This is a genomic window from Pseudomonas sp. 18058 (assembly GCF_902706155.1).
Taxonomy (GTDB): domain Bacteria; phylum Pseudomonadota; class Gammaproteobacteria; order Pseudomonadales; family Pseudomonadaceae; genus Aquipseudomonas; species Aquipseudomonas rustica.
The window spans coordinates 57260-105068 of record NZ_CACSJY010000020.1; the positions used below are offsets into that span (position 1 = coordinate 57260).

Here is a 47809-nt window from a genome sequence, read left to right on the forward strand (position 1 = left end):
TAAATCTTCGCCAGCCTCGCCAGCCTTCGTTGAAGTCGGCCAGACCGTGAAGAAAGGCGACACTCTGTGCATCGTCGAAGCCATGAAGATGATGAACCACATCGAAGCTGAAACCAGCGGTGTGATCGAGTCCATCCTCGTCGAAGACGGCCAGCCGGTTGAGTACGACCAACCGCTGTTCACCATCGTTTGAACTGCGGAGAGCCTTTGATGACTGCGAAGTTGGAAAAAGTTCTGATCGCGAACCGCGGTGAGATCGCCCTGCGGATTCTGCGTGCCTGCAAAGAGATGGGCATCAAGACCGTCGCCGTTTACTCCAAGGCCGACAAAGAGCTGATGCACCTGGGTCTGGCAGACGAATCCGTCTGCATCGGCCCGGCGTCTGCCGCTCAGTCCTACCTGCACATCCCGGCCATCATCGCTGCCGCTGAAGTGACTGGCGCTACCGCCATTCACCCAGGCTACGGTTTCCTCGCGGAAAACGCCGATTTTGCCGAGCAAGTCGAGAACTCCGGCTTCGCTTTCATTGGCCCGAAAGCCGACACCATTCGCCTGATGGGCGACAAGGTATCGGCCAAGCACGCGATGATCGAAGCGGGCGTTCCTACCGTTCCAGGTTCCGACGGCCCTCTGCCGGAAGACGAAGAAACGGCGCTGCGCATTGGTCGTGAAGTCGGCTACCCGGTGATCATCAAAGCCGCTGGCGGCGGTGGTGGTCGCGGCATGCGCGTGGTGCATAAAGAAGAAGACCTGATCTCCTTCGCCAAGCTGACCCGCACCGAAGCTGGCGCGGCGTTCGGCAACCCGATGGTCTATCTGGAAAAATTCCTGACCAACCCACGTCACGTGGAAGTCCAGGTTCTTTCCGATGGCCAGGGCCACGCCATCCATCTGGGCGACCGCGATTGCTCGCTGCAACGTCGTCACCAGAAGGTTCTCGAAGAAGCGCCGGCACCGGGCATCGACGAGCAGGCGCGTCAGGAAGTACTGGCTCGCTGCGTCAAAGCGTGCATCGACATCGGTTACCGCGGCGCGGGTACTTTCGAGTTCCTGTACGAGAACGGTCGTTTCTACTTCATCGAAATGAACACCCGTGTTCAGGTGGAGCACCCGGTTTCGGAAATGGTCACCGGCATCGACATCGTCAAGGAGATGCTCAGCATCGCCGCTGGCAACAAGCTGTCGTTCACTCAGGATGATGTGGTAATCCGCGGTCACTCGCTGGAATGCCGGATCAACGCTGAAGACCCGAAAACCTTCATGCCGAGCCCGGGTACGGTCAAGCATTTCCACGCTCCAGGCGGCAACGGCGTTCGCGTCGATTCGCACCTGTACAGTGGCTATGCCGTTCCACCGAACTACGACTCGCTGATCGGCAAGCTGATCACTTACGGCGCAACCCGCGACGAAGCCATGGCCCGCATGCGCAATGCCCTGGACGAAATCGTGGTTGACGGGATCAAGACCAACATCCCGCTGCACCGTGATCTGGTTCGTGACGAAGGCTTCTGCAAGGGTGGTGTGAACATTCACTACCTCGAGCACAAGCTGGCTGGCGAGAAGCACTAAGCTTCAGCCCGCACCAGACAAAGCCGCCTTCGGGCGGCTTTGTTGTTTCTGCAGGTTTCAAAAGCCCGCTATGGAAGTCACCGTGCAAGTCACCATGGAAGTCGCTGCACTCCCCCTGTAGGAGCTGCCGAAGGCTGCGATCTTTTGATCTTCAACCATGTTCGTGTTCTGCCGCGCGCTCGCGTAAACTTGCGCGCTTCTCGCCGGCCGCTAGGCTGCAATCAATATTTTTCAAAGGTGCCCGCCATGCCTTGGCTGCAAGTACGTCTCGCCATCAGCCCGGAACAAGCCGAAACCTACGAAGACGCTTTCCTTGAAGTGGGCGCCGTGTCGGTGACCTTCATGGACGCCGAAGATCAGCCGATCTTCGAACCGGAACTCAATACCACCCCGCTGTGGGCTCACACGCACCTGCTGGCCCTGTTCGAGGGCGGCACCGAACCGGCACCGGTTCTGGCCCATCTCGAACTGCTGACCGGCAGCCCGCTGCCCGAGCATCACAGCGAAGTCATCGAAGATCAGGATTGGGAACGCAGCTGGATGGACGGTTTTGAGCCGATGCGTTTCGGTCAGCGTCTGTGGATTGTGCCGAGCTGGCACGCCGCGCCGGAGCCTGACGCGGTCAACCTGCTGCTCGATCCGGGCCTGGCTTTCGGCACCGGCACCCACCCGACCACCGCGCTGTGCCTGGAATGGCTCGACGGTCAGGATCTGAAAGACTGCAACGTGCTCGATTTCGGTTGCGGTTCGGGGATTCTGGCCATTGCCGCCCTGTTGCTCGGCGCGAAAGAAGCGGTCGGCACCGACATTGATGTGCAGGCGCTGGAAGCATCGCGCGACAACGCCGGGCGCAACAACATCGCTGATGAACTGTTCCCGCTGTACCTGCCGGAAGATCTGCCGCAGGTGCAAGCCGATGTGCTGGTCGCCAATATTCTCGCCGGCCCGCTGGTTTCGCTGGCGCCGCAACTGTCCAGCCTGGTGAAATCCGGTGGCCGTCTGGCGTTGTCGGGCATTCTTGCCGAGCAAGGTGATGAAGTCGCCGCCGCTTACGCGCAGGATTTCGACCTCGACCCGATCGCCAATCGCGATGGCTGGGTGCGCATCACCGGCCGTCGGCGCTAATATGACCGCCTGCACAATCCGGATCGCCGCATGACCGACAGCTTCGTCACCCAGTGCCCGCATTGCCAAACCAGTTTCCGTGTCAGCCATGCTCAATTGAGCGTGGCCCGCGGGGTGGTTCGCTGCGGCTCTTGTCTGCAAGTGTTCAACGCAGCCAAACAGCTGCTGGAACAACACGCCGGCAAGGACGCGGTGACACCGGTCGCGCCATCGATTGTCGAGCCTGCGCCGATTGTCGAGGCCGCGCCCGTTATCGAGCCGCCGCCCATCATCGAGCCGCCCGCACCGCGCGCCATCAGCCAAAAACAGTGGAGCGCGTCCGAGCTTGATCTCGACAGCCTCGATCTGGACGAAGAACTTGCCCGCCTCGAACAACGGGAAATCCAGCCGACCACCGAATTCGGTCGTCAACGCGAAGATTCCCTGAGTGCTCGCCGCGACAGCGCTGAGCCGGATGAAACGGTCTGGCGCGATACTCTTTTCAGCGAACGCGCCGATGAGCACGCCGCCGAACACGAAGAGCACGAAGAACACGAGCCAGAAGTTGTCGACATCGAGCCGGTGAAATCCGCGCGCACCGAGCCTTCGTTGTCGCTGGAACCGGTGGATCTCGACGACGAGCCGGCCATCCCGCAATTGCGCCTGCACGACCCGATCGATCCGAACGCCCGTCGCGAACGTTTTTCCGCTAGCGACGACAGCGAAGACGACGACCTGCCAACGATCACCCCATTGCGCAAAAAGCGTGACCGCGCAGACCCCGGCGTGCGCGCCGAAGTCCTGCAGGATCTGACCGACGACCCACTGCAACTCGACTGGCAGAAACGCCGCTCGCCGTGGGGCCGGCGCATGCTTTGGCTGTTGTTGGTGCTGCTGGCGGCGGGCGGTCTCGGCGCGCAGTACGTTGCTTACCATTTCGACGAACTGGCGCGGCAGGATCAATACCGTCCGTGGTTCCAGGAAATCTGCCCGCAGATCGGCTGCACCGTGCCGTCGAAAGTCGACATTGCCCGCATTAAAAGCAGCAATCTGGTGGTGCGCAGCCATCCGGAGTTCAGCGGTGCCTTGGTGGTCGACGCGATCATCTATAACCGCGCGACGTTCTCGCAGCCGTTTCCGCTGCTGGAACTGCGTTTCGCCGACCTCAACGGTCACTTGATTGCCAGTCGTCGGTTCAAGCCCGGCGAATACCTGAGCGGCGATCTCGAAGGATTGGCGGAAATGCCACCACAGACGCCGATCCACATTGCGCTGGATATTCTCGATCCAGGCCCGAAAGCGGTGAATTACAGCCTGAGTTTTCACTCGCCCGAGTGAATCGCTTCACCGTTTCTCGATTGACGGCAGTTTTCTGACTGAGCGGCGGGCAACCAAACCGCTGGCAATAACAGAATAACTGTTCAGATTTTGTTCAATTCAGCCTTTATCCAGTCATCGAGAGCGGGTATCATGCCAACCCTTTTTCGAACTCTCATGATCCGGCCCCACTTCAGGGAAGTCCTATGTCGGCGGTACGCATCGGCCCATACATATTGCAGAACGGCTTGATTCTCGCCCCGATGGCGGGCGTCACCGATCAGCCCTTTCGTCAGCTGTGCAAGCGTTTGGGCGCAGGGCTTGTAGTCTCGGAAATGGTCACCAGCGACATGAGCTTGTGGAACACCCGCAAGTCGCGCATGCGCATGATCCACGAAGGCGATCCCGAGCCACGCTCGGTACAGATTGCCGGTGGCGACGCGCAGATGCTGGCGGATGCAGCCCGGGCCAACGTTGAGCTGGGCGCACAGATTATTGATATCAACATGGGTTGCCCGGCAAAGAAGGTCTGCAACAAGGCCGCCGGTTCCGCGCTGTTGAAAGATGAAGCACTGGTGACCGAGATCCTGCAGGCCGTTGTGGCTGCGGTTGATGTGCCGGTCACCCTGAAGATCCGCACCGGTTGGGATCGCGACAACAAGAACGGCCTGACCGTGGCGAAGATCGCCGAGCAGGCCGGGATCACCGCGCTGGCAGTGCATGGCCGCACTCGCGCCGATCTGTACAAAGGTGAAGCCGAATACGACACGATTGCCGCGATCAAGCAGGCCGTGTCGATTCCGGTGTTTGCCAATGGCGACATCGATTCGCCGGAGAAGGCCCGTTTCGTGCTCGACGCGACCGGAGCCGATGGCCTGTTGGTAGGCCGCGCCGCCCAAGGGCGGCCATGGATTTTTCGCGAGATCGATCATTACCTGCGCACGGGCGAGAAATTGCCGGCGCCGCAGTTGATCGAAGTGGAACACATACTGCTAGAGCATCTGGCCGCACTTCACGCTTTCTATGGGGATGTGATGGGCGTGCGCATTGCGCGCAAGCATGTGGGCTGGTATCTCGCAACCTTGCCGGGCGCCAAGGAGTTTCGCGCCCACTTCAATCGTTTGGATGGTACGGAAACACAATGCGCCAATGTTCGGGAGTTCTTCGCCGAGCATTACAAGAGCCTGACAGGGGACGAAGAAGGGGTGGCCGCATGACGATGATGACCGAGACTTTAGTGAGTGGAACAGCACCCGTGAGCGACAACGTGAATTTGAAACAGCACCTCAATACCCCGAGCGAAGAAGGTCAGACCCTTCGCGGGAGTGTCGAGAAGGCGCTGCACAATTATTTCGCCCACCTTGAGGGCGCGTCCGTCACGGATGTGTACAACCTGGTGCTCTCCGAAGTCGAGGCGCCCCTGCTCGAAAGCGTGATGAACTACGTCAAGGGCAACCAGACCAAGGCCAGCGAGCTGCTCGGTCTCAACCGAGGCACGCTGCGCAAGAAACTCAAGCAGTACGATCTGCTGTAAGCATTCAATCAAACCAGAAAGGCGCCCGCGTAAAAAACGGTCGCCTTTTTTGCTGACTTCCTTTGCTTTTGATGGAAATTGAGATGACCGACCAGACTACCCGCCTGCCGATCCGCCGCGCCTTGATCAGCGTTTCCGACAAGACCGGGATCCTCGAATTCGCCAAGGAGCTTGAAGCTCTGGGCGTCGAGATCCTCTCGACCGGCGGAACGTTCAAGCTGCTGCGCGACAACGGTGTTGCCGCAGTGGAAGTCGCGGATTACACCGGTTTCGCCGAGATGATGGACGGTCGGGTGAAAACCCTGCACCCGAAAATCCACGGTGGCATCCTCGGTCGTCGCGGTATCGATGACGCGATCATGAACGAGCACGGCATCAAGCCGATCGATCTGGTTGCCGTTAACCTCTACCCGTTCGAAGCCACCATCAACAAGCCAGGCTGCGACCTGCCGACCGCGATCGAAAACATCGATATTGGCGGCCCGACCATGGTGCGTTCGGCAGCGAAAAACCACAAAGACGTCGCGATCGTGGTGAATGCCAGCGATTACGCCAGCGTGCTGGAAGGTCTGAAAGCCGGCGGCCTGACCTACGCTCAGCGCTTCGATCTGATGCTCAAAGCCTTCGAACACACCGCTGCCTACGACGGCATGATCGCCAACTACATGGGCACCGTGAATCAGGCCGCTGAAACCCTGAGCACTGAAGGTCGCAGCGAATTCCCGCGCACCTTCAACAGCCAGTTCATCAAGGCCCAGGAAATGCGCTACGGCGAGAACCCGCACCAGAGCGCGGCGTTCTACGTTGAAGCCAAACCGGCTGAAGTCGGCATCGCCACCGCGACCCAACTGCAAGGCAAAGAACTCTCGTACAACAACGTGGCCGACACCGACGCCGCGCTGGAATGCGTGAAGAGCTTCGTCAAGCCAGCCTGCGTCATCGTCAAACACGCCAACCCGTGCGGCGTGGCCGTCAGCCCGGACGCTGAAGGCGGCATCCGTCAGGCCTACGAACTGGCTTACGCCACCGACACCGAGTCGGCGTTCGGCGGCATCATCGCTTTCAACCGTGAACTGGATGCCGAGACCGCCAAGGCGATCGTCGAGCGTCAGTTCGTTGAAGTGATCATCGCCCCAAGCGTCAGCGAAGAAGCCCGCGCCATTGTTGCGGCGAAAGCCAACGTGCGCCTGCTGGCCTGCGGCGAGTGGTCGACTGACCGCGCTGCAGCGTGGGACTACAAGCGCGTCAACGGCGGCCTGCTGGTACAGAGCCGTGACATCGGCATGATCAGCGCCGATGACCTGAAAGTCGTGACCAAACGTGCGCCGACCGAGCAGGAAATCCACGACCTGATCTTCGCCTGGAAAGTTGCCAAGTACGTTAAGTCCAACGCCATCGTCTATGCCAAGAACCGTCAGACCATCGGTGTCGGCGCTGGCCAGATGAGCCGCGTAAACTCGGCGCGTATCGCTGCGATCAAGGCTGAGCACGCCGGCCTGCAAGTCGCCGGTTCGGTGATGGCCTCGGACGCGTTCTTCCCGTTCCGCGACGGTCTGGATAACGCGGCCAAGGTCGGTATCACTGCGGTGATCCAGCCGGGTGGTTCGATGCGTGATGCTGAAGTGATTGCCGCCGCTGACGAAGCCGGCATCGCCATGGTGTTCACCGGCATGCGCCACTTCCGTCACTGATTCAACTCGATCCAAATGTGGGAGCGGGCTTGCTCGCGAATGCAATCTGTCAGTCACAGCTGTTTTGCCTGACACACCGCTTTCGCGAGCAAGCCCGCTCCCACATAAAGCGCTCCAGCAGCGACTGACAGAATTCTGAGGTTTTTGAAATGAATGTTTTGATCATTGGCAGCGGTGGCCGTGAACACGCTCTGGCCTGGAAAGTGGCTCAGGATCCGCGCGTGCAGAAGGTTTTTGTTGCACCGGGCAACGCTGGCACCGCCATTGAAGCCAAGTGCGAAAACGTCGCCATCGACGTGCTGGCCCTTGAGCAACTGGCCGACTTCGCCGAGAAAAACGTTTCGCTGACTATCGTCGGCCCGGAAGTGCCGCTGGTGGCTGGCGTCGTTGACCTGTTCCGCGCCCGTGGTCTGGATTGCTTCGGCCCGACTGCCGGCGCTGCACAGCTGGAAGGCTCGAAAGCCTTCACCAAGGATTTCCTCGCCCGTCACAAGATCCCGACCGCCGATTACCAGAACTTCACCGAGATCGAGCCGGCCCTGGCTTATCTGCGTGAAAAAGGCGCACCGATCGTGATCAAGGCCGATGGCCTGGCCGCCGGTAAAGGCGTGATCGTCGCGATGACCCTGGCCGAAGCCGAAGACGCCGTGCGCGACATGCTCGCTGGCAACGCTTTCGGTGACGCCGGTTCGCGCGTGGTGATCGAAGAGTTCCTCGACGGCGAAGAAGCGTCGTTCATCGTCATGGTCGACGGCAAAAACGTGCTGCCGATGGCCACCAGCCAGGATCACAAACGTGTGGGCGACGGCGACAGCGGCCCGAACACGGGCGGCATGGGTGCTTACTCCCCTGCCCCGGTGGTCACTGCCGACGTGCACAAGCGCGTGATGGATCTGGTGATCTGGCCGACCGTGCGCGGCATGGCTGAGGAAGGCAACGTCTACACCGGTTTCCTCTATGCCGGTCTGATGATCGACAAGGCCGGTAACCCGAAAGTCATCGAGTTCAACTGCCGCTTCGGCGACCCGGAAACCCAACCGGTGATGCTGCGTCTGCAATCGAGCCTGGTGCTGTTGGTCGAAGCCGCTCTGGCGCAAGCGCTGGACAAGGTTGAAGCACAGTGGGATCCACGCCCGAGCGTCGGCATCGTGCTGGCCGCTGGCGGTTACCCGGGCGACTACGCCAAGGGCGCGGCGATCAACGGTCTCGACGCAGCGGCGAAGCTGGAAGGCAAAGTCTTCCACGCCGGTACTGCGCTGAAGGATGGCCAGGTTGTCACCGCCGGTGGTCGCGTACTCTGCGCCACCGCAATGGGCGCAAGCGTCGGTGAAGCGCAGCAGCAAGCGTACAAGCTGGCAGCAGCCATCGACTGGGAAGGCAGCTTCTACCGCAAGGACATTGGCTACCGCGCCATTGCCCGTGAACGTGGCGAAACCCAGGAATAAGCTGTTCATCAAGTCCGGCGAGGGATACCGTTCCTCGCCGGGCTGTTCCGCCGCGGCGCATCGTTATATTCTGGCATCAACCTACGAAGGGATTTCGCCGTGCGCTGGCTCAGGATTGCCATAAGCTTCACCGTCACGATGCTGACCTTGCTCTGCATGCTTCCGGCCCAGGCCGCACAAGGCAGTGGCTGGTCGGTATTGCTCGACGATCAGGGCAATCTGCAACTGAGCGACATCCGCTCCGCTCGCTACACCAATCAATTCAGCCCCATCGACCTTGATCGCCTCACCGCGTCCGAGCCCGATGGTGCACTGTGGCTGCGCTTCAGACTGGCGCCGGGCAAACACGAACAAGTGCTGCGCATCTTTGCCCCCGACCTCTCGCAGCTCAATCTGTACGTGCTCGACGGCGACCAGTTGATCGAGCAACGCAACACCGGCACCGAGCAACCGCAGGCCGAGCGACCTTTGCCCAGCAGCGACTTCATGCTCGCCCTGCCGCAAAGCGACAAACCACTCGACGTTTATTTGCGGATGGTCTCCGACCATCAATTGCGTCCGCACATCACCCTGCAATCGGCCGTGATGAGCGCGGCCAATCAAAACCATTCGCTGATTTTCGGTTTGCTGTTCGGCTGCCTCGCCATGCTCCTGCTGCATAACGTGGTGCGTTACAGCTATTCGCGTTCACGCAGCAGCTTGTGGCTGGCGGTTTGCGAAGGTCTGCTGGGCCTGAGCCTGTTGCTGCTGCTCAATCTGCTCGGGCCCTGGCTGCCGAACTGGCACGCGATCCAGACACCGGGCGCTTATCTGGCGCTGCTGCTGACCGCACCCGCCGGTTTGATGTTTGCTTATCGCTTCTTCGGCCCCCTCGGCCCGCACCCGCTGAACAAGCTGTTGATGGCCGACATCCTGTTCATTGTCATCTGCAGCCTGCTGCTGTTGTTCGTCAATACACTGCCGCTGAACATCATCACCTACGCATTGGTGGCACTCGCCGGTCTGAGCATGTTGTTCGTCGGCGTTTATCACTGGCAAAAAGGTTATCGCCCGGCGCGCCTGTTCGTGGCGGCCATGGTGGTGTTCAACATCGGCACGCTGATTATTTTGCCGGCGCTGCTGGGGCTGACACTGGTGTCGCCGCAAGGCTTGATCATGACGCTGATGGCGTTCATCTGCGTCAGCGGTCTGTTGATGAGCATCGCCCTCGGCGAGCGTCAGCGCAGCATCACCGAAAGCCGTTTCAGCGTCAGCCGCGACCTCGCCGCGAGCAACGCCGAGATCAACGCCAAAGCCGAATTCCTCGCCAAGATCAGCCACGAAATCCGCACGCCAATGAACGGTGTGCTGGGCATGACTGAACTGCTGCTCGGCACGCCGCTGTCGGTCAAGCAACGTGACTACGTGCAGACCATCCACAGCGCCGGCAACGAACTGCTGACGTTGATCAACGAGATTCTCGACATCTCCAAACTCGAGTCCGGACAGATCGAACTCGACGATGTGCAGTTCGACCTCAATGCGTTGATCGACGATTGCCTGAGCATCTACCGCGCAAAAGCCGAACAGCAGAACGTCGAACTGATCAGTTTCATCCAGCCGCAAGTCCCGCGCGTCATCAGTGGCGATCCGACCCGCCTGCGCCAGACCTTGCTCAGCCTGCTGGAAAACGCCCTGAAGAAAACCGAAGAAGGCGAAGTGCTGATCGTCGTCGCCCTCGACGAGCGCAGCTCCAAACCGCGTCTGCGCATCGCCGTGCAGGACAGCGGCGCGCCGATGGAGCAGGAAGAACGCGATGCGCTGATGCACGCCGAACTGCACAGCAAACACTTCCTCTCGGCGAATCGTCTGGGCGGCAATCTCGGGCTGGTCATCGCGCGGCAACTGATTCGTTTGATGCAGGGTGAGTTCGGCATCAAGAGCGGCGCCACGCAGGGCAGCACGTTGTGGCTGACTTTGCCGCTGGATCCGGATCGTCTCGAACACCCGACCTCCGATCTCGACAGTCCGCTGCAAGGCGCGCGCGTATTGGTGGTCGACGACAACGACACCTGCCGCAAAGTGCTGGTGCAGCAATGCAGCGCATGGGGCCTGAATGTCAGCGCCGTGCCGTCGGGCAAGGAAGCGCTGGCCCTGCTGCGCACTAAAGCGCACCTGCGCGATTATTTCGATGTGGTGTTGCTCGATCAGAACATGCCCGGCATGACCGGCATGCAGCTCGCGGCGAAGATCAAGGAAGACCCGAGCCTCAATCACGACATTCTGCTGATCATGCTCACCGGCATCAGCAACGCGCCGAGCAAGATCATCGCGCGCAACTCGGGGATCAAACGCATTCTGGCCAAACCGGTGGCCGGCTACACCCTCAAGACCACGCTGGCGGACGAACTCAACCAGCGCAACAAAGGTCAGGTGGTGTTCCAGCCGCAAGTGGTCACCGCGGCCACGGCGGCGAAAGTGCCGAGCGATTTCCGCATCCTCGTCGCCGAAGACAACACGATTTCGACCAAAGTGATTCGCGGCATGCTCGGCAAACTCAACCTGCAACCGGACACTGCCAGCAACGGCGAAGAAGCCCTGCAAGCGATGAAGGCGCAGCGTTACGATCTGGTGTTGATGGACTGCGAAATGCCGATACTCGATGGCTTCTCGGCGACGCAACAATTGCGCGCCTGGGAAGTCAGCAATCAGCGCATCCGCACGCCAATCGTCGCGCTGACCGCGCACATTCTTGCCGAACACAAAGAGCGCGCGCGTCAGGCCGGCATGGACGGGCACATGTCGAAACCGGTGGAATTGTCGCAGTTGCGCGAGTTGATCGAGCACTGGGTAGCTGAGCGTGATCAGCAGAATCGCGCGACAACCCAACCGTCGTAACGCCTGTTAGACTCCCCCACGACTACCCTCGCCAGTGAGCCAGCACCATGCTCCACGTGTTGTTCAGCGTTTACCTGAAGATGCTGGTGCTTTACAGCCCGTTCTTCGTGTTGTCGTGCTTCATTACCCTGACCCGTGGCTACTCGCGCAAGGAACAACGGCGCCTGGCCTGGAAAGTCGCCGCCGCCACGCTGATTTCCAGCGTCTTGCTGTACCTGTTCGGGCGAGTGATTTTCGATGTCTTCGGCATTACCGTGGATGCGTTCCGCATCGGCGCCGGCAGCGTGCTGTTTATCTCGGCACTGGGCATGGCGCAGGGTAAATCGGCGGTGCAGGCCGATAATGTCCAGCAAGACGTGACAATCGTGCCGCTGACCATTCCGATCACCGTCGGCCCCGGCACCATCGGTGCCTTGCTGGTCATGGGCGTGAGCCAGCCGCACTGGGACGACAAGCTCACAGCAATTCTGAGTATTGTGCTGGCCAGTTTCACCGTCGGCGTGGTGCTGTACCTGTCGAACCGGATCGAGAGAATTCTCGGCGATCAGGGTCTGCAGATCGTCAGCCGTTTGATGGGCCTGTTTGTCTGTGCGCTGGCCGCGCAAATCATCTTCACCGGGGTCAAAGGCTACCTGGTGCCATAAGCCCCGAACGTCGAGGTGTGTCGTCACGCGACAGGTCAGTGCTTTTCGCTGAACAACGGGCCGATCTCGATCGAGGGTGGATGTAACTCAGCCGCCAGCCACTCCCGCGTGTCGGCTCTGAATTCGTCGTATAAAGCCTGATTGAAACGGGCCGAATAACCACGGCGAATGACGTTGCCGACGGGCGTGTGCCGCGCAGCCCCACTCTCCCAATAACACGGGTCAATTTTGCTTTGCGTGTCGAATGACACGGAAACCATGCCGAGAAAACCACCCGCCTCGACCACCCCGGCCATTGCCCTGAACCGCACGCTCCCGGCCTCTGCGGACAAGCAATGACGCTTGAGGCTTTGCATCAGCGCCGCATCGCTGGAGGCTGACGCCAGCCTGCGCAAAGCAGCCGAGATCAACAGCCCCTGCCCGGAAGGCAAATGGGTTTCAGCCAACTCGAGCATTTCCTCCTGGCCCGAAATAGTCGACTCCGGCCCCAAAAGGGCTAGATCAGTCCGCTGCTCGGCGAAAAAACTCCAGCCACAGGCCGACAGGATCCCCGAGTAGATGTCGAACCACCGTGAATCCTGCACGCCCTGCGGCACATCTTCGTCAGCCGCCAGCCGGGCAAATGCCAACGTGTCCAGCACATCCTGTTTGATTGTCGACGGCAAGGCGCTGGATACCACCAGAAGCACGCCCGCATTGACATAAACCGAGTAGTTCATCTATTTGCTCCGATAACTGCCGGCGATAGTGCCGGCAGCCTGTCTCTACGGATTACTTGGTTTTACGGCGCTGGAAGCGTTTGCTCAGTGCGGCCTTGAAGTGCTCGCCCAGGTACTCTTCAAGATCGCCTTTCAAGTCTGCATAACGCAACGGATTGAAAGTGATGTAAGCACTGCCGCGAAAGATGCTGCGATTGGTTGTTTTCCAGTTGAAAAACAACGGCGAAGTTTCATTCCCGCCGCCCACACTGTCGATCGACGACAGCGACGTCAGGATAATTCCATTCTTTAGTTGATCGCACGGCATTACCGCAAGCCGAACACCTTTATCCTTGGTCACTTCACGGTTCAGCAGATTGATAGCTTCCGGCTCTTTCTTCAAGGCATCCAGGGTCGAGTCGGTAATTGCCGAGAGCACTGTTGCCCCCGGAATGGCCGCTTTGGCTGCCGCGATGCCGGCCTTGACAATATCAACCACAATATTATCCATGGTCAGTTGCTGGGTGCTTTTCTTGTATACCGAATAACCGGAGTCGGCCACGAAGCAGCCGGCATCTTCCATACATTGTACAAAGGCGCGGTACCACGCTTCAGGCTCGTTCCCAGGAACTTCAAAGTTGGCTTCAAGCTTGGAGAACTTGATGATGTTTTCGATGATCGCCATGTTCTCCAGAGAGATATTGTCACCGTAACCCACCAGGGTATTGGCCAATACGATAGCGTCCAGATCCTTGGTCGGGCTGTTTGAATCCACGGCGCCGAACGCCTGCACACGGGCGCTACGGAAAACTTCCACAGACAGCGACTGGCGTTTGCCAATACGTGCCTTGACCAGTGCGTTGCTTTCTTTACACGAAATCTTGCATTCCATAAAAACTCAAACTCCTTTTGATTAATAACGCATCGAAGTGACAGCGTAAAACGAAACTAACCCATCAAACAAAAACCAACAACATCACGTTAATTCACAATGTTATTAACCACCCTAGAACGCCAACACAACCAACAAATAATTTCTCACAACAACTTCAAGCCAGAGCCAGTAATACTTGCCAATATCAACCACGACAAACAGCCACCACACCGAACAGAATCTAATCCTTAAGAGAAAACAATGAACAACGAAACACCAACGGGCATCCTCGAAAACCACAACTTGATCTCGCTCATCGGAAGCCTGCCGATAGAAGATTATGACTATCTGACGGATTGCACTCGCATCGTAACAATGCTCTCCGAAAGAAGTACCAGTCGTTTTGGCGATTCTCTGGAGTGGGCTCAAGAGTACTATTCCAACCTGCAATATTTTGGATGGAAAGCCTTGGACGGGGGGCGATATACAGAGACCCAAAAACACAATATCTCCGGGACCATCGCCGATCATTTGGTGCAAAATATTGAATTATTCAATGGCCGCCCTCAGGGAAACGCGATGATTGATACCTTGGACGCATTGAGTTCGGACGAGACGGCCCTGGTTTCATTCGATAAAGAGAGTTCCATGGGGCGGCGCTTTCAAGTGGCCCCCACTCATTATGATTCCAAAGGAAATCTTCATCTGGCGGTCTTCCAACTCGAACTGATCAGCAAAGTGAAGCAAAGCAAGTTTCTATTCTGGAAGTGGGAGGAGACCTCGACGACCCTCCTTCAACGCAAGGCTTTTTTTGTTCTTGATCGAAATATCCTTGATGAACAAAAAATGCGTCTATTTGAAGTTTTACGCAAAAAACTGACTGCACAGCGCTTTGCCTTGCGCAAGAAACGCTCATAAACCGGCCAGGAAAACCCGGTTTGGCGGCGCTGGCCAAACCGGGGCACGCACAATGGCGTCATTTTCAATCGATCAAGGCATCCAGGTCGGCAGGCGCCACCTCGACCGAATTGGTCGCACGCCCCACCAGTTCTTCCAGCGACACGCCTGTTGCGGCGGCCCCCAAATCAGCGATCGCCGCGACCAGCGCAGACACAAGCAGCGAGCGATAGCCGGCAAACGCCAGGACAACCTCGCCACGCAAGCTGACATCAGCTGCGCAGGCTTCCCGGATGATCACCGCGTGGCCACTGTCCGGTTCGATCAGCACCAGATGTTCGCCAACGATGCTCAGCAGCAACTTGCCGGGATCATCCAGCTCCCAGATCAACTTGCCGGGAATCGCTGGCTTACCGGCCAAGGCCGGTCGGCAATCGAGCACCAGCGAATCCAGCCTCAGCCAGGCTCCCCGCGACAGTCGATACGTCACGGCGCCCTGCCCCAGGCGCAATACCAGGGTTTTGACATCGTCGGGAAGCAAAGGCAAAACATCGCCGATCAACTGCTCACCCTCCAGCGTCATCACGTCAGTGTCACGTCGAGCATAAGGCAGTGGCCCGATTCGGGTTTCGCCCGGAAAGGCTTGAACCACACCCCGCGCCGGGTCATGGAGCATCAGTGCATGGCCTTGCTGCCGCGTCCCAAGCAAAGCACTGGAAGGCTGCACCAACGCACGATCAACCCCGAGCAATTGCCCGCTGGCGGCGACGTACCATTGGACTTTCTGCGGCGTGTCGACGGATAGGAAATCCACGTGTCGATGGGAGTTCGCCAGTGCCGCAAGGTCAGCCAGCAACCTGTCTTCATGCGTCGAAACCCATTGGCTTTCGACGCCGGTCAGCAACGCGGGCTGGTCCTGCTGCAAGGTCATAATCAGACCTTGCGCGGTAACGCCTCTCAGCTCTGCACCCTTGGCCGTCACATCGACAAAAGGCCAATCCGCCCACCGCCGTTGGGGTGCCGGCAGCCTGTCAGCCTGTAGCAGCCGAGTCCCCTTACCGAACGCTGCTGACAGTCGATCAGCCGCGATGAAACCCTGGCGATAGATGACACCGCTATCAACCTCGAACAACCAGGCGGCCTGCCGGTCCGGCGTAACCCCGAGCAGACGAACATGAGCACCCGGCCCCAGGTCGGCGAGCAACAAACGATCGTCGACGTACCAGGCACACAACTTTGCATCACCGGCGGCGTTGCTCAATCCCAGCAGCGCAAAACGGGTAACGGGGTGTTTCGCCGCGACCTCTGCCAAGTGCGCCCACCACTCAGGGCGCTGTTTGAACCACGATTCGGCCAGGCCACTGAGCGCCAGCTGACCATCATTCGTCACGTCGAAGCACAGCCCGTTCTCACTCAGCGCCACGTAACCGTGGTCTGTGGCCAGAATGTTTTGCAATCCGTCGACCCAGATATTTTCCTGCGACCAGTGTGCCCCCGCTTGCGCGCTCTGATTGCGCTGCAAGCGCAACAGGCGTTTGTGCAGTTTGTCGTAGACGACGAACAAATCCTGCTGCCCGCCTGACGGCACCAGCAACGACAGGTCCTGCATATTCTTGATCGAGTCGGCCCAACCGCGAGCATGGTGCCGACGCGCCGGCGGACGAATGATCAGACGATCCTCATGACGCACCCACGCCATATCGCGCTGGGTCGAATCGATCGCCCAGCAGACCGAGACGATCGGCGCCGGCTGCCAATTGACGACGACAGCGGTTGCGGTGTGTTCGCGCTCGCGCAATGTGTAGAACTCACCGAACACCAGCGACCAGTCGGACAACGTCGGTGTCGCACTGAAAAGCGCCTGCAATGCACTGTCCGGCCCGCGTACCAATGAAGTCAGATACACCTCGCCATCGCGGATCAGGTAGCTCAGCACATCTGCAGCCTGACCGGCGCGAGGTATCTCCTGCGTCACCTGTACGGCGCCACCGGCAACAGGCTCGCAGCGAGTGATGCGGCTGCCCGTGACGCTCGCCAGCAGGCGGTAGTGATGGCTGATCAGACCGGTGACGACATCGACCTGCCAGACCAGGAAACTGTCGGGTTGATAAAAGAACGCATCCTGGCCCATGACCATACCCAACTGGGCCTCATCGGCTGACGGCAGGTCTTCATCGCGAATGTAGATGAAGCGATCCTCTCGGGCGTCGTAGAACGCCGTCGTGTCGCGCGGTTGGCCAGGGTCTTCGAAGGGCACCCGATAGTTATGCACCGGCGTATAGGGCAACGCCAGGCGATGCTCATGGGCGAGTTTCTTGAAGTGCGCATGCAGCGTGCGCGGATCCATCATGCCCGGCTGCAGATCTGCTGAAACCAGCAGCAGCGTCTGCTGCGTGAAGTCGATACGCAGGACCTGATCGGCCAGTTTGAGGCTGACCTCATGCAGATTGACGTCGTCGAAGCACAGGCTCATCTCACCGATATCCAGCCGGTCGCCGAACAAGCTGAGATCAGCTTGCGTCGCCCAGCTCGCCAGCAATGTCCAGCGTGTGGTGGCCAGATGAGTGCCGGTGAATTCCAGGCTGACCCCGGGATTGAGCAGCAAGGTGCACGGCGCTCCGCAACCGGCAATGTCGTAACTGATCAAGCCGTGCCAGTTTTTCGGCAACACCGGCACCACCAGCGTTCGTTCGACAGTGTCCAGCCGCACTTCAATCGATGAGGGTTTGTAGACCGGCGCCATGTCTGCGACCAGGTACTCACTGGGAAACGAGTAGAACGAAAACAGAAACCTGCGCTTGCCATCGGCCCCGGGTTTCTCCAGGCGACGCGCCAGCTCGAAGCCTTCGGTGTGTAATTCATTGGCGAACGGAAAGGCTTTGTAGCCGTAGCCATACCAGGTTTTCGGCGTACAGGGCAGGACGATCAAGTCGCCTGCCTGCGGCGAAAAAGCCAACGTCTGCGGCAACTCCAGGCCTTGGCGAATATCCACACTACGGGTGAAATCAACCTCGTAGTCCGGAACCCCGAAATGATCACGCAGCGGAAACAGTTGAGGGCTGCCCAGACGTAGCTGACCGGTCAGCAGGTCAACGGACTCGACCACCAGCGAGGCGTGGGCCGACCACGCCTTGCTCTGCGGATCCAGACGATAACCGCCCTGCCGAACGGCTTTATCGAACTCGTAAAAGAACAACCCGACTTGCCTGGCCCGTTCAAAAATACCGGCGAATCCTTCAACCAATGCGCCGACACCGATGGCCAGTCCGCCCAGAATCACCCCGGCGCCGCCGAGCACCGCCGCCGCCGTGCCTGCGCCGGCGGCTGCCGCGATCAGTCCGGAACCGGTGACCAGCAAACTGGCGGAGTCAAACGCCAGTTGGGTGCCGAAGCGCGCCTTCTCGGCATCACTGCCCGCCTCGCTCAACTGATAGATATCAAACCCGACGTTGGCCAGCCCCAATACTGCGCCAACGCCTTCGCCGGCGACGTGCCCAAGGGCTTCGCCGATCACCGATGTACTGGTCTGGGCGATGAGTTTTTCCTGCGCCAGCGCCTGACGCACCAATTGGATGACACCGGCGATATCCACCAGGTTGCCGTGCAGCAACTGCGCGTAGTTGATGTAGGCGTGCAAACGCACCGCCATGGTCAGCTCCCGCGTATCACCCTCGCGCGAACGCAGTGCATGCATCAGTGCCTGAATGGTAAACCCGGCGTTGAGGGTGTGGACGCTGCCGGCTTCGGTCGGATCCGGCGGACTGCCAGCGGACACAGGCTGTCGGGCAAGACTGGCAAAACGCTCGCTCAAGAACTGTTTGATGCGCAAGAACCCATGATCGCGGGTGGTGACTTTCACCCACTGCTGCGGATCCTCGAGGTTGACCAGGCTGAGGTGATAGTCACCCGTCGGCGTCACTTCCAGCGAATCAAACACCGGCGCAAAGCTTGCTGTCAGTTGGTTGTCGATTTGCAGTCGGCGGGTGGCCTGCTCGATCTGTTGTGCCCACCAGTGACCGTCCAGATCACGCAGGCTGTTGCCCAGATTGATGTTGTTCACCAGCGACTGCCCGCGCGCACTGGTCAGGCGCTGGCGCCCGGGCAACAGCGGCCTTTCGCGCAGTGCTCCCGGCGCCAGCAGTTCGTTCACCTGCAACCCCGACGGCACGACGAGCGCCCCGACGCGTTCAGCATTCAGCTCGATCAGATCAAATGTCGGTGCGGACAATTCGCCGAACGTGGCGTAGTGAAGAGCCATTTCATGCTCAATGAAAAAGCGTTCCAGCGCCTCGCGAAACGGCTGCGCCTGGGCAAATTCGAAGACGCCAAAGTTGGGATCGTAAAAGTGATAGGCGCTGCCCTCGCCAGTCCGCGTTTTAGCGACCAGCATGGCGTGATTGTCAGAGTTGAGCATGATCGTGCGAGTAGCATCCGCGTCCTCCAGCAGGCCCACCACCTGCTCCAGCGTTGAACGCTCAAGGGCGCTGCCAGAATCAGCCAGGCTTTCATCGCGCAATTCTTCAAGTACTTGCAAAAACGCCATCGAGTCGCGATCAGAAGGCTCGATCACGCCCAGGTAGAAACGCTCGCGCAGGGTGTTCATGGCGTCAGCGCCCTGATGCAGGGCAGCCGCCATCACCAGTGCCAGCGGGTAGCAGCGGCCACCGATGGTGTCGCCCGCTCCTTCCAGCAACAGATCCTGAGGCACCAGTTTGGTGTCGGCACCGTGGAAGCTGTCGAGCACATCACTCAGGCGCTCGACGATACGGTCGCGAAACTCGAGCTTCGCCACCTGCTGGATGCGCGCGACATGTTCCCCCCACTGACTCAGTGTCAGTGGTTGCTCCAGCGCATACTTCTTCAACGTCAATGCCGTTTCATCGTGGGCCGGAGGCGAGGCCGGCGGGCGTTTCAGCCCGGCGAGAAACGCCGGTGCCTGACGCTTGAACAGCTCACGTTCGATGACCGCATAACGATTTGAGATGCCCAGCTCCGAAACACCGTTGGCGAGGTTATCGAGTTCCACGACAAGCGCTTCAAAGCTGTGTTTGTCCAGGCTCGGCGCACCCAGCAACGAGCCGAGCAACAGGCGCTGGCAAGGACTGAGTTGCTCTAGCCCGAACGTGCCCTTGGCGTATCGCTGCAGGAATTCATCCAGTGGCAGATCGCGGGTCTCTGCGGTAGCGCCTGAAGCAGGGGCGAAAACGTTGGTCTTCTGCGCGACAATGGCCTGACGCTGATCAAAACCCAGCGGCACCAGACGGGCAAAGCCCACGGTGCCGGTGAAGCCTTCACGCATCGCCCGCAAGAAAGGTTCGCCAAGCCCTTCGGCGAGGTTCTGAAGGATATCGGTTGCCAGCACATAACGACCTTCGATGACGGGCCAGCCTTCATCGAATTCGATGCTCTGGCGTTTGAGCAGCTCAGCGACATCGCCGACATAGCGGGCCTTGAATACGCCTTCCTGCGATTTTTTCTGTTCACTCAAACGCCACTGTTCGAAGTCAGAAAACTTCTCGTGCCAGCTGTGATCCTGCTCTTCTTCAGTGAAGTAGTTGAACCCGTCCTGCAACTTCGCCTGCTTGCTGAACACCGCTGCAGCGCGGGGCGTGAAATGGGCTGCTTCGTAGACTGACATCCCCGTGCGCATTACGCCCGGCCCGGTCAAATGAATGGTGCCTTTGGCATTGGGTGTCACCCCTTCGCCAAAGTAACCGAGGAGATCTTGTATTCGAGCCTGAAGGTAGTGCTGAATTTCACGAGGTAGCTCATTAAACCCCGGTGCGCCAACGATCACATCAGTAGCAATCCGAATTTGGGTGTCAACGTCGAGCGCAGGTACTCGCTGCTCAATCAATGCATCTCTGTACTGATCCATCAACTCGTACATGAATCGCACACGCGATGTAACAGCCTCCAAACTCGCCGCGCCTGCGTGAGCGATCAAAAAAGCATTGGTCAAAGCGGAATTATCAACGTAAGCAGCCCGCAATGCGTCGGGAATGGCTACACGAGGTTCGGGGGCGGCAAACACGTCCTTCAACAAAGGGCCGCTGGCAGCAAACGCCTCAATTTCAGGTAATAACTCCGCCGGAATATCCTCTGCATAACTGTTGTAGCGGTCGCGCAAAGCCTGACGACCGGGCATAAAATGCGGGTTACGATCAAGGATCAATTGCAGTACCGCCAGCGCGGGCTTAGCTCCCCGGATCATATCGACGTGAACTTCGCCCAGCATCTTCTTGAACGGCGGCAAGTAATCTACATCGCTGTAAGTTCCGCCTTCATTGAATAACACCTGGTAGCGTAGAACATCGCCCGCCGCCGCCAGATTGCCACGCATGTTCAATTCACGCTCATAGATATCCACAAGCGGGAATGAATAGTCCTTCTCACGCACATCAACTAACCGCAACAAATCCTGGTTCATGGCCTGCAGTGTCACCAGGTTCTTCTGCCGCAGCTCACGTAGCCTTGTTTCGTCCTGACCGTAAGCACGTACCAGCAAGTCTATTCGCGCTTCATCGGCGCCAGATTTTCCCGCCTGCACATGCCCGAACAGTTGTAGTTTCAAAACTTCCAGACGCGCTTCGTAGAGATCGGCCAAATCAAATCCCGAGGAAACGCTTGCGCCTCCGGCCGCCATGGCATCAGCCTTTGCCGCTTCCACCACAATCCGATTGGTTTCATGAACCAGCAGTGCATCACTGTCGTACCAAAGCTTGAAGGCATAGCCTTCGGGGCCCAGCACCTGCGTCCAGACATTGATGTAATCACGCTGGATATCGCCGATGCCGCCGCCAAGCCAGACAAAGTGCTGCAACTTCACCACTTCCCTGGCCGAGGCATTCAGTTGCTCGACGCTGTTGGCCAGGCGAGTGGCGTATTCATCGATTCTGTTGCTGATAACCGTCAGCTCCGCATCAGCCTTGGTTTCTTCCGCTACAGGAGCAGCGGGCTCTGTTGAACGTCGACGGCGACCACCAGGAGAATCAGTCAACGAGGCAAGCGCCTGCTGTAACAATCTCAACGGCTCAAGTAATTCAGAGGCCGTATCTGCCGCAACGCAGCCGGCGTAATAACGCAAGATCGCGTCATGCTGCTTACTGCTTTTATAGGCCGACAATGCATCTTCCAGCGTTTGCAGTTTAAAAAGTTCTACAAATTCAACATAGCCGTTCGCCGGCGAGACTTCTGACTCACTCATACACTAAAACCCCTTTTATCAACCATTGACTTGAAGTAACACAAGGCCGCTTTGACCTTTTGAACAAGGAAAAACTATTCCTCCCCGCCAACGCGATCAAGCCACAAGGAATTCAATTGTTTTCAGGAACACGGCTACATGTCGAATCAATAAACAGCGGCATGGAAATACAATAAACAATATGAATTTCAAGCCAGCACGCAAATAGCGCTCACAGCGTAAAACAACAAAAACATTACTTACATCTGCAATCAGTCTGAAACAACTTCAATCAAGGCAGTAAATAAACTGACAACCCAATGTAAAAAAACCTGCACCCGCCAGCTGGCTTTACGTCGGCATTCAGGAAGATGCCTACAGCGATAAGCGAATAAATACCTGAGCGAGGCTGACGCAGGAAGGGATAGGCGGCCCAGCGCGGGCCGCATGATTTCAGGAGGCGGGTTTTTCACCGTACCAGCGTGGGGTGTAAACCCAGCTGCTACCGTCGGCACGCGGGAACGTGCAGGTGGTGGACGAACCGATCAGCACCATCGTGCGCATGTCCACCTGATCCGGGGTCAGCGCCCCCAGCGTCGTGGCGCGCAGTGTCTGCCCTGGGCGGCCGATGTCGCGCCCCAGTACCACCGGGGTTTGCGCTGTGCGGTGCTGGCCGACGATTTCCAGCGCGCGGCCCAACTGCCACGGCCGAGCCTTAGAGATCGGGTTGTAGAAGGCCAAGGCCAGATCCGCCTCCGCAGCCAGGTCCAGACGTTTCTCGATGATCGACCACGGCTTGAGGTTGTCCGACAGCGACATCACACAGAAGTCGTGGCCAAGCGGCGCACCGGCCTGTGCGGCGGTGGCCAGCGAAGCGGAAACGCCGGGAAGAATTTCCAGATCGACGCTGTGCCAGGCCGGATCATCCGACTCGTGCAGCGCTTCGAGCACCGCCGCCGCCATGGCGAATACGCCCGGATCACCCGACGACACCACGATCACCGAACGGCCCTCGGCCGCCAGCCTGAAGGCGTGGCGGGCGCGCTGCATTTCTTCGCGGTTGTCGGTGCAATGTTGCACCTGGTCATCGCGGAACGGGCCGGCCATGCGTACGTAGGTTTCATAACCGAGCACGTCGGTGCAGCGCGCCAGTTCGGCTTTGACCGCCGGCACCATCAGTTCGGCAGCGCCGGGGCCGAGGCCAATGACGGCGAGACGCCCGCGTCGACGACCGATCGTTGCAACGTCCAGCGGTTGCTCGGCAATTGCGACGGCAAGGTTGTCGGCAGTGACGATCTTCGCGTCAGATACGGCAACGGCTGCCAATGCGGCAAGGTCACTTTGCGCGGCGACAAACCGCAGCGGTACGCCGAGTTCAAGCGCCGCCTCGTGCAAGTTCATCGAGGCCATTTCAGTGTCGGCGGCCAGCAGGCAGGCGAGCGATGGCAGCGCAATGTTCGCGTGCAGCAACGCCGCGCGAACGACTTCCGGCAGATCCCCAACGTCGGCACTGATCGCCACCGCCACACTGCGCGGATAGATCAGCAATTCATTGGCGCTCGCTTGACGCGCGGCACTGCCCACATGAATCGAACGCTGCGCCTGTGGATCTTTCGGCAACTGCGCCTGATCCAGCCACGGCGCCGCGCCTTCGATACGCACGCTGTGCCCGGCCAACAGATCCGATACAAAGCGCTTGCCCGACTCCAGGTCCGCCAGCGCATAACCGCTGGGCGGGTTGAGCAGGCACGTGCCAAAGCGCAATTCGCCGCTGGTGGTGATGGCGGCGGCGACTTGCAACGCCGCCGCGATTTCCCGCGCCATGACATTCACCCCGCCGAGGCCGCCGAGCAGCGGCACCACCGCGCTGCCATCTTCAGCCACTGCGAGCACGGCAGGTTCGGCGCCCTTCTCCAGCAACAGCGGAGCCAGTGTGCGAATAACGATGCCTGCCGCACACAGGGCAATGATCGGCGTGTTGTGCTGATACAGATCGCGCAAGGTCGCGCCGAATTCCTGATAACTGCAATCGGCGCCTTCAACGCGCCCGGCGAGGCCGTGGATCTGCGCCGCCGGATAGACCTGCTGAATGCGACGGGCCGTGGCCAGGCTGGCCTGACCAAGAATGACGATCGCGGGTATTGAGTGAGTCATCAGCCCTGCCACCGTTCGCCCGGCACGATAATCAGCGAGAAATATGGCGAGGACATCGGCTCAACCTGATCCATCGGCACGATCTTCTGATTGGCCATGGTCGCGCGCTCAACGTACAACGCACGCTCGGTCAGACCGAGTTCTTCCAGCACCTGACGCACTTTCGGGAAGTTGCGCCCAAGCTTCATGATCACGGCGGCGTCAGCATCGGCCAGACGTCGCTTCAATTCTTCATGGGGCAACACGCCGGAGAGCACCGACAGGCTTTGATTGCGATACACCAACGGCGCGCCCAGCACCGAAGCGCCACCGAGCATCGAGCAAACGCCCGGCACCACTTGCGCTTCATAGCGCGTGGCGAGGCGATCGTGCAGGTACATGTAGGAGCCGTAGAAGAACGGATCACCTTCGCAAATCACCGCGACATCGCGACCGGCATCGAGATGCGCGGCGACGGTTTCGGCGGCTTCATCGTAGAAATCGCTGATGACTTGTTCGTAAGAAAGCGGCGCCGGCAATGCTTCGGTAGTCACCGGATACACCAGCGGCAGCAGGTTCTGCGCTTCTTGCAGGTGCGCTTCGATGATGCCGAACGCGTTGCCCTTTTTGCCCTTGGCGACGAAGTACGCGACCACTGGCGATTCGCGCAGCAAGCGCAGCGCCTTGACGGTAATCAGTTCCGGATCACCGGGGCCGACGCCCAGGCCAATCAAACGTCCTTTAGCCTGCATCATTCAATCTCCGTGGCGAGGGCATTGACGGCGGCGGCGGCCATGGCGCTGCCACCGAGGCGGCCTTGCATGATCACGAACGGCACGCCACGGCTGTCGGCGGCCAGTGCCGCTTTCGATTCGGCGGCGCCGACGAAGCCGACCGGGAAGCCCAGAATCAGCGCCGGTTTTGGTGCGCCGGCATCGAGCATTTCCAGCAGATAGAACAGCGCAGTCGGCGCGTTGCCGATCACCACAACACTGCCTTCAAGGTGCGGACGCCACAGTTCCAGCGCAGCGGCGGAACGAGTGTTGCCCAGCTCGCGCGCCAGCTCCGGCACGCTGTCGTCGCGCAAGGTGCAGATCACTTCGTTGTTGGCCGGCAGGCGCGCGCGGGTCACGCCTTCGGAGACCATCCGCGCATCACACAGAATCGGCGCACCGGCGGCCAGCGCCTCGCGCCCGGCCTTGCCCGCGCCTTCGGAAAACTGCAGACCGTCGATGGCCTCGACCATGCCGCAGGCGTGAATCACCCGCACCGCGAGTTTTTCCAGATCGGCCGGGATTCGCGCGAGGTTGGCTTCGCTGCGAATGATCGCGAAGGAGTTGCGATAGATCTCCTGACCGTCGCGAATGTAATCAAGCATCAAGGGGGCTCCGGGAGCGGGCGTCGAGCAGGGTCGCGGCCGCTTCAATAGTAAGATTGCGTGCGTGCAACGCGCCGAAACCCGGCAGCGTTGCATCGCGAAAATAGAGGTCGTAATGACCGGGGCTGACCGCCAGCAACGTCACCGGCGCACGGTGCGCGGCGGCGCAGGAACGCGAGCAACCGGACAGGTGCACGCTGAGCGCCGAGGGCAGCAGCGTCGCCAGATGGCGGGCGTCCTGTTTGGTATCGGCGAGACCTTTGCCGCAGCCGTTGGATCCGGTACAGGCAATCAGGCGCGACAGCGGTTCGCTCGGCTCGGTCAGCAGGTTGAGTTGCTTGAGGCCTTGCAGCACCTCGGCGGCGTCAGTGATTTTGACGTCGGGTAGCAACAGGCTTTGCCACGGGGTGAAACGCAGGTGGCCGTTGCCGAACTGGCGAGCCAGTTGTGCAACACCGCGCAGCATTGTCGGATCGAGACGACCGAGCGCTGGTACGGCGCCGATGTACACCAAATCCGAGGTATTTTGCGGATGAACGCCGATGTGCAGATTGTCCGCTGCCGGCGGGCGCTGCCAATCGCTGACAGCTTGCAGGGTGACCCGCTGAGCGAGTTTTTCAAGAAACAGCTCAGGCGTCATTTCGCTGAGCAAATGGCGCATCCGCGTTTGCTCAGGGCGCGCCAGTTCAAGGAACAATTCGAGCACCGCGACCACCAGCGCATGGCCGTTATCCAGTGCCACCGCACCAAGCGCACAATCCGTCGGGCAACCGGCCAGACCGAATGCCAGCAATGTCTCGCCGTCCCTTTTGAAGGCCGACAACCACAGATCATGCGGATGTTCGAGCATCGCCAAGGCTTCAGCGCCGTCCAGTTGCACGGCGAACTTGGCGCTCAATTCATGAAAGCGCGGATGATTTTGCAGGGTGTCGAGGATCTGTTCGGCAAGCGGACGAGTGTCGAATTGCATCTGCTGGTCGATCCCGGCAGCCGGGCTGAGCATCAGGTTGCGCACGTCGTCGCCGGCGGCGGATCGCGGGCCGAGGCCGGCAGCCAACAGGCTGTCGATCAATGCAGAGGACTGCGCGCCGATCCCGCGAATCTGCAGATTGGCGCGGTTGGTCGCCTCGATGGCGCCGCTGGCGAACTGTTGTGCCGCATCCGCCACCGCATCTGCCTGATCGACACTGATCGAGCCACCGTTGAGTTTGATCCGACAGATCCCGCCATCCAATGCCTGAACGATACGCAGCAACCCCGGACAAGCCGAGGGGCGTATGGCAGTGGACATCGGGCGTTCGTTCAAGGGGCGAACCGGTTGCGAGGGAAAGGCGCGGTATTATGCCTGCTTTGTTCACCGGCATGAAAAGTCTGCCCGTCGGTTTTGCAAGACATATCCCTCGACGGGCATTGCCCTCGCGGGCATTTCAGGCCAGCGCGATGATCTGCTCTTGGCGGCGCTCGCCCAGTAACGAAATAACCTTGGCCCGGGAAAAACCATAATCCTCGGGATCGATCAGCGCTTTGTAGCCTTCGACAAACACGCGGCCCTGGATACTTTTGTTATTGAAACGATGATAAAGCACATTATCGACGACGATTTCTGCAACTTCAAAAGACACGACCACAGTCGACACCGCTGTCCCGGAAGAAACAAAGCCCAACATAAATCTTATGCAATTCCCCTCTAACAAAACATGTGGCTGGATACTCTGATTAGCAACCGCAGCGGAGACTTGCTTCAACTGCAACTCGATCGCTGAAGCGCACACGCGTGTGACCGTCGCGGGAATCCAGCTGTGCAGAAGTCTGGTTGCCAACTCCAACACGGTAAAGCTTTCAGGCAAAGGCGCCGGAAAATTTACGCCCGGGTTGTCCAGCAACAGGGCACCGGTGGCTCTCAATGCCATGTTATTAGCGTGGGCCCATGACTCAACGTCGCGGCCATCGGACACTTTATGGGAGGCGACTGTTTGAGCATACAGCAGCGCATCAAGGCTATCGGATCGGTCTGCTGCGGATAATTCGTCCGCCACCAGAATGACCGCGCCGGCGCAGACGAAAGTTTTAAATCCTGTGTTCATTTTCAGCTTCCTGGAAAGCCAGAGACTCGCGTCTCTGGCTTTATTTAAACTCAGGCCTTTGTACCGAACTCATAGCTAAGCGCTTTTTCACGCTGCTCGGTCAGCGCTTTGACAATCAGCGGCTCGACCATCAAGTAATCCTCTTCATCCATGTGCATGGTGGCCGCGCCGTTATAGATTTCAACCGCCGAAGTAGCCCACTCGATAAACAACACTTTGGTCGGTTGCGCAGTGGCGAGGTATTGCACGGCTGCAACGGCCAGGGTAATGCCACCGTCGGTATCTTCCAGGGCACTGGACATGCAGAAGTTGCCACCTTCGGCTTTCTTCGAGTTGTTTTCAAAAAGCTTCAATGCTTCAGGCTCGTTCTTCAGTGCATCCATGGTTGCATCGGCGACAGTCGACAGCACCTTCAATGCTGTCTGACCTTGGCCAATGGCTGCACCCACTGCCCCATGAATAATGGTCAAGGCAACATTGTCCATCGTGAGCTTTTGCGAAGAAGCACTGTAGCGATTATACGGCTGGCTGAAGGCGAACCATCCGGTCAACTTCATCAGTCGCATGAACTCGTTGTATCGTTGTTCTTTCTGGCTGGCCGCCGGAAATTTGAGCAGGGCCACCAGGTCGGCATACATGTACGTATTCTTGACGATACGCTTGCTGCGCTTGGACATGCTCGCATCAAAACCTGCGATACCCGACCCCATGATGGCGGCGTTAAGTTCATCCTTGTCAATCGGCAAGTTCGCAGCGGCCCGAACGGTGCGCGCATGCATTACTGGTTGTGCCGCGACAAACTCATTGCACTCCGTAATTAATGCAACACGTTGAGCAGCAGAAGTTACCTGTTCTTTTACTTCACTCATGACTATTGATTCCCTGCAATTATTTAAACGCCGTCTTGGCGTAAAACCAAATTAGCCCCGCGTTTAAAATTAATCAACTTCCGTTCCATTCAATTCATTTCAGCTGTCACGCCAACACAAAAAATCGTTCTATCTCCAGCCACCACTTAACGCGTCAGTTCAATTTCCGTCGTACGCATTTCAAGCACCGCTTCGCTTAATCGTGCGCGATACTCTTCCATCTGTCGCGGTTTGATTGCAAAGCGCCTGGACTGGATATCAAGTTGCGCACCGCTGTGCTGTACCGTCCAGAACAGATAATTTGAACTCCAGTCAGCTTGCAGAAAGCGCACGTTGCTAATCACGATCTCCAACTCTTTTTGCGCGTTGTATTGCGCTGGGGAAAAACGAAAGTCTGCCCATGCGCGCGCGCCATCGGATAACACATCGATTCCAGCCGGGCTAGACTCAAGTAACTGAAAGGTCTCTTTCATTGCGGCAATTTTTGATCGGCTTATCAGCGTCGACACCGATTTTGCCCACTTGTCCAACACGTTCCCTGTAAAGTTTTTGTCGGCAACAATTACCGGTTCGTATTCCAACCCCCAACCAACAGACCACAGAACGCCAGAGTAAAATTCGAACCATGCCACAGGTTCATGTTTTCTGTTATAGCGTTGATCCGCTCTAAACTCCGCCCAGCGCATACTGTCTTTAATAAACCGTTGATCTATCTTGGCCACACCCGAGAGAAACGACAGTAAATTGCCTCCCATTACGACTGAAGCACCGCCATCAAGTAAAGCACTTGCAGCCCGTTGCATCTCACTCATATCTACACTCCTGTATATTTAAGGTGCCTTGCCTGGCACTCATTATCACTGCCTGTTCAGCTATAAACGGCAGCTCATCGCGCTGAGAATAACAACCTCAAATCAATTCCAATATAAGCAACTAAAACAATTAGTGTCCGCTCGCCAATTAACAGATTGAAAGCAGTCAGTTGGCAGCCATCGCGCTATCATGTCGCCGGATAATGGCAAGCACACGATTGAGGAAGGTATGGCCCCTTGGCTGACGGTTGTAGGCATCGCTGAAGATGGCTTTAAAGGCCTTGGTAAAAACGCCCGGCGCGCCCTGATGAACGCCTCGCGGATTATCGGTGGCCAGCGTCAGCTGGATTTGCTGCCGGTGTGCATTCGCGGCGAACGCCAGTTGTGGCCGAGCCCGTTTTCTCTCGCGCCGGTGCTTGAGCAGCGCGGCGAAGCGGTCTGTGTGTTGGCCAGTGGTGATCCGATGTTCTACGGCGTTGGCGCCAGTCTCGCGCGGCAGGTGCCGAGTGATGAAATGCTGATTTTGCCCGCGCCCTCTTCTTGCTCGCTGGCGGCGGCAAGGCTGGGCTGGCCGTTGCAGGAAGTGAGCATCGTGTCGTTGGTGGCGCGGCCACTGGCAGCGCTCAATGCGCAGTTGTTCAGCGGCGTGCGGTTGCTGCTGTTGAGCAATGACGGACAGAGCCCGGCGGCGGTTGCGCAATTGCTGCGTGAACGCGGCTTTGGTTCGAGTCGCATGAGCGTGTTCGAACACTTGGGTGGCGATGCCGAGCAACGGATCGACGCCAGCGCCCACGACTGGAACCTTGCCTCGACTGCCGACCTCAACGTGATCGCCATCGAATGCCGCGCCGACGCCAACACGCCACGTTTGTCGCGCCTTGCCGGCCTGCCGGACTCGGCGTTCAAACATGACGGCCAACTGACCAAACGCGACGTGCGTGCCATCACCCTCGCCCGCCTCGCCCCGACGCCCGGTGAATTGCTTTGGGACGTCGGCGCCGGCAGCGGCTCGATCGGCATCGAATGGATGCGCGCACATCCGAGCTGCCGCGCGCTGGCTATCGAAGCCGATGACGGTCGTCAGCAATTGATCGAGCTCAACCGCGATGCGTTGGGTGTGCCCGGTTTGCAGTTGATTCGCGGCAAGGCGCCCCAAGCGCTGCAAGGTCTGGAGCGCCCGGATGCGATTTTCATCGGCGGCGGCGTCACCCGTGAGGGCGTGCTTGAAACGTGCTGGGAATGGCTCAAACCCGGCGGGCGTCTGGTGGCCAATGCCGTGACACTGCAAAGTGAAGTCACCCTGATGAGCTGGCGCGAACGTTTCGGCGGTGAGCTGACGCGTATTCATGTCGCGCAGGCGCAGCCGCTGGGCGAGTTTGATACGTGGCGACAAGCGTTGCCGATCACTTTGCTTGATCTGGTTAAACCCTTCGATGCGTAAACGAATCCTGCTGCTCGGCGGCGTCACCGAAGCGCTGGCCATCGCCCGCACGCTGGGGCCGGAGCACATTTACAGCCTCGCCGGTGTCGGCCGTGTACCGACCGATCTGACCTGTCAGGTACGCGTCGGTGGTTATGGCGGTGCCGAAGGTCTGGCGCAGTTCATTCGCGCCGAAGGCATCCACCTATTGCTCGACGCCACGCACCCCTACGCCGCACAAATCAGTCAGAACGCCGCCACCGCCGCGCATCTGACCGGTATCCCGTGCTGGGCCCTGCGCCGGCCGGCGTGGCAGCCGCAAGCGGGCGATGACTGGCGCGAAGTCAGCGACTGGGCGGAGCTGATCGATGCCCTCAAACCCTTCCGACGTCCGCTGTTCACCCTTGGCCGAGAACCGTTGCAGCACCTCGACGAGATCCCCGCCGAGCAATTCTGGACGCTGCGCGCCCTCGACGTTTATCCCGGCAACGAACGCTGCGAAGTCATCGGCGCGCGCGGGCCGTTCCTGATCGACGATGAACGCGCCTTGTTCGAACGCCGGCAGATCGATGTGCTGATCAGCAAAAACAGCGGCAGCACCGCCACCGAGCCGAAACTGGAAGTGGCACGCGAGCGTGGGGCGCCGGTGCTGGTGTTGAAGCGGCCGGTGTTGCCGGGGGTTGATCGGGCGTTTGGGTCGGCGTCTGAAGTCCTCGCGGCCCTCACGACGCAAGACTTTTCCTAACTTTCAATTTTTCTGCGAATTTGCCTGCAATTTTTGAGGACGCAGCCGACTGTTCTTCACTACACCTTCCCCCCAATACTTCGGTTCCTTTAATCCCGACAAGCAGACAGCCAAGAAAAGCGGCTTGCCAGCTTGTATCCCAAGGAATACGATTCAGAATGATCGTCGTTGAACGAACCCGCCTTTTTTCCGAATGGCTCGACTCCTTGAAAGACATCATCGGTAAAGGCCGAATCATCTCCAGACTCAAGGCAGCTGGACATGGCAACTTTGGCGACTGCGGGTTTGTAGGTGATACCGTTTATGAAATGCGCGTTCATTACGGCCCTGGTTACAGGATGTACTTCACACGTAAAGGCGAAGTGGTTTATCTGCTGTTGATCGGGGGCGACAAATCGACACAAAAGAGAGATATCAAACGCGCCGTGCAGATGGCGCATAACATCGGAAATGAGGAGTGAATCATGACCGAAGAATTCGCCCGTTTTGACGCTGCCGAATACCTCAAAACTCCCGAGGATATGGCGGCATATCTAGACGCCTGTTTTGATGACGATGAAGGCGATGGCGTTCTGATCCGTGCAGCGCTCAATGACATCGCCCGCGCTCAAGGCATGACGCAAGTGGCACGGGATGCAGGTTTGGGTCGCGAAAGTCTCTATAAAGCGCTGAGTAGCACTGGCAACCCTGAATTCGCGACTATCATGAAAGTCATGAAGGCACTCGGTATGAGGTTGCATGCCGTTGCGTTTTGAAAAACGCTGCGACACCAAACCGCACGACGCTTTTTTACTTATCGGCCCTGATCAGGCTAAATAGCCCGCGCCTGATCGCCCACCCAATGGATCTCTCCCATGAACCGACAACGGCTAGCATTTGCCTGGATCGCCTGCTTTGCAGTGCTGTTCAACATGCTCGCCATGCCGATGACGGGGGCGATGGCGCAGGCGGCCAATTCACCGGCCGATCAGTTGCTGTGGAGCAGTTTCTGCACCGGCAGCGGGACGAAGATGGTCGCGATCAACATCGGTTCCCCCGAGCAGAAGGCGCCGGCCAACGACACGCATTCCAACATGCAGCATTGCTGGTGTTGCTCGGGTTCTGCGCCATTGGTAGCGTTGCCGGGCCATTCGCCGCAGCTGTATTTCGCCCGCTATGAAAGCAATCACAGCGTCGCGCCGCTCTCACTGCAAACCCCTACTCCGCGCCAGCAATGGCCGAGCCTCAATCCCCGCGCCTCTCCTCTGGTTTGATTTGTTCTCGCAATTGACCTGCGTTTCAAATCGTTCTGGAGAACTGCCATGTTGAACAAACTCATCGTCATCGCTGCGCTGTTGCTGCCCGCGTGCTTCGCCAATGCCCACGAATACAAGGCTGGCGAGATTGAAATCGCCCACCCGTGGTCGCAGGAGTTGCCACCGAATGCGCCGACCGTAGCGGTGTATTTCGTGATTCACAATGGCGGTAAAACGGCTGACCGCTTGCTCAGCGTCGACTCGCCGATCGCCCCCGAAGCGCAGTTGCATGAGCATGTGATGCAGGGCGATCTGATGAAGATGCAGCAGGTGCCGAGCGTGGAAATCCCTGCTGGCGGCAACGTGATATTTGCGCCGATGGCCTATCACGTGATGCTGCTCAACCCGACTGATCGCAGCCTGCTCACGGACGGCAAGCAATTCCCGCTGACGATGCATTTCGAGAAGGCCGGCGACGTCACCGTCGAAGTTTCGGTGCAGAAGAAGCCCCCGGAAACCACGCAGGCTCACGCGCACGCTCAGTAAGCCTTCCGGCAGATTCCGCCCATGCGCCCGCTGAGCGCCAGGCCCTCCGCGCCACGCCGTCAGACTGAACACCTGACTCGCGGCAGCTGGATCGCCCTGTTCGCCATGTTGATGATTTTCATCGGCCCACTGATTTCTCAGTCGATGCCGATGGATCAGCACGCCTCGACCTCCATGCCAATGAGCATGGACATGTCGATGGACATGCCGGGGATGGATCACTCCGGACATGACGCGAAACCCAGCGCCGAACATTGCCCGCCACAATCCTCGCACCACGTGCTGTGGGAAAAATGCGGCTATTGCAGCCTGCTGTTCAATTGCCCGGCACTGACCGGCGGCGGCGATTTCGTCGCCTTCAACATTCCGCCACTCAACACTTTCACTCCGCCCTCCCCGCGCCTGGGCCACGCCCGGCAAACCTTCTTCCCCGGCGCCCGCACCCGCGCCCCGCCCATCGCCACGTAAACACGCACCTTTGATTGCACACGGTGGAGAAGACAGCTTCAGGCTGCCGGCCGTGTCGTTTACGACTGTTTGATGGAAATTGTCATGTCCAGGTTTGCTGCTGTTTCACGCTCGGGTTCCGCCCCGGTGTCCTTCGCTTTGAACGAATCGCGGATTCGTTTCAGGCACGCTAGCGCTGTCCTTTGCGGCGTCCTGCTGTCCCCGTTGGTGTTGGCCGATGATCACACCGGCCACAACGAAGAACTGAGTCCAACGGTGATCACCGCAATCGCGCCGAGCTCACCGCTGACCATCGTTACCAACCCAAAAGATCCACGCCAACCAGTGCCGGCGAGTGACGGCGGCGATTATCTGAAAACCATTCCGGGCTTCGCGCTGGTGCGCAATGGCGGCACCAACGGCGATCCGGTATTGCGCGGCATGTTCGGCTCGCGTCTGAACATCCTCACCAACGGCAGCATGCTGCTCGGCGCTTGCCCGGGCCGGATGGACGCGCCGACCTCGTACATCTCGCCGGAAACCTACGACAAACTTACCGTGATCAAAGGCCCGCAAACCGTGCTTTATGGCCCGGGCGCCTCGGCGGGCACGGTGTTGTTTGATCGTGAACCGGAGAGCTTCGGCGAACTCGGCACGCGGGTGAACGCCAGCGTTCTGGCCGGTTCTCACGGACGCTTCGATAAGGTTGTCGACGCCGCTGCCGGTGGCCCGCTGGGTTACGTGCGCGTGATCGGCAACACCGCGCATTCCGACGATTACCGCGACGGCAACAACGACATCGTCGCCTCGCGCTACGACAAGTGGAACGGCGACGTCGCGGTCGGCTGGACGCCGGATGCCGACACCCTGATCGAACTCACCGCCGGCAAGGGCGACGGCGAAGCACGCTACGCTGGGCGCGGCATGGACGGCTCGCAATTCCTGCGTGAAAGCCTCGGTCTGCGCTTCGAAAAATCCAACATCACCGACGTGCTGGAGAAACTCGAAGCGCAGGTCTACTACAACTACGCCGACCACGTGATGGACAACTACACCCTGCGCACGCCGTCGGGCACCGGGATGATGGCCGGGCCCATGGCGTCCAATGTCGACCGCCGCACCCTCGGTGCGCGGATCAAAGCGACCTGGCGTTGGGCCGACATTCAACTGATCACCGGCCTCGACGCGCAGACCAACGAGCATCGCCAGCGCAGTTCAATGGGCGTCGACACCTACAAAGATCTGCCCTACACCAAGGACGCCGATTTCCATAACTACGGCGTGTTCAGTGAAATGACCTGGTACGCCGCCGACCGCGATCGGCTGATCACCGGCGCCCGCGTCGACCGTGCCTCGGCCAAGGATTATCGGCAAACCAGCGGTTCGGGAATGATGACCCGCCCCAATCCGACCGCCGACGACACCCGCGCCGACACCCTGCCCAGCGGCTTCGTGCGCTACGAGCATGACCTCGCTGACAGCCCGACCACGCTCTACGCCGGCCTCGGTCACGCGCAGCGCTTTCCGGATTACTGGGAGCTGTTCTCGGCGAGCAGCGGCCCGGTCGGTTCGCTCAACGCGTTCGATTCGATCAAACCGGAGAAAACCACGCAGTTCGATTTCGGCGTGAACTACAAGAGCGCCGATCTGGAAGCCTGGGCCTCGGGCTACATCGGCGTGGTGCGCGATTACATCCTGTTCGATTACACCCCGGGAATGATGGGCATGAGCACCTCGCGCGCCGAGAACATCGACGCGCGAATCATGGGTGGTGAACTCGGTGCCGCGTATCAACTCACCGACAACTGGAAGACCGATGCGACCCTGGCCTACGCCTGGGGCAAGAACAGCAGCGACGGTTCGGCCCTGCCGCAAATGCCGCCGCTGGATGCACGCTTCGGTCTGACCTATACCAAAGACAACTGGAGCGCCGGCGCACTGTGGAGGGTGGTTGCTGCGCAAAACCGTATCGACCAGAACAAGGGCAACGTGGTCGGCAAGGATTACGACAAGAGTTCGGGCTTCGGCGTGTTCTCACTCAACGGTGCCTACCGGATCAACAAAAACTGGAAGGTCAGCAGCGGCGTCGACAACCTCTTCGGCAAGGCTTACGCCGAACACCTGAACCTGGCGGGCAACGCCGGATTCGGCTACCCGGCCAACGACCCGCAAGCCATCAACGAACCGGGGCGCACGCTCTGGACCAAGGTGGACATGAGTTTCTGACAGGCAACACCCACCCATGTGGGAGCGGGCTTGCTCGCGAAGGCGGCATGCCAGGCGACATCAATGTTGAATGTGCCGCCGCTTTCGCGAGCAAGCCCGCTCCCACAGGGAATGCAGTGTTGCAACCTGAATGAACAACTAGAAGACCCAAGCCAAGCGGAGCACACGTGATGAATCAGCCCAAACCGAATTTCTACAACCTGGCCTGGCGTTGGCATTTTTACGCCGGGCTCTTCGTCGCCCCTTTCATGGTGATGCTGGCCTTGACCGGCATGATTTACCTGTTCAAACCGCAACTCGATTCATTGATGTACAGCAGCCTGCTCAACGTCCCCGCCGGTCATCACAGCGTCCCGGCCGATGACTTGTTGCAACGGGTAAAAAGCGCTTATCCACAAGGCCAGGTCACCCAATACCTGCCGCCGGTCAACGCCGAACGCAGCGCGCAATTTGTGGTGACCAACACCGGTCACGAACTCAACGTGTTCGTCGATCCGTACCACGGCGACATCCTCGGCGAACAAGATGCCAAGCAAAACCTGCAAGCCATCGCCCGCGCGATTCACGGCGAATTGATGATCGGCACCGTCGGTGACCGTCTCATCGAAATGGCCGCCGGTTGGGGCGTGGTGTTAGTGGTGTCCGGGTTGTTCCTGTGGTGGCCGCGCGGTCAGGCCGCAGGCATTTTGTGGCCTCGGCTGAACAGTCGCGGTCGTGTGTTGTGGCGGGATCTGCACGCGGTCACCGGGTTCTGGGGTGCGACATTGCTGCTGGTGATGTTGCTCAGCGGCATGACCTGGACCGGTTTCTGGGGCAAGCAATACGCGCAGGTGTGGAACGTGTTCCCGGCGGCGATGTGGGACAACGTGCCGACCTCCGATGTTGAAGCGCGAACCCTTAACAGCGCCACCCGCCAGACCGTGCCTTGGGCGATGGAAAACACGCCGATGCCGATGTCCGGCGACCATGCCGAACACATGGCCCACGGCGGCGCCAACGCTGGCCCGGCGGCACCGAGCATCAGCCTGCAAGACGTGCAAAACATCGCCACCGCGCGCAAGGTCGAACCGGGTTACAGCATCACCCTGCCGACCACCGCCACCGGCGTGTTCACCATCGCCGTGTTTGCCGACGATCCGCGCAACGACGCCACCCTGCACGTCGATCAGTACACCGGCAAAGTCCTCGCCGATGTGCGTTTCGAACAGTACGGCACGGTTGCCCGCGCCACCGAAATCGGCGTGATGCTCCACGAAGGCAAGATGTTCGGCACCTTCAATCAGATCGTCGTGTTGCTGATCTGCCTGATGATTCTGCTCAGTGCCGTCAGCGGCGTGGTGATCTGGTGGAAACGTCGGCCACAAGGCAAATTCGGCGTGCCACCGCTGCGGCATGACCTGCCGAAATGGAAAACCGGCGTGATGATCATGCTCGCGCTGGCGGTGATTTTTCCGCTGGTGGGCGCTTCGCTGGTGGTGGTGTGGTTGCTGGATCGACTGCTGCTGTCGCGGTTTGGTCGCCAACCTGAATCTGCCTCAACTTCATCATGAAGCAGGCGAGATGCGCGATTTAGACAGCTCTATAGACTGCCGGGGCTTATATGCCGGCAATTTTTAGTGTTACTGTATAACGCGAATTTGCCATTCTGCCCACGACCACAAGTCGTGGGCTTTTCATTTGATGAAGTGATTCACCGTACCGATGAACAAGTACCTCTTGTCCAGCCTCTGCCTGTTCGCCATGAACAATGCCCACGCCGACAGCGCCCCCCTGACGTTGCCCACCGGCACCATCAGCGCGCCCGCCGTTGACGATGCAACCGTCAGCCTCACCACGCCGACCACCGCCGGTTCGCGGCTTAACCTCAGCACCATGCAAACCCCGGCCAGCGTCGAAAGCCTCAGCGGCGAGCAAGTCCGCGCACGCGGCGATCGCAGCGTGCAGGACGCGGTGTCGCGCAGCACCGGCATCAGCCGCACCGGGACGCCGGGCGATGGCGGCACATCGTTGCAGGCGCGCGGTTTCACCGGGCAGAGTTCGGTGATGCAGTTGTATGACGGCAACCGCATGTACACCGGCATGGGCACCGTCACGTTCCCGGTCGACACCTGGTCGGTGGAGCGTGTCGATGTGCTGCGTGGCCCGGCGTCGGTGTTGTACGGCGAAGGCGCGACCGGCGCAGTGGTCAACGTTATTCCGAAGAAGCCATTCGAGGGCGACATCGAAAATCATCTGCGCGTCGGTTATGGCTCTTACGATAGCCAACAGCAGGCCTTCGACAGCGGCGGTTCACTGAGCGATACGTTGAGCTATCGCCTCAATCTCAATCGTCTGCGCAGCAACGGCTGGATCGATCGCGGCGACGCCTCCAGCGACTTCATCAGCGCCGCCCTGCGCTGGCAGGCCAGCGAAGATCTGGCGTTTACCCTCGCCCACGATTACGGCGATCAGCGCCCGCAAAACTACTTCGGCACGCCGTTGATCAACGGCCATTTGCAGGACAGCCTGCGTTACAAGAACTACAACGTGCGCGACGACAAACAGCATTACAACGATCAGTGGACGCGTCTGACCAGCGACTGGCAGATCAACGACTCGGTCAGCGCCAGCAACGAGCTGTACTACCTCAAAGCCCAGCGCCGCTGGCAGAACGCCGAGAACTACAACTTCGACGCGGGCACGCAGCAACTGAGCCGCAGCGGTTATTTCGGCATCGGTCACCAGCAGGAACAGGTTGGCGACCGTCAGACCTTCACCTTCAAACACTCGCTGTTCGGCCTCGACAGCCAGACCGTCAGCGGCGTCGAGTACAACCGCATCCGCTTCCAGCTCAACAGCAACTCGCCGTTCAGCGACGTGTTGCCGAACGGCCAGGCCGTGGATCTCTATCACCCGCAAGCCGGCACTTTCGAGAGCGCCGACCCTTATCGCGATCAGTTCGACAGCACCACCAAACAGATGTCGGTGTTCGCCGAGAACCGCACGCAGTTGAGTGAGCGCTGGTCGCTGGTGACCGGTGTGCGCCGCGATTACGTGCACGTTGATCGCAACAATCTGCTCGATGGCAGCCAGAGCGACAAGACCCTGACCGGCAACAACTGGAAGGCCGGGCTGGTGTTTGCGTTGACGCCGAACACCTCGTTCTACGGCCAGATGGCGACCAGCACCGACGGTATTGGCGGGCTGATTTCTCTGAGCCCAAGCCAGCAGCAATACGATCTGTCGACCGCGCGCCAGACTGAAGTCGGCTTGAAGCAATTGTTCTGGGATCAGCGCGGCGAGTTCACCTTGGCGGCGTATCGCATCGTCAAGAAGAAGCTGCTGACTGACGATCCGGGCAACCCGACGCTCAAACAGCAAGTGGGTCAGCAGTCGTCTAACGGTCTGGAAGCGAGCCTTGATCTGCAATTGCCGCACGCCTGGCAACTGCAAGCGAACGCGGCGATCGTGAAGGCCAAGTACGACGATTTCTCGGAGGTGGTGAACGGCCAGACGCTGTCGTTTAACGGCAATCGTCCGGTGGACGTACCGAGGCGTACGGCCAACCTTTGGCTGAACAAAGCGCTTAGCGATGATCTCAAGGCCGGCGCCGGTGTGCGGTATGTTGATGCGCGTTACGCCGACATGGCCAACCGCAACGAGCTGCCGAGTTACACCGTGGTCGATGCGACGTTGTCGTGGCAAGCGCTGCGCAACACGACGCTGGGCTTGCAGGTGAACAACCTGTTTGACCGCCGGTATGCGCAAAGCCAATACAATGAGGGGCAGCAGTGGATCCTTGGCGAACCGCGCTCGTTTTTTGTCAGCGCTGATTACACCTTTTGATTGAAAAGCCTTGCCCTCACCCTAGCCCTCTCCCAGAGGTAGAGGGGACTGACCGAGGTGTTTGGGCAAGTTGCACCGACTTGAAATACCGAGTTGAACTGAAGCTTTGAAAAGCATGAAGATCGGCCCCCTTTCCCCCTCTACCCCTTGGGGGAGAGGGTTGGGGTGAGGGGGAAAAAATCTCACTGAACCACCACAATCACCAACATCACACCGGACCCGCATGACCTCACTCACCCTCACCGACCTCGCCTGGACACCGCTGGGCCACGGCCACTGTCATCACCAGTTCCAGCTGCGTGACGCCTCGTTGCAGGTGGCCGCCGGTGAGTTCGTCGGGTTGATCGGCCCCAACGGCAGTGGCAAAACCAGTCTGCTGCGCTGCGCCTATCGCTTCAGCGCGCCGGAAAGCGGTGAGGTCAGACTTGAACACCACAACGTCTGGAAACAGTCCTCACGCTGGTGTGCGCAACGCATCGCCGTGGTCTTGCAGGAGTTTCCCGATGCCTTCGGCCTGACCGTCGAAGAGGTCGTCGCCATGGGCCGCTCGCCGCACAAACGTCTGTTCGACGGCGACACCCGGGAAGACCGCGATCTGGCCACTCAAGCGCTGAAATCCGTCGGCCTCGAAGGCTTCGAAGACCACGCCTTCGCCACCCTCTCCGGCGGTGAAAAGCAGCGAGTGATTCTCGCCCGCGCCCTGACTCAACAACCGCAACTGCTGATCCTCGACGAGCCGACCAATCACCTCGACCCGCGCTATCAGCTCGAATTGCTGCAACTGGTCAAACGCCTGAAGATCGGCACCCTCGCCAGCATCCACGACCTGAATCTGGCCGCCGCGTTCTGCGACCGTTTGTACGTGATCGATCACGGCCGCATCGTCGCCAGCGGCACGCCGCAAGAAGTCCTCACTGAAAAATTGCTGCGCGAGGTGTTCGGCGTCGAAGCGTTGATCGATGCGCATCCCCTCCACGGCTACCCGCGAATCACCTGGATAACCCGACCATGACCCTGCGTTCCCTGCTTTGCGTCGCCCTTCTGTTGTGCAGTGCCGAAGCCTTGGCCGAAGCGACTAAATACCCGCTGACCGTGCACAGCTGCAACCGCGACGTGACCTTCAAGGAAGCGCCGAAACACGCAGTCAGCCACGACATCAACATGACCCAGATGATGCTCGCCCTCGGCCTCAAATCGCGGATGGCCGGCTACAGCGGCGTCAGTGGCTGGAAGTCGGTGACACCCGAGATGCAATCGCTGCTCGACGGTCTGCCGGAGCTCGCGGCGAAGTACCCGTCGGTGGAAACCCTGCTCAACGCCAACGTCGATTTCTTCTTCGCCGGTTGGGATTACGGCATGCGCGTCGGCGGCGACCTGACGCCGCAAACCCTGCAACCGCTGGGTATCAATGTCTACGAGTTGACCGAGTCCTGCGCTTTCGTGATGAAGCGCCCGGCGGCGACGCTGGAGGACACTTACAACGACCTGCGCAACCTCGGCAAAATCTTCGACGTGCAGGATCGCGCCAATGCCTTGATCGCCGACATGCAGGCGCAAGTCGCTGCCGTGCGCAAAGACCTGCCGGCAGAAAAACCGCGCGTGTTCCTTTATGACAGCGGCGAAGACCGCGCGATGACCTCTGGCCGCCTCGGCATGCCGCAAGCGCTGATCGATGCGGCGGGCGGGCGCAATATTCTCGATGACGTCGACGCGAGCTGGACGCGGGTCAACTGGGAAACCGTGGTCGAGCACAATCCGCAGGTGATCGTGATCGTCGACTACAGCGAAATTACCGCGGAGCAGAAGATCCAGTTCCTGCTCGATAACCAAGCGCTGCAATCGGTCGATGCGATAAAGAACCAGCGCTTCATCGTTATTCCGTATGTGCAAGCCACGCCGGGCATCGACAACGTGTTGGCCGTTGAAACCCTGGCCAAAGGTTTCCACGGCGAATGATCAACCGTCGCTATGCCTTGCTGCTGATCGCCCTCGGCGCCGTGTTGCTGGTGTCGTGCGTGGTCTCGCTCGGCTTCGGCCCGGCGCGGGTGCCGGTGGACGTGGTGTGGAGGATTTTGCTGCACAAGGCTTTCGGTGTTGGCGAGGTGAGCTGGAGCGCCGGGCAGGAACATATCGTCTGGCTGATTCGCGTGCCGCGCATGCTCCTCGGTGCACTGGTCGGTGCCGGGCTGGCGCTGATCGGCGCGGTGCTGCAAGCGGTGACGCGCAATCCGCTGGCCGATCCGCATCTGCTCGGCGTCACCTCCGGGGCGACGCTGGGCGCGGTGATTGTGGTGCTGCACGTCGGCGAAATTGTCGGGCTGTTGACCTTGCCGATCGCCGCGTTCATCGGCGCGCTGTTGAGCATGCTGGTGGTGGTGGCGATTGCCAGTCGCCATGGCCGGCTCGACAGTGACCGCCTGCTGCTGTGTGGCGTGGCGGTGTCGTTCGTGATGATGGCGATCGCCAATCTGCTGCTGTTCATGGGCGACCATCGCGCGAGTTCGGCGGTGATGTTCTGGATGCTCGGCGGCCTCGGGCTGGCGCGTTGGGAGTTGCTCGCGGTGCCAGCGGCCAGCGTGCTGCTCGGGTTGATGTTGCTGCTGGGCATGGCGCGACCGTTGAACGCATTGATGGCCGGCGAGCAAACCGCCGTGACCCTCGGTTTGAATGCACGCGCGGTGCGTTTACGGGTGTTCGTCATCGCCTCGTTGATGACCGGTGTGCTGGTATCGATCAGCGGCTCGATCGGCTTTGTCGGGCTGATGGTGCCGCACATCGCGCGGCGTCTGGTCGGTGCCGAGCATCGGCGTTTGCTGCCGGCGTGCGTGCTGCTTGGCAGTATCTTTCTGGTTTGGGTCGATGTCGCAGCGCGCACGTTGATCGCGCCGGAAGACCTGCCGATCGGCATCGCCACTGCTGCCATCGGCGGCCTCTTCTTCATCGGCCTGATGCGCCGCCGCTGACCCTCCACAGATTTCTCCTCCCTGTAGGAGCTGCCGAAGGCTGCGATCTTTTGATCTTTGGACGCGGAGCGTCCGCGGCTGCATTCCCACGCAGAGCGTGGGAACGATCAAGATCAAAAGATCGCAGCCTTCGGCAGCTCCTACACATGATTTTTCGCGCCCCAAAGTGGCGCGACCGCATGCACCAACGCGCCCTGCGCGTCCCTTCGTGGTGCAGCGCAAAACCGCGCAAGCGCTCTAACACGACATTTTCCTGCCTGAACCCGACCGGGCACAGCCCTTGCAAAACAGCCTTCAGTCGTCCGCATCTGCCAACCAAAAAAACTTCAAATGTTCATGGAGATCGCACAATGAAGCGTCGCAGTTTGATCAAGGCTTTCACACTCACGGCATCCATTGCCGCGATGGGCATGACCTGGACTGTCCAGGCCGCCGAGACCATCAAGGTCGGGATTCTGCATTCGTTGTCCGGCACCATGGCGATCTCCGAAACGTCGCTCAAAGACATGGCGTTGATGACCATTGACGAGATCAACGCCAAGGGCGGCGTCAACGGCAAGATGCTTGAGCCGGTGGTGGTTGATCCGGCGTCGAACTGGCCGCTGTTCGCCGAGAAAGGCCGGCAGTTGCTAACCCAGGACAAGGTTGCCGTGGTGTTCGGCTGCTGGACTTCCGTGTCACGTAAATCGGTGTTGCCGGTGTTCGAAGAGCTCAACGGTCTGCTGTTCTACCCGGTGCAATACGAAGGCGAAGAGATGTCGCCGAACGTCTTCTACACCGGCGCCGCGCCGAATCAGCAAGCGATCCCTGCTGTTGAATATTTGATGAGCGAAGAAGGCGGCAGCGCCAAACGCTACTTCCTGCTCGGCACCGACTACGTCTACCCGCGCACCACCAACAAAATCCTGCGTTCGTTCCTGCATTCCAAAGGTGTGGCCGACAAGGACATCGAAGAGGTCTACACGCCGTTCGGTCACAGCGACTATCAAACCATCGTCGCCAACATCAAAAAATTCTCCGCCGGTGGCAAGACTGCGGTCATCTCGACCGTCAACGGCGACTCAAACGTGCCGTTCTATAAAGAGCTGGCCAACCAGGGTTTGAAAGCCACCGACGTACCAGTCGTGGCGTTCTCGGTCGGCGAAGAAGAGCTGCGCGGCATCGACACCAAGCCGTTGGTGGGCAACCTCGCGGCGTGGAACTACTTCGAATCCGTCGAGAACCCGGCGAACAAGAAATTCGTCGCTGACTGGAAAGCCTACGCGAAGAAACACAACCTGCCGGGCGCGGACAAAGCCGTGACCAACGACCCGATGGAAGCCACTTACGTCGGTATCCACATGTGGGCGCAGGCGGTTGAGAAAGCCAAATCCACTGACGTCGACAAAGTACGTGAAGCGCTGGCCGGGCAGACCTTTGCGGCGCCATCGGGCTACACGCTGACCATGGACAAGACCAACCACCACCTGCACAAACCGGTGATGATCGGCGAGATTCAGGCCGATGGTCAGTTCAACGTCGTGTGGCAGACCGAAGGGCCGATCCGTGCGCAACCGTGGAGCCCGTTCATTCAGGGCAACGACAAGAAGCCGGATTATGCGGTGAAGAGCAACTGAGTTATCCCGCTCAACCTGATCGTTCCCACGCTCTGCGTGGGAATGCCTCAACGGACGCTCTGCGTCCGCTTTGGGGACGCGGAGCGTCCCGGGCTGCATTCCCACGCGGAGCGTGGGAACGATCACTACGCAAGGCCACGCATATGCGCACTGCCATACACCGCTTGCTTCTCGCCATCGCACTGTTGCTGCCGATGCTCGCCCACGCCGGCGATGCCGAAGACTTCGTCGCGGCCAATCCCGTGCAACAGGCCAAGCTGTTGGAAACCTGGGCCGCGCAGCCCGATCCGGCGCGTATCGAACTGATCAACGCCCTGCAACAAGGCGAGTTGACCATCGATGGCCAGCCAAAAACCCTGCGCCTGAACAATCGCCTGCGGGGTCTGATCGACACCGCCATGGCCAGCCATCAATTGCTCGCCGCCGACGCCAAAATCCGTCTGACTGCCGCGCAGCAATTGCAGAAAAGCGCGAAACCCGCGCAGCTGAAATTCCTCGACCAGCAACTCGCTGGCGAAAAAGATGACAGCGTCCACGCCGCCCTGAGCCTGGCGCTGGCCAATCTGCAACTGGTCGACACTGACCCCGCCGTGCGCCTTGCGGCGGTGAGATTGCTCGGCGAAACCGGCGATCCACTCGCCCGTACGCGCCTCGAAGGTTTGCTCGAACCCGGCGTTGAAGCCGATGCCACTGTGCGCACCGCCGCCGAAACCAGCCTCGCCCAGGTCAAACGCAAACTGCTGATCGGCGAGATCCTCGGTCAGGCCTTTAGCGGCATGTCCCTTGGCTCGATCCTGCTGTTGGCGGCACTCGGTCTGGCCATCACCTTCGGTCTGCTCGGCGTGATCAACATGGCCCACGGCGAGATGCTGATGCTCGGCGCCTACTCGACGTATGTGGTGCAGTTGATGTTCCAGCGCTACGCACCGCAAGCCATCGAGTTTTATCCGTTGATCGCATTGCCGGTGGCGTTCTTCGTTACCGCCGCAATCGGCATGGCGCTGGAGCGCACGGTGATTCGTCACCTCTACGGCCGCCCACTGGAAACATTGCTCGCCACGTGGGGCATCAGCCTGATGCTGATCCAGCTTGTGCGTTTGTTGTTCGGCGCGCAGAACGTTGAAGTCGCCAACCCGGCGTGGCTGTCCGGCGGTATTCAAGTGCTGCCGAATCTGGTGCTGCCGTACAACCGCATCGTCATCATCGCTTTCGCACTGTTCGTGGTGGTGCTGACGTGGCTGCTGCTGAACAAAACCCGCCTCGGCCTCAACGTCCGCGCCGTCACTCAAAACCGCAACATGGCGGCTTGCTGCGGTGTGCCGACCGGTCGCGTCGACATGCTCGCCTTCGGCCTCGGCTCGGGCATCGCCGGCCTCGGCGGAGTGGCGCTGAGCCAGATCGGCAACGTCGGCCCCGACCTCGGTCAGAGCTACATCATCGACTCGTTCCTGGTGGTGGTGCTCGGCGGCGTCGGCCAGTTGGCCGGCAGCGTGCTCGCAGCATTCGGCCTCGGCATCGCCAACAAGATTCTCGAACCGCAGATCGGTGCGGTGCTCGGCAAGATCCTGATCCTCGCGCTGATCATTCTGTTTATCCAGAAACGTCCGCAAGGCCTCTTCGCACTGAAAGGACGGGTGATCGACTGATGAACCAGCCTCTGTTAGTCACGGCCACGCAAAAGGCCGGGCCGAAAGTCACCATTGCCATCGGTGCGGTAATCCTCGCCCTGCTGATCGCCCTGCCGCTGCTGTCGTTGTTGTCGCCCGACAATGCGCTGCACATCTCGGCGTACACGCTGACGCTGGTCGGCAAAATCCTCTGTTACGCCATCGTCGCGCTGGCACTGGATCTGGTCTGGGGTTACGCCGGTTTGCTCTCGCTAGGCCACGGTCTGTTCTTCGCCCTTGGCGGTTATGCGATGGGCATGTACCTGATGCGTCAGGCTGCCGGCGATGGTCTGCCGGCGTTCATGACCTTCCTGTCGTGGAGCGAATTGCCGTGGTACTGGACCGGCACCAGCAGCTTCGTCTGGGCGATGTGTCTGGTGGTGTTGGCGCCGGGTTTGCTGGCGCTGGTGTTCGGTTTCTTCGCCTTCCGTTCGCGGATCAAAGGCGTGTATTTCTCGATCATGACCCAGGCCCTGACCTTCGCCGGCATGCTCCTGTTTTTCCGCAACGAGACCGGGTTCGGCGGCAACAATGGTTTCACCAATTTCCGCACGATTCTCGGTTTCGGCATCACTGAACCGGGCACCCGCGCGGTGCTGTTTCTGGCCACGGTGTTGCTGCTGGTGGCGAGCCTGTTCATCGGCTGGCGCCTGGCGCAGAGCAAGTTTGGCCGCGTGCTGACGGCATTGCGTGATGCGGAAAACCGCTTGATGTTCTGTGGCTACGACCCGCGCGGTTTCAAGTTGTTCGTGTGGGTGTTGAGTGCGGTGTTGTGTGGTCTGGCCGGTGCGTTGTATGTGCCGCAAGTCGGGATCATCAACCCGAGCGAAATGTCGCCGACCAACTCGATTGAAGCGGCGGTTTGGGTTGCCCTTGGCGGGCGCGGCACACTGATCGGCCCGTTGCTCGGTGCCGGGGTGGTCAACGGCATGAAGAGCTGGTTCACCGTGGCGTTCCCGGAATACTGGCTGTTCTTCCTCGGCGCGTTGTTCATCGTCGTGACGCTGTACCTGCCCAAAGGCGTAATCGGCCTGCTGAAGAAACGAGGTGAACAATGAGAGTCACAGCGAGCGCTGAATTCATGTTGGAACCAGCCTTTTTTCCCGTCGAACCGAACAAGGACGCCGGCACCAGCCGCGACTCGATCGGCCTCGGTCAACGCGTCGGCCCGGGCCTCGACACGCGTCACGGCACCATCCTCACACTGGAAGACATCAGCGTCAGCTTCGATGGCTTTCGCGCACTGAACAATCTGAATCTGTACATCGGCGTCGGCGAGTTGCGCTGCATCATCGGCCCCAACGGTGCGGGCAAGACCACGCTGATGGACGTGATCACCGGCAAGACTCGCCCGAGTCACGGCAAGGCGTGGTTTGGCGAAACGCTGGATCTGACACAAATGAGCGAAGTGCAAATCGCTCAGGCCGGCATCGGTCGCAAGTTTCAGAAGCCGACAGTGTTCGAGGCTTTGAGCGTGTTTGAAAACCTTGAACTGGCGCAGAAAACCGACAAGTCGGTCTGGGCCAGTTTGCGTGCGCGGTTAAGTGGTGAGCAGAAGGATCGCATCAGCGAAGTGCTGGAGACGATTCGCCTGACCACCTCGGTCAATCGCCCGGCGGGGTTGCTGTCCCACGGGCAGAAGCAGTTTCTCGAGATCGGCATGTTGCTGATGCAGGATCCGCAATTGCTCCTGCTCGATGAACCGGTGGCGGGGATGACCGATGCGGAAACCGAGTTCACCGCTGAGTTGTTCAAGAGCCTGGCGGGCAAGCATTCGCTGATGGTGGTGGAGCATGACATGGGGTTTGTCGGCTCGATTGCTGACCATGTGACCGTGTTGCACCAAGGCAGCGTGCTGGCGGAAGGCTCGCTTGAGCAAGTGCAGGAAAACGAGCGCGTGATCGAGGTTTACCTCGGCCGCTGAAACTGCAAACACCTTTCCAATGTGGGAGCGGGCTTGCTCGCGAATGCGGTGTGTCATTCGAAGTTGATGGGACTGATCCACCG

Annotated in this window: 38 protein-coding genes (1 of these 38 only partly in view); 28 read left to right on the top strand and 10 right to left on the bottom strand. The window is 59.5% G+C overall.

Annotated features, from left to right (window positions below; genetic code table 11):
* The 10 genes from accB to GVL50_RS13445 all read left to right on the top strand — a co-directional run.
* Window positions 1-193 carry the 3' end of an acetyl-CoA carboxylase biotin carboxyl carrier protein gene (gene accB / locus GVL50_RS13400; protein ID WP_008078186.1) on the top strand. Its footprint begins 266 nt before the window's first position, so only the last 193 of its 459 coding nucleotides appear in the window; its start codon lies off the left edge, out of view; its stop codon occupies window positions 191-193.
* A 17-nt stretch (window positions 194-210) separates the two neighbouring features.
* A complete protein-coding gene (accC, locus tag GVL50_RS13405) occupies window positions 211-1569 on the top strand; it encodes an acetyl-CoA carboxylase biotin carboxylase subunit (protein ID WP_159813513.1) in 1359 nt (452 codons plus the stop codon).
* Window positions 1570-1815: 246 nt separating this feature from the next.
* Window positions 1816-2694, top strand: coding sequence for a 50S ribosomal protein L11 methyltransferase (gene prmA, locus GVL50_RS13410; protein WP_053116905.1), 879 nt, complete (start codon window positions 1816-1818; stop codon window positions 2692-2694).
* A gap of 30 nt (window positions 2695-2724) precedes the next feature.
* Window positions 2725-4011 carry a DUF3426 domain-containing protein gene (locus tag GVL50_RS13415; RefSeq protein ID WP_159813515.1) on the top strand — a complete coding sequence of 429 codons (1287 nt, stop codon included), beginning with the start codon at window positions 2725-2727 and terminating at the stop codon, window positions 4009-4011.
* Window positions 4012-4196: 185 nt separating this feature from the next.
* Entirely contained in the window at window positions 4197-5207 is a 1011-nt protein-coding gene (gene dusB, locus GVL50_RS13420) for a tRNA dihydrouridine synthase DusB (protein WP_159813517.1), read from the top strand.
* Complete coding sequence (gene fis, locus GVL50_RS13425) at window positions 5204-5524, top strand: DNA-binding transcriptional regulator Fis (protein ID WP_003221275.1); 321 nt, start codon at window positions 5204-5206, stop codon at window positions 5522-5524. The genes dusB and fis overlap by 4 nt, the downstream gene beginning before the upstream one ends.
* Window positions 5525-5607: 83 nt before the next feature.
* Window positions 5608-7215, top strand: coding sequence for a bifunctional phosphoribosylaminoimidazolecarboxamide formyltransferase/IMP cyclohydrolase (gene purH, locus GVL50_RS13430; protein ID WP_159813519.1), 1608 nt, complete (start codon window positions 5608-5610; stop codon window positions 7213-7215).
* 149 nt (window positions 7216-7364) lie between these two features.
* Complete coding sequence (gene purD / locus GVL50_RS13435) at window positions 7365-8660, top strand: phosphoribosylamine--glycine ligase (RefSeq protein ID WP_053116901.1); 1296 nt, start codon at window positions 7365-7367, stop codon at window positions 8658-8660.
* A gap of 99 nt (window positions 8661-8759) precedes the next feature.
* The gene (locus GVL50_RS13440) at window positions 8760-11537 is read left to right on the top strand and encodes a hybrid sensor histidine kinase/response regulator (protein ID WP_159813520.1); all 2778 of its coding nucleotides are present in this window, start codon (window positions 8760-8762) and stop codon (window positions 11535-11537) included.
* Between the two features lie 47 nt (window positions 11538-11584).
* Window positions 11585-12181, top strand: a complete 597-nt coding sequence (locus tag GVL50_RS13445; protein WP_159813521.1) for a MarC family protein — start codon at window positions 11585-11587, stop codon at window positions 12179-12181.
* Window positions 12182-12216: 35 nt separating this feature from the next.
* Here GVL50_RS13445 and GVL50_RS13450 read toward each other — a convergent pair whose 3' ends face one another.
* A complete protein-coding gene (locus tag GVL50_RS13450) occupies window positions 12217-12900 on the bottom strand; it encodes a hypothetical protein (RefSeq protein WP_159813523.1) in 684 nt (227 codons plus the stop codon).
* A 52-nt stretch (window positions 12901-12952) separates the two neighbouring features.
* Window positions 12953-13771 carry a hypothetical protein gene (locus GVL50_RS13455; protein ID WP_159813525.1) on the bottom strand — a complete coding sequence of 273 codons (819 nt, stop codon included), beginning with the start codon at window positions 13769-13771 and terminating at the stop codon, window positions 12953-12955.
* Window positions 13772-14014: 243 nt separating this feature from the next.
* On the opposite strand from GVL50_RS13455, the gene GVL50_RS13460 reads away from it, so the two are divergent.
* Complete coding sequence (locus GVL50_RS13460; RefSeq protein WP_008078154.1) at window positions 14015-14671, top strand: hypothetical protein; 657 nt, start codon at window positions 14015-14017, stop codon at window positions 14669-14671.
* Window positions 14672-14735: 64 nt separating this feature from the next.
* Here the strand turns inward: GVL50_RS13460 and GVL50_RS13465 are convergent, their stop codons facing one another.
* From GVL50_RS13465 to GVL50_RS13500, 8 genes are all read right to left on the bottom strand, one after another.
* A complete protein-coding gene (locus GVL50_RS13465) occupies window positions 14736-21650 on the bottom strand; it encodes a TcdA/TcdB pore-forming domain-containing protein (RefSeq protein ID WP_256671862.1) in 6915 nt (2304 codons plus the stop codon).
* Between the two features lie 639 nt (window positions 21651-22289).
* Window positions 22290-23990 carry a precorrin-3B C(17)-methyltransferase gene (cobJ, locus tag GVL50_RS13470; protein ID WP_159813529.1) on the bottom strand — a complete coding sequence of 567 codons (1701 nt, stop codon included), beginning with the start codon at window positions 23988-23990 and terminating at the stop codon, window positions 22290-22292.
* Window positions 23990-24724, bottom strand: coding sequence for a precorrin-2 C(20)-methyltransferase (locus GVL50_RS13475; protein WP_371925995.1), 735 nt, complete (start codon window positions 24722-24724; stop codon window positions 23990-23992). The genes cobJ and GVL50_RS13475 overlap by 1 nt, the downstream gene beginning before the upstream one ends.
* On the bottom strand, window positions 24721-25347 hold the full coding sequence (locus tag GVL50_RS13480) for a precorrin-8X methylmutase (protein ID WP_053116894.1): 627 nt from the start codon (window positions 25345-25347) through the stop codon (window positions 24721-24723). Before GVL50_RS13480 ends, GVL50_RS13475 begins: the two co-directional genes overlap by 4 nt.
* On the bottom strand, window positions 25340-26638 hold the full coding sequence (gene cobG / locus GVL50_RS13485; RefSeq protein WP_159813531.1) for a precorrin-3B synthase: 1299 nt from the start codon (window positions 26636-26638) through the stop codon (window positions 25340-25342). Before cobG ends, GVL50_RS13480 begins: the two co-directional genes overlap by 8 nt.
* A 136-nt stretch (window positions 26639-26774) precedes the next feature.
* Entirely contained in the window at window positions 26775-27431 is a 657-nt protein-coding gene (locus GVL50_RS13490; protein WP_159813533.1) for a hypothetical protein, read from the bottom strand.
* Window positions 27432-27481: 50 nt separating this feature from the next.
* Entirely contained in the window at window positions 27482-28300 is an 819-nt protein-coding gene (locus tag GVL50_RS13495) for a hypothetical protein (RefSeq protein ID WP_159813535.1), read from the bottom strand.
* 146 nt (window positions 28301-28446) lie between these two features.
* On the bottom strand, window positions 28447-29112 hold the full coding sequence (locus tag GVL50_RS13500; RefSeq protein ID WP_159813537.1) for a hypothetical protein: 666 nt from the start codon (window positions 29110-29112) through the stop codon (window positions 28447-28449).
* Between the two features lie 229 nt (window positions 29113-29341).
* Here GVL50_RS13500 and cbiE point away from each other — a divergent pair, with 229 nt between their 5' ends.
* The 17 genes from cbiE to urtD all read left to right on the top strand — a co-directional run bounded on the left by cbiE (window position 29342) and on the right by urtD (window position 47726).
* Window positions 29342-30553: a precorrin-6y C5,15-methyltransferase (decarboxylating) subunit CbiE gene (gene cbiE / locus GVL50_RS13505; protein ID WP_159813539.1), complete on the top strand. Its 1212-nt coding sequence runs from the start codon at window positions 29342-29344 to the stop codon at window positions 30551-30553.
* A complete protein-coding gene (locus GVL50_RS13510) occupies window positions 30546-31277 on the top strand; it encodes a cobalt-precorrin-6A reductase (RefSeq protein WP_159813541.1) in 732 nt (243 codons plus the stop codon). Before cbiE ends, GVL50_RS13510 begins: the two co-directional genes overlap by 8 nt.
* Window positions 31278-31435: 158 nt before the next feature.
* The gene (locus GVL50_RS13515; protein WP_159813543.1) at window positions 31436-31738 is read left to right on the top strand and encodes a type II toxin-antitoxin system RelE/ParE family toxin; all 303 of its coding nucleotides are present in this window, start codon (window positions 31436-31438) and stop codon (window positions 31736-31738) included.
* 3 nt (window positions 31739-31741) lie between these two features.
* Window positions 31742-32032 carry an addiction module antidote protein gene (locus GVL50_RS13520; protein WP_159813545.1) on the top strand — a complete coding sequence of 97 codons (291 nt, stop codon included), beginning with the start codon at window positions 31742-31744 and terminating at the stop codon, window positions 32030-32032.
* Window positions 32033-32131: 99 nt separating this feature from the next.
* Complete coding sequence (locus tag GVL50_RS13525) at window positions 32132-32530, top strand: DUF2946 domain-containing protein (RefSeq protein ID WP_159813547.1); 399 nt, start codon at window positions 32132-32134, stop codon at window positions 32528-32530.
* A 48-nt stretch (window positions 32531-32578) separates the two neighbouring features.
* Window positions 32579-33058: a copper chaperone PCu(A)C gene (locus GVL50_RS13530; protein ID WP_159813549.1), complete on the top strand. Its 480-nt coding sequence runs from the start codon at window positions 32579-32581 to the stop codon at window positions 33056-33058.
* Window positions 33059-33079: 21 nt separating this feature from the next.
* On the top strand, window positions 33080-33526 hold the full coding sequence (locus tag GVL50_RS13535) for a DUF2946 domain-containing protein (RefSeq protein WP_159813551.1): 447 nt from the start codon (window positions 33080-33082) through the stop codon (window positions 33524-33526).
* An 84-nt stretch (window positions 33527-33610) separates the two neighbouring features.
* The gene (locus tag GVL50_RS13540) at window positions 33611-35731 is read left to right on the top strand and encodes a TonB-dependent copper receptor (RefSeq protein ID WP_159813553.1); all 2121 of its coding nucleotides are present in this window, start codon (window positions 33611-33613) and stop codon (window positions 35729-35731) included.
* A gap of 170 nt (window positions 35732-35901) precedes the next feature.
* Complete coding sequence (locus GVL50_RS13545) at window positions 35902-37281, top strand: PepSY domain-containing protein (protein WP_159813555.1); 1380 nt, start codon at window positions 35902-35904, stop codon at window positions 37279-37281.
* Window positions 37282-37432: 151 nt separating this feature from the next.
* Complete coding sequence (locus tag GVL50_RS13550; protein ID WP_159813557.1) at window positions 37433-39556, top strand: TonB-dependent siderophore receptor; 2124 nt, start codon at window positions 37433-37435, stop codon at window positions 39554-39556.
* Between the two features lie 223 nt (window positions 39557-39779).
* Window positions 39780-40568, top strand: coding sequence for an ABC transporter ATP-binding protein (locus GVL50_RS13555; protein WP_159813559.1), 789 nt, complete (start codon window positions 39780-39782; stop codon window positions 40566-40568).
* Window positions 40565-41512: an ABC transporter substrate-binding protein gene (locus GVL50_RS13560; protein WP_159813561.1), complete on the top strand. Its 948-nt coding sequence runs from the start codon at window positions 40565-40567 to the stop codon at window positions 41510-41512. The genes GVL50_RS13555 and GVL50_RS13560 overlap by 4 nt, the downstream gene beginning before the upstream one ends.
* Window positions 41509-42519, top strand: coding sequence for an iron ABC transporter permease (locus GVL50_RS13565; protein WP_159813563.1), 1011 nt, complete (start codon window positions 41509-41511; stop codon window positions 42517-42519). Before GVL50_RS13560 ends, GVL50_RS13565 begins: the two co-directional genes overlap by 4 nt.
* Window positions 42520-42869: 350 nt before the next feature.
* Window positions 42870-44135 (top strand): urea ABC transporter substrate-binding protein, encoded by a 1266-nt coding sequence (gene urtA, locus GVL50_RS13570; protein ID WP_053116878.1) that lies wholly within the window; start codon window positions 42870-42872, stop codon window positions 44133-44135.
* Window positions 44136-44278: 143 nt separating this feature from the next.
* Window positions 44279-45781: an urea ABC transporter permease subunit UrtB gene (gene urtB, locus GVL50_RS13575; RefSeq protein ID WP_159813565.1), complete on the top strand. Its 1503-nt coding sequence runs from the start codon at window positions 44279-44281 to the stop codon at window positions 45779-45781.
* Entirely contained in the window at window positions 45781-46860 is a 1080-nt protein-coding gene (urtC, locus tag GVL50_RS13580; RefSeq protein WP_159813567.1) for an urea ABC transporter permease subunit UrtC, read from the top strand. The genes urtB and urtC overlap by 1 nt, the downstream gene beginning before the upstream one ends.
* Window positions 46857-47726, top strand: coding sequence for an urea ABC transporter ATP-binding protein UrtD (urtD, locus tag GVL50_RS13585; protein ID WP_008078129.1), 870 nt, complete (start codon window positions 46857-46859; stop codon window positions 47724-47726). Before urtC ends, urtD begins: the two co-directional genes overlap by 4 nt.
* The last annotated feature ends 83 nt before the right edge of the window (window positions 47727-47809 follow it).

Excerpts from the sequence above, each read along its gene's own strand:
- urtB (WP_159813565.1), top strand. The coding sequence starts at position 44,279 with ATGCGCACTGCCATACACCGCTTGCTTCTCGCCATCGCACTGTTGCTG.
- cbiE (WP_159813539.1), top strand. The coding sequence starts at position 29,342 with ATGGCCCCTTGGCTGACGGTTGTAGGCATCGCTGAAGATGGCTTTAAA.
- GVL50_RS13560 (WP_159813561.1), top strand. The coding sequence starts at position 40,565 with ATGACCCTGCGTTCCCTGCTTTGCGTCGCCCTTCTGTTGTGCAGTGCC.
- accC (WP_159813513.1), top strand. The coding sequence starts at position 211 with ATGACTGCGAAGTTGGAAAAAGTTCTGATCGCGAACCGCGGTGAGATC.
- urtC (WP_159813567.1), top strand. The coding sequence starts at position 45,781 with ATGAACCAGCCTCTGTTAGTCACGGCCACGCAAAAGGCCGGGCCGAAA.
- GVL50_RS13510 (WP_159813541.1), top strand. The coding sequence starts at position 30,546 with ATGCGTAAACGAATCCTGCTGCTCGGCGGCGTCACCGAAGCGCTGGCC.
- GVL50_RS13500 (WP_159813537.1), bottom strand. The coding sequence starts at position 29,112 with ATGAGTGAGATGCAACGGGCTGCAAGTGCTTTACTTGATGGCGGTGCT.
- purD (WP_053116901.1), top strand. The coding sequence starts at position 7,365 with ATGAATGTTTTGATCATTGGCAGCGGTGGCCGTGAACACGCTCTGGCC.
- GVL50_RS13490 (WP_159813533.1), bottom strand. The coding sequence starts at position 27,431 with ATGAACACAGGATTTAAAACTTTCGTCTGCGCCGGCGCGGTCATTCTG.
- GVL50_RS13540 (WP_159813553.1), top strand. The coding sequence starts at position 33,611 with ATGTCCAGGTTTGCTGCTGTTTCACGCTCGGGTTCCGCCCCGGTGTCC.
- prmA (WP_053116905.1), top strand. The coding sequence starts at position 1,816 with ATGCCTTGGCTGCAAGTACGTCTCGCCATCAGCCCGGAACAAGCCGAA.
- GVL50_RS13550 (WP_159813557.1), top strand. The coding sequence starts at position 37,433 with ATGAACAAGTACCTCTTGTCCAGCCTCTGCCTGTTCGCCATGAACAAT.
- cobG (WP_159813531.1), bottom strand. The coding sequence starts at position 26,638 with ATGTCCACTGCCATACGCCCCTCGGCTTGTCCGGGGTTGCTGCGTATC.
- fis (WP_003221275.1), top strand. The coding sequence starts at position 5,204 with ATGACGATGATGACCGAGACTTTAGTGAGTGGAACAGCACCCGTGAGC.
- GVL50_RS13515 (WP_159813543.1), top strand. The coding sequence starts at position 31,436 with ATGATCGTCGTTGAACGAACCCGCCTTTTTTCCGAATGGCTCGACTCC.
- GVL50_RS13530 (WP_159813549.1), top strand. The coding sequence starts at position 32,579 with ATGTTGAACAAACTCATCGTCATCGCTGCGCTGTTGCTGCCCGCGTGC.
- GVL50_RS13525 (WP_159813547.1), top strand. The coding sequence starts at position 32,132 with ATGAACCGACAACGGCTAGCATTTGCCTGGATCGCCTGCTTTGCAGTG.
- urtD (WP_008078129.1), top strand. The coding sequence starts at position 46,857 with ATGAGAGTCACAGCGAGCGCTGAATTCATGTTGGAACCAGCCTTTTTT.
- cobJ (WP_159813529.1), bottom strand. The coding sequence starts at position 23,990 with ATGACTCACTCAATACCCGCGATCGTCATTCTTGGTCAGGCCAGCCTG.
- GVL50_RS13535 (WP_159813551.1), top strand. The coding sequence starts at position 33,080 with ATGCGCCCGCTGAGCGCCAGGCCCTCCGCGCCACGCCGTCAGACTGAA.
- urtA (WP_053116878.1), top strand. The coding sequence starts at position 42,870 with ATGAAGCGTCGCAGTTTGATCAAGGCTTTCACACTCACGGCATCCATT.
- GVL50_RS13520 (WP_159813545.1), top strand. The coding sequence starts at position 31,742 with ATGACCGAAGAATTCGCCCGTTTTGACGCTGCCGAATACCTCAAAACT.
- GVL50_RS13475 (WP_371925995.1), bottom strand. The coding sequence starts at position 24,724 with ATGATGCAGGCTAAAGGACGTTTGATTGGCCTGGGCGTCGGCCCCGGT.
- GVL50_RS13565 (WP_159813563.1), top strand. The coding sequence starts at position 41,509 with ATGATCAACCGTCGCTATGCCTTGCTGCTGATCGCCCTCGGCGCCGTG.
- dusB (WP_159813517.1), top strand. The coding sequence starts at position 4,197 with ATGTCGGCGGTACGCATCGGCCCATACATATTGCAGAACGGCTTGATT.
- GVL50_RS13545 (WP_159813555.1), top strand. The coding sequence starts at position 35,902 with ATGAATCAGCCCAAACCGAATTTCTACAACCTGGCCTGGCGTTGGCAT.
- GVL50_RS13415 (WP_159813515.1), top strand. The coding sequence starts at position 2,725 with ATGACCGACAGCTTCGTCACCCAGTGCCCGCATTGCCAAACCAGTTTC.
- GVL50_RS13455 (WP_159813525.1), bottom strand. The coding sequence starts at position 13,771 with ATGGAATGCAAGATTTCGTGTAAAGAAAGCAACGCACTGGTCAAGGCA.
- GVL50_RS13445 (WP_159813521.1), top strand. The coding sequence starts at position 11,585 with ATGCTCCACGTGTTGTTCAGCGTTTACCTGAAGATGCTGGTGCTTTAC.
- GVL50_RS13555 (WP_159813559.1), top strand. The coding sequence starts at position 39,780 with ATGACCTCACTCACCCTCACCGACCTCGCCTGGACACCGCTGGGCCAC.
- GVL50_RS13480 (WP_053116894.1), bottom strand. The coding sequence starts at position 25,347 with ATGCTTGATTACATTCGCGACGGTCAGGAGATCTATCGCAACTCCTTC.
- GVL50_RS13495 (WP_159813535.1), bottom strand. The coding sequence starts at position 28,300 with ATGAGTGAAGTAAAAGAACAGGTAACTTCTGCTGCTCAACGTGTTGCA.
- GVL50_RS13460 (WP_008078154.1), top strand. The coding sequence starts at position 14,015 with ATGAACAACGAAACACCAACGGGCATCCTCGAAAACCACAACTTGATC.
- GVL50_RS13450 (WP_159813523.1), bottom strand. The coding sequence starts at position 12,900 with ATGAACTACTCGGTTTATGTCAATGCGGGCGTGCTTCTGGTGGTATCC.
- purH (WP_159813519.1), top strand. The coding sequence starts at position 5,608 with ATGACCGACCAGACTACCCGCCTGCCGATCCGCCGCGCCTTGATCAGC.